A 55,514-nucleotide genomic window follows, 5' to 3' on the forward strand; every position below is an offset into this window, starting at 1 on the left:
TCGTTGCCGAGGGCGGCGGTGGAGACGAAGTCGTAGCCGCCGATCGTCTGGGAGTCGAGGTCCGGGTGGTTGGCGAAGCCGGTGTCGACGACCCCGACCGTGACGCCCTTGCCGGTGGCGGTGTCCCACGCCTCGAAGGCCCGCAGGTTGGTGAGGGCCCACAGGGACGGCACCCCCGGGTCGGTGGCGGTCGCGGCGACCGAGCCCATGCCCTCCGGCTCGTCCCCGCCGGGGATCCGGGCGGTGGAGACGAGACGGTCGGGCTCGGCGTAGGCCACGGCCGGGTCCTTGGCCAGCTCGTCGGCGAGCTTCTCGGCCTGGTCGGTGGAGACCTCTCCGGCCAGCTCGACGACGGCCGCGCCGTCGCCGGTGGTCCGGACCTCGGTGGTCTTCTCGGCCTCCGGGACGTCGGCCTCGGCGGCGGCGTCCTCGACGACCTGTTCCGACTCGGCCTCGCTCACGGGGGTGCGGTACTTGACGATCATCCGGTCGGTGATCTCGGGCGGCGCCTCGTCGCTGACCTGCTGGGGGAGCAGGCCGGCGTTCTCGGCGGGGGAGGCCGTCGCGGGGGCGAGAGGAGCCAGGACGAGGGCCAGGGTCAGGGCGGACAGGGTGGGTGCGAGCATGGATCGTTGCATGGGCGAACTCCTGGAATTGGGGGGATCCCGGAAAAGGTTCTCATATGCAAATCAATGCGAACAGATCTAATGGAAGATCACGGCTTCATCACGAAGTGTGACGACCGGCCGCCGTCGGACGGTGGGGGCGGGGTCCGCTCAGACGGTCGCGGCGAGCACCGCGAACCACTGCAGGTGCTGCAGCAGGGAGGGGACGCCCGCGGTCACCAGGGCCACGGCCGTCGCGGACGTGGCCCGCCCCAGGTGGGTCCGGGCGGAGGTGCGGGCCCCGGGGGACCGGCGGCCGGCGGGCGGCCCCAGGTCGAGGGCGACCTGGGCCAGGCTCCACAGGGCCGTGGCGCCGGCCCCGGCGACGAGGAAGCAGCCGTAGAGCAGGACGGCGCCGGGCAGCTGGACCACGGTGTCGCTCCGGGGCTCAGCCGGCGAGCACGGCGGCGGTCAGGCCCACGGCGAGCACTGCGGCCACCGCCCAGGTGGCCCGGTAGGCCCGGCGGTAGTGCTCCGCACTGCGGTGCTCGAGCCACGCCGCGGTGTGCTGCGTCCCGCCGGTGCCCGGCGCGGTCTGCGCCCGGTGCAGCCGCCCGAGCACGGAGAGGTAGCGGCTCCAGTGCAGCACGGCCACGGCCCCGGCAGCGATCAGGAGCGGGATCGCGACCAGCGGCGCCCAGTGGGCGGCGGACTCGGGCATGGCGGGCCTCCGGGGCGGGACGGTAGTGGTCCACCCAGGATGTGTGCAGAAGCGAAGTCCTGTCTGTCCGCTCTCCTGGGGGTCCCCGGCCCGCCGCGGGGTCCGCTCGCACGCCCTCGGCTTAAGCACAGCAGTTCTCCTGCTTCCGTGATGCCGGCGTTGCTACTCTGGAGGCATCACTCGCACATCAGTGCCACGGAAGGACCCCTCAATGGCCGGCGGTAACCCGCTTCTCCGCGATCTCTCGAAGCCGGGCGCAGGCAGCGCCCCGTCCTACGGGAACCAGTACGGACAGAGCTCGTACGGAACCCCCTACCAGCAGCAGCCCGCCTACGGCCGGCCGCAGCAGGGTGGCCCGTACTCCGCGGATCACCTCGACTCGATGTACAACGCCCCGGCCGCCGGGACCAACCAGACCGGCCGGATGACCTACGACGACGTCATCATGCGCACCGCCACGGTGCTCGGCGCCGTGGTCGTCGGTGCGCTCGCCGGCTGGATCATGCCGATCCTCACCATCCCCGGCGCCCTGATCGGCCTCGTCCTCGGTCTCGTCAACGCGTTCAAGCGCGAGCCCTCGCCCGCGCTGATCCTCGCCTACGGCGTGTTCCAGGGCCTGTTCCTGGGCGGCATCTCCTCGATGTTCGAGCTCATGTACCCGGGCATCGTGGTGCAGGCCGTGATCGGCACCATCGCCGTGTTCGTCTCGGTGCTCGTGCTCTTCCGCTCCGGCAAGGTCCGGGCCTCGCCGCGGGCCACCAAGATCTTCATGGTGGCCCTGATGGCCTACGCGGTCTTCGCCCTGGTCAACCTGGGCGCGGTGCTGCTGTTCGGCTTCAACATCCGCACCGACAGCCCGCTCGGCCCCTGGCTGGGCCTGGCCATCGGCGCCATCGCCATCCTGCTGGCCGCCTACAGCTTCGTGCTGGACTTCGACAACATCAAGCGCGGTGTCGAGGTGGGCGTGCCCGAGAAGATGGCGTGGTCCGCGGCCTTCGGCCTGACGGTCACGCTGATCTGGACCTACGTCGAGATCCTGCGCATCCTGGCGATCATCCGGGAGATGACCTCGAACTAGGTCTCCTCCGGACGCGCTGTCCCCGACGGCCCGGCACCCGCACACCGCGGGTCCCGGGCCGTCGTCGTGCCCGGCCGGGCACACGGACCGGGCACGACGGGCCGCCCCCGGCCGCCGCGGCCACGCGCCCCCGCAGCCGGCCGGCAGGCCCGGGGCGGGCCTCAGTGGTAGGAGATCCGGGGCCCGGGCGCCGGGCGGGTCGCCGCGTGCTCGGTCGCGAGGCCGCGGGGCGGGCGGCCCACGAACAGCCAGCCCAGGAGCTTCTCCTCCGCGGCCAGCCCGTAGAAGGCGCGGACGGCCTCCTCCTCGCCCGCGCCGTCGCGGCAGGCCCACACGGTGCCCCAGCCCGCGCCCCAGAACGCGGCCTCGAGCAGCGGACGGGCCCCGTGCGCCGCCTGCAGCTGCTCCTTGCGGGGCACGCCCAGGGCCTCGTCCGGGCTGAAGACGAGGGCGCAGCCCAGGCCCCCCGTGCTGGCCCACTTCAGGGCGCCCCGGAACGCCGCGAGCCGGCGCAGCTGCTTGCCCTTGAGCCGCGGGAAGGGTGCGGCCATGTTGGGCACCCGCGTCATCCCCGCGAGCGCCGCCGCGAGCTCGGGCGCCGAGCGGCGGGTGGTCACGGCCACCCGCCAGCTCAGCCCCGGATCGGCGGCCGCGGTCCCCGCGGCGGCGCGGAGCACGGCCTCCAGCTCCTCCCGCGGAGGGGCGTCCGGGGTCAGGGCGGGAGCCGGCCGGCGCTGGGCGAGGACGCGGAGGAACGAGCGTGACATGCCGCCAGTCTTCCACTGCGTGCGCGCCGTCGGACAGAGCGGCACCCCGGGGCGCCGTCGGACCGGCCGGGCGTCGCGGGCCGGTCGCCCCGGCGTGCCAAGATGTCTACATGCCTTCGACTTCGCACGACGCCGAGCCGCCCCCGCGGCCGGGGCCGAGCGCCGAGCTCCCGCCGCTGCACGGCAACGCCGCGGGAGGCGTCGCGGTCTCCGTGCGGGTCGCCGCCGCGTGGTCGTGGCGGCTCATCATCATCCTCGCGGCCGTGGGGCTGCTGGGCTACATGCTCTCGACCATCACGGTGGTCATCATCCCCGTGCTCATCGCGGGGCTGCTCGCCGGGCTCCTGTTCCCCCTGGTGAAGTGGCTGCGCGGACGGCACGTGCCGGCCGGGGCGGCCTCGGGGCTCGCGGTCCTGGGCCTCATCGGGCTCGTGGCGGGCCTGCTGGTGCTCGCCGGACGGCAGATCGTGCTGGGCTTCGCGCAGCTGTCCGAGAACGTGGTGGTCGGTACGCAGCAGCTGCTGGGCTGGCTCGAGGACGGGCCGCTGAACCTCAGCGCCGACAGCGTGAACGACTGGATCGACGACCTCGGCACCACGGTGCAGGACAACAGCGAGGCCATCCTCTCGGGGGCCATGTCCTTCGGCTCGACGGCGGGCAGCGTGCTGACCGGCATCATCATCATGCTCTTCACGCTGCTGTTCTTCCTCATGGACGGGGAGCGGATCTGGCTCTTCCTGGTCCGGCTGTTCCCGGTGAGCGCGCGGCGCGCCGTCAACGGCGCCGGCCGCCGGGGCTGGACCTCCCTCGTGCAGTACGCCCGGATCCAGGGGTTCGTGGCCTTCGTGGACGCCGTGGGCATCGGGCTCAGCGCCGCCATGCTCGGGGTCCCGCTCGCGCTGCCCATCGGCATCCTCGTGTTCCTGGGCTCCTTCATCCCGATCGTGGGCGCCGTGCTCACGGGCGCCGTGGCCGTGCTGGTCGCCCTGGTGGCCAACGGCTTCGGCACCGCCCTGGCGATGCTCGGGTTCGTGCTGTTCATCCAGCAGATCGAGTCCAACGTGCTGCAGCCGCTCGTGATGGGCCGCGCCGTCTCGCTGCACCCGCTCGCGGTGTTCCTCGCCGTCGCCTCCGGCACCATCCTCTTCGGCATCGCCGGGGCCCTGTTCGCCGTGCCGGTGATGGCCTTCCTCAACACGGTGGTGCGCTACCTGGTGAACGGCACGTGGCGCGAGGACGACGAGATCCCGTGGGAGCCCTACTACTTCCCCTGGGAGATCAAGAAGCACGCGCGCCGCAACGACCTCACCCGCGACCAGGTCATGGCGCAGCTCCAGCGCTTCCGCCGGACCCGCGCCAAGGAGCGGCTGCAGGCGGCCCTCAAGCGCGACCGTCGGGACGACCGCGCCCGGGCCGCGGCGGGGGTCCGGCCCGGCCGGGGGGACGCCGGCGCGGGACCGGGCGAGCCCGAGCGGCCGTCCGGCACCGACTAGGATGAGGACCGCGCCCGCCGCCGGCGGGCGCTCACCGTGGTGCCGCCTCGCGCGCCCGCCACGGCCCCGCCCCACGCACCGACCGGGAAAGTAGACGCACCGTGAGCCTGGCCGAACTGCCCGTCCGCCTCGCCGACATCCAGGACGCCGCCGCGCTCCTGGAGGGCGTGATCGACCGGACCCCGGTGACCCACTCCCGGGCACTGTCCCGCCTGATCGGCTCCGAGGTCAACCTGAAGGCCGAGAACCTGCAGCGCGCGGGCTCCTTCAAGGTGCGCGGCGCCTACGTGCGGATGGCCAAGCTCACCGACGAGGAGAAGGCCCGGGGGGTGGTGGCGGCCTCCGCCGGCAACCACGCCCAGGGGGTGGCCCTGGCCGCGGCCAAGCTGGGCATCACCGCCCGCATCTACATGCCCCTGGGCGCCGCCCTGCCCAAGATCGCCGCGACCCAGGACCACGGCGCGGAGGTGGTCCTGCACGGCACCAGCGTGGACGAGGCCCTCGCCGAGGCCCAGCGCCACGCCACGCAGACCGGGGCGGTGTTCGTGCACCCCTTCGACCACCCGGACATCGTGGCCGGGCAGGGCACGCTCGGGCTGGAGGTGCTCGAGCAGGTGCCCGAGGTCGACACCGTCATCACCGGCGTGGGCGGCGGGGGACTGCTCGCCGGCATGGCGGTGGCGGTCAAGGCCCGGGCCGAGCAGCTGGGGCGGCCGATCCGGCTCATCGGCGTGCAGGCGGAGAACGCCGCCGCCTATCCGCCCTCACTGGCGGGCGACGCGCTCGTGACTCTCGACCGGGTCTCGACCATCGCGGACGGCATCGCCGTGGGCAAGCCGGGGCAGCTGCCGTTCAGCATCATCAAGGAGCTCACCGACGACGTCGTGACCGTCTCGGAGGACTCCCTCGCCCAGGCCCTGATCTTCCTGCTCGAGCGCAACAAGCTCGTGGTCGAGCCGGCCGGCGCCGTGGGCGTCGCGGCCCTGCTCGACGGCCGCCTGCAGGCCGCCTACCCGGATCTCGGGAACACGGTGGTGGTGCTCTCGGGCGGCAACGTGGACCCCATGCTCATGCTCAAGGTCATCCAGCGGGGCCTCTCCGCGGCCGGCCGGTACATGACCATCCGGATGATGCTCACCGACCGCCCGGGCGAGCTCGCCCGCATCTCCCAGCTCATCGCGGTCCAGGACGCCAACGTCACGGGCGTTGACCACACCCGGATCGGCGGCTCCCTCAGCCTGGGCGACGTGTCCATCACCATCGACATGGAGACCAAGGGCCACGAGCACTGCCGCCAGATCCTGCGGGCGCTCGAGGCGGAGGGCTACCACCCCGTCGTCGTGCACTGAGCCGTCGTGCACTGACCTCTCGTGCACGGACCGCCGGACGGCGGCGCACCGACCACCGGACGGCACCGGTCCCGGGGTCCGGACGACGCACGGCGCCGGTCCCCGCGGGGACCGGCGCCGTGCGTGGACGGGGGCGGCGTCAGGAGCGGCGCCGGCCGGTGAGGTAGGTGACGAACGCGCTGACGAACGTCGCGAACACGAAGACGTTGCGCAGGCTGCCGGGCTCGCTCGCGGCCGGGTCGCCCTGACCCGCCACGTGCAGGACGACCGCCACGACCCCCAGCACCGCGGTCAGGACCAGCAGGACCTTGGTGCCGGGGCCGGGGCTGCGCAGCCAGTGCGTCGTCACGGGGACCTCAGCCCTTGAAGGGCTTGGCGTCCAGGATCCTGACCGGGATCTGCTTGCCGTTGGGCGTGGTGTAGGACAGCTCGTCGCCGACGCGGTGGCCGGAGATCGCGGAGCCCATCGGGGACTTCTCGGAGAAGACCTCGAGGTCGCTGCCGGCGGCCAGGTCCTCGGCCACCTCGCGGGAGCCGATGAGGAAGGTCATCTCCTCCCCGGCGATCTCGGCCGTGACGACCATGCCGGCCTCGACCACGCCGTCGTCGGCCGGGGCCTCGCCGACCTGGGCGTTCTCGAGCAGATTCTTGAGGTGGGCGATGCGCCCCTCGTTCTTGCTCTGCTCCTCGCGGGCGGCGTGGTAGCCGCCGTTCTCCTTGAGGTCGCCCTCCGAGCGCGCCTGGTCGATGCGCTCGACGATCTCGTGCCGGTACGGGCCGGAGATGTGGTCGAGCTCCTTCTTCAGGCGGTCGTAGGCCTCCTGGGTGAGCCAGGCGCCGGTCTTGTTCGTCGTGGTCACAATCTCTCCTCGGTGGACGGGGCGGTCGGGCCGCGGCTGCCCGTCCGGGGGTCCGGGCGGGTCCGCGGTGGACCGGGGCGACGGTGCGGGACCGCCGGCGGTGCGGAGCCTCCGGCGGTGCGGGGGGCCGCTACGCAAAGACCCCGCCCCGGTGCGAGTCGTCCGTTCGGACGGGGTCCGGCTGCCGGGGACGGGGAGTCCTGCCCCCAGTCTAGGCGCGGCGGGCGGACAAGCCCAAAGCTCGATGACGACGGTGACGCTCGGTCACGGTGCCGTCGCGGCGGATTCCTCCTCGATCCAGCAGGAGTCCACCACCGCGGTGGTGGCCAGGTTGGTGGTGCGCAGCGACGCCCGGTGGGAGCTCGTCCCGCCGTCGCCGAGCCGCTCCGCGGGCACGGAGCCGACCGTCACCTCGGTCCAGCCCACCACGGCGTACTCCTCGTTGAGGGCCTGCACCGCGCACGTCACGACGTCCTCGGGGCGCTTGGTCAGCTCGAAGTCCGCCGTGGCCCGGGCCTCCGAGACCACCTCGAAGCCGATGTCCTTGAACGTGGGGGCACCCTGCCGGGCCGTCACCACCCACACGGCGAAGATTCCGGCGAGCAGGGTGGCCAGCACGGCGAGCCCGATCCAGCCGCGCGGCCCGAGCCGGCGCTCGCGGCGGGGAGCTCCGTAGCGGTCGGAGAGCAGGTCTGGGGAGTCGGTGGACACGGGCGGCCTCGGGTCTGGGGGACAGGGCGGGGCGGCGCCGGCGCGGCGGCCGCCGGGCCACTCTAGCCGAGGCCCCTGGGAGCGACCCGGGCGCGGGGCCGCGCGGGGAACGCGTAAAATGAACGGCGGCCCGTGCCCGCACCGGCCGCGTCCCGTTCCCCCGACCGTTCCCGAGAGGACCTCCCGAGTGACCTCCCTGTCAGAGATGCGCCTGCTGGCCGTCCACGCCCACCCCGACGACGAGTCGAGCAAGGGCGCCGCGACCATGGCCCACTACGTCCGGCAGGGGGTCGAGGTCATGGTGGCCACGTGCACCGGTGGGGAGCGGGGGTCGATCCTCAACGCGGAGATGGAGGGGCACCCGCACGCCGAACGGGACCTGACGGGTCTGCGCCGGCACGAGATGGCGCAGGCGGCCGCCGCGCTGGACGTCCACCACCGCTGGCTCGGCTTCATGGACTCCGGGCTGCCCGAGGGGGACCCGCTGCCGCCGCTGCCGTGGGGCTGCTTCGCCCTGCAGCCGCTCGAGCGCGCCGCCGCGCCCCTGGTCCGGCTCGTGCGCCGGTTCCGGCCGCACGTGATCCTCACCTACGACGAGAACGGCGGCTACCCGCACCCGGACCACATCCAGACGCACAACGTCTCCGTCGAGGCCTTCCGCGCCGCCGGGGACCCGGACCGCTACCCGGGGCTCGGCGAGCCCTGGACCCCGCAGAAGCTCTACTACGACCGGGCGTTCAACCTCGAGCGCTTCGTGGCCCTGCACGAGGCCCTCGAGGAGCGCGGCCTGCAGTCCCCGTACGCGGCGCGGATCGCGATGCTGCAGGAGAGCGACCCGGAGGGCCACCGCCCGCCCGCGCCCCGGCACGAGACCACCACCCGGGTGCGGTGCCCGGACACGTTCGCGCTGCGGGACGAGGCGCTGCGCAGCCACCGCACCCAGGTGGCGCCGGACGGGATGTTCTTCGCCGTCTCCGCCGAGCTGCAGTCCCAGGTGTGGCCGTGGGAGGACTACGTCCTGGCCGAGTCCCGGGTGCCGACCGAGCTGCCCGAGCGGGACCTGTTCGCCGGGATCGTGGGCTGAGGCCGCGATGACCACCGTGCCGACCGTGCTCGCCCTGCTGCCCGGCCTCCTGCCGGCCATGGCGCCCAACCCGATCGACGAGGGCACCCTGCGCCCCGGTCTGGACCCGAGCCAGGTGACCCCCGGTGTGCTGGGCTTCCTGATGACGCTGCTCCTGGCCGTGACCGTCATCTTCCTCGTGCGGGACTTCAACCGCCGCAACCGTCGCCTGCGCTACCGCGCCGAGTACGCCGAGCGCCGCGCCGCCGAGGAGCGCGTGGGCGGCTACGCGGCGGCGGACGCGGCCGACGGAGCCGAGCCGGGACGTGCTCGGTCCGGCGCTGCCGAGCCCGGCAGCGCCGAGCCCGGCAGCGCCGGAACCGACCGCACCGACGGCCCGTCCGCGCCGGCCCGCGACCCGGAGGGACCCGAACGGCGCGGCTGAGGTTGCGGCGTGTCCGGGACCGGGTGGGACCCGGGCGGCGCGGCCGGGGTCCCGGCCCGTCGTGGGCCGGTCAGCCGAGCATCGCGAGCATGATCGCCACGTAGTGCAGCACGAAGCCCAGCACCGTGCAGGCGTGGAAGACCTCGTGGAAGCTGAACACCTCGGGCAGCAGGCGCGGGCGCCGGGTGCCGTAGAACACGGCGCCGGCGATGTAGGCGACGCCGCCGGCGGCGGTCAGCGCGGCCGCCGGGGGGCTGGTCTGCCAGAACTGCGGGAGATAGACGAGTGCCAGGCAGCCCATCACCACGTACAGCGGGGTGTAGAGCCACCGGGGGGCCAGGGTCCACAGCAGCCGGAAGGCCACCAGGCCGGCGGCGCAGGACCAGATCACGACCAGCAGCAGCCGGGACTGCGCCGGCTCCAGCAGGGCGACGGCCAGCGGGGTGTAGGTGCCGGCGATCAGCAGCGCGATGTTCGAGTGGTCCATCCGGCGCAGGACCATGTGCAGCGTCCGGGGCCAGTAGGCGCGGTGGTAGATCGCCGACACGCCGAACAGCAGGATGCCCGTCACGCCGTACACGGCGCACGCGATCCGAAGCTCCGCGCTGGGCGCCAGCAGGATCGCCACGAGGCCCAGGACGACGACGACGGGCGTGAAACTCGCGTGGATCCAGCCCCGCCACGCGGGCTTGCGCTCCACCAGGCCCTCGATCCCGTGCTCGACCGCCTGCTCGACACGATCGGCGGCGCGGCCGACGGCGCCGCGGGGGTGCTCCATGATGTTCCTTCCGGCGTGCTGTGCGTGAGTCCGACCGGTCTCCCACCGGGTAGTTTAGGAGGCGTCCCCGAGAGCCGGCCGGGTCCGTGACCGCCACCACGTCCGGCACCGTGGCCCCCACCACGTCCGGACCCACCACCGACACCGTGCGCGAGAACCCGGGAGGAAGCACAGATGCGCAAGCCACGGCCGCTCTACCGGTTCTACGAGCGCCGGCTCTCCGCCGATCTCGACCCCCGGCAGCTGCCCAAGCACGTCGGCGTCCTCGTGGACGGCAACCGGCGGTGGGCCAAGCAGTTCGGGGCCTCCACCGCGGACGGGCACAAGGCCGGGGCGCAGAAGATCGTCGAGTTCCTCGGCTGGTGCCGCGAGCTGGACATCGAGGTGGTCACCCTCTACATCCTCTCGACCGAGAACCTCAAGCGCCCGGCCGCGGAGCTCGAGCCCCTGCTCGAGATCATCTCCGACCTCATGGACACCCTCACCGAGGCCGGGATCTGCCGTGCCCAGCCCGTGGGGGCCCTCGAGCTGCTGCCGCCGCGGCTCGCGCAGTGCCTGGCCGACCTCACGGAGCGCACCGCGGCCAACGCCGGGCCGCACCTGAACATCGCGGTCGGCTACGGGGGCCGGCAGGAGATCGTCGACGCCGTGCGGGAGGTCCTCACCGAGGCTCTCGAGGCCGGCACGGACGTGCGGGAGCTCGCGCAGAGCCTGTCCGTGGAGGACATCTCCCAGCACCTCTACACGCGCGGCCAGCCGGACCCGGACCTGCTGATCCGCACCTCCGGCGAGCAGCGGCTCTCCGGGTTCCTCATGTGGCAGTCCGCCTACAGCGAGTACTACTTCTGCGAGGCGCTGTGGCCGGACTTCCGGCGCGTGGACTTCCTGCGGGCGCTGCGCGACTACGCGTCCCGGCAGCGGCGCTTCGGCGGCTGAACCGGCCCGTCCCCGCCCGTCGTCGTCGGCCCTCCGCCGGCGCGGCGTCCCGGCGCGTCCTGCCCGGTCGCCGTCGCCCCGGGCGGACGTGGGCAATTTCCGCGCCGTTCACCGTTTCTGCTCGCGCGGCGGGTCCGGTCCGCATACGTTGTCCTCAGGTGGACGGCGCGGACGCCGCCCACCGCACCGGAGAGGAAGGGCCGCCATGAGCATCTCGAAGAACCAGGAGCGCATCGTCGACATCTCCGCCCCCCTGGGCGCCGGGGTGCGCTCCTACGTGATCGACACCTCGGTGCTGCTGTCCGACCCCCGGGCGATCCTGCGCTTCGCCGAGCACCAGGTGGTGCTGCCCGTCATCGTGATCACCGAGCTGGAGGGCAAGCGGCACGACCCGGAGCTGGGCTACTTCGCCCGGCAGGCGCTGCGGCTGCTGGACGACCTGCGCGTGGAGCACGGCGGCCTCAACCGGCCCGTGCCCCTCGGGGACCAGGGCGGCAGCCTCGTGGTGGAGCTCAACCACGTCTCGGACACCGTGCTGCCGGTGAGCTTCCGGCTCAAGGACAACGACTCCCTGATCCTCGCCGTGGCGCTGAGCCTGGCCAACGAGGGCAAGGACGTGTGCATCGTCTCCAAGGACCTGCCGATGCGGGTCAAGGCCTCCGCCCTGGGCCTGGAGGCCGAGGAGTACCGGGCCGAGTGGGTCGGCTCCGACGTGGAGTGGTCCGGCACCGCGGCGCTCGACGTCCCCGACGACGTGGTGGACCGGCTCTACGGCGGCGAGGCCGTGGTGGTCCCGGGCACCGAGGGGATGCCTGCCAACACCGGGCTGACCCTGCACTCGGTGCGCGGCAGCGCCCTGGCCCGGGTCCGCGCCGACGGCTCGGCCCGGGTGGTGCGCGGGGACCGCGACGTCTTCGGCGTCAACGGGCGCTCCGCCGAGCAGCGCCTCGCTATCGACCTGCTCCTGGACCCCGAGGTGGGCATCGTCTCGCTGGGCGGGCGCGCCGGCACCGGCAAGTCCGCCCTCGCCCTGTGTGCGGGCCTCGAGACGGTCATGGAGCGCCGCGAGCACCGCAAGGTCATGGTCTTCCGGCCCCTCTACGCGGTGGGCGGCCAGGAGCTGGGCTACCTGCCCGGCTCCGAGGAGGAGAAGATGAACCCCTGGGGGCAGGCGGTCTTCGACACCCTCGGGGCGCTGGTCTCGCAGGAGGTCGTCGAGGAGGTGCTCGACCGCGGGATGCTCGAGGTGCTGCCCCTGACGCACATCCGCGGACGCTCCCTGCACGACGCCTTCGTGATCGTGGACGAGGCCCAGTCCCTCGAGAAGAACGTGCTGCTCACCGTGCTGTCCCGCATCGGGCAGAACTCCAAGGTGGTCATGACCCACGACGTCGCCCAGCGGGACAACCTCCGGGTGGGCCGCCACGACGGGGTGACCGCCGTGGTCGAGGCCCTCAAGGGCCACCCGCTCTTCGGCCACGTCACGCTGACCCGCTCCGAGCGCTCGCCGATCGCGGCCCTGGTCACGGAGGTGCTGGGGGACCTGGACAGCTGATCGTCCCCGGGACCCCGCCGGCGGCTCTCAGGGGCCGACGGGCCAGGGCAGGTGCCGGCTCACGTCCGTGAGGTCGAGGGGGACCGCGGCGAAGAGGTCGTCGATGAGGTCCTCGTCCACGGCCTCGACCACCATGTCGTGGCCGGTGCCGGCCAGCGGCCCGTCGAGCACCTCGGCGTGCACGCAGATGGCCGTCCGCTCGTCCACGAGCACCCGGGTCCGCGCCGGGGCGAGTGGGTGGCCCGGCGTGACCGGCACGTAGGCGTGGCCGGGGACCACCACGGCGCCGCGCACCGGCCGCCCGTGGTGGGTGCCGGTGCTGACGTCCTCGACCGTGCAGGGCAGTCGTTCGGGCAGATAGGGCGGCACGGGGGCGTCCCCCGCCAGCTCGACCGGGTCCAGGACGGCCTGCCAGCGCCCCCCGCCGAAGACGGGGTCACCGTAGGCCGCCTCGGGCCGGCGCTCCACGAGCCCGGAGTCCGTGTACACCGGGGCCACGAGCCGCGGCGCGAGCAGCCACGAGGCCGGGGTCGAGGCCACGTAGAAGTCGTCCCGCGACTGCTCCCGCCTGCCGGCCGTGTAGAGCGCGGCGCCGTCGAGGGTCTCGACCCGCAGCCCGTCCGGTCGGCGCACCCAGGCCCGGACGGGCTCGCGGGCCGGGGCCCCCGCCGGCGCCTGCCAGGAGAGGACGAAGCGCACGGTGTCCCAGCGCCACGGCGAGGAGCGGCACAGCGCCCGGAACTCGTCCGGGTCGGTGGGCGCGGGCACGGGGGAGCGGGGCATGGGCCCAGTCTAGGGAGCGGTCCCGGGCGTCCACAGCAGCCCCGTCCCGGAGCCGGCCGCGGCTACGATGCCCGGTGTGGGCACCTTCCTGACCGAGCAGTTCGCCCGCGGGGACGCCGCCGGGTGGGCCGCCGGTGTGCTCGCGGTGCTCGGGACCGCCGTGCTCACGGGCGCGTGCGCGTGGCTGTGGCGCACCGACGTGCGGGAGCACCGCCTGCCCGGTCGCGTGGTGCGCCCGCTCTACCCCGTGTGCGGGGTGCTGCTGGGCGCCGCGGCGGTCGTGGCCGGCGAGCCCGTGCGGCTGCTGTGGATGCTGTGGGGCCTGGTGCTGGTGGGCGGGCTCTACGTCCTGCTCCGGCTGCTGCACCCGGACGGCATGGGGATGGGCGACGTCCGGCTCTCCGGCCTGCTCGGCATGTGCCTGGGCTTCGTCTCGGTGTGGCACGCCGTGCTGGGGGCGGCGGCCGGGTTCCTGCTCGGCGGACTGCTGGGCGCCGCGCTCGTGGCGCTGCGCCGGGTGGATGCCCGCTCCCGGGTGGCGTTCGGACCCGCCATGATCGCCGGGGCCCTCGGGGTGCTCCTGCTGCTGTGACCGGCCGCTTACGCCGCGGTCCGGGTCCGCCTGCGAGAATGGGAGGCGACGACCCCGGCCCGTGACGCGGGCCCCCGATCCGAGACCACGGCCCGAGCCCCCACCTCGGGATGACGACCCCGGATCGCGACCCGAGACCCCTGGAGGAGCCTGCATGCCCACCCCCGAGTTCGTCCTGTCCCTGCGGGAGAAGATCGGCCACGACCTGCTGTGGCTGCCGGCCGTCACGGCCGTGGTGCTACGCGAGGACGGCCGGGTGCTGCTGGCCCGGCGCAGCGACAACGGCAACTGGGGACTGGTGAGCGGGATCGTGGAGCCCGGCGAGGAGCCGGCAGTCACGGCGGTGCGGGAGTGCCTCGAGGAGACCGGCGTCGTCGCCGTCGTGGAGGAGCTCGTGGCGGTCTCGGCCGGGGAGCCCGTGCAGTACCCGAACGGGGACCGCTGCCAGTTCCTGGACCACACCTTCCGCTGCCGCTGGGTCTCCGGGGAGGCCCGCGTCAACGACGACGAGTCGCTCGAGGTCGGCTGGTACGCACCGGACGAGCTCCCGCCCATGCCGCCCCACCAGCTCGAGCGGCTGCGCGCAGCCCGGGCGCACAGCGGCCCACCCCGCTTCGTGGCCTGAGCCCCCGGACGCCGCGAGGGGTCGCGATCTGGACCCAGGCACGGCGAGGGGTCGTGATCTGAGCCCGGACACGGCGAGGGGTCGCGTCCGCACGCAATGACGCAGCATTACGCGCGGGACGCGACCCCTCGGTGCGGACGGCGCGCGGGACGCGACCCCTCGGTGCGGACGGCGTGCGGGACGCGACCCCTCGGTGCGGACGGCGTGCGGGACGCGACCCCTCGGTGCCGGGGGAGCGCAGGCTCAGGCGTTGGGGCCCGTCATGGTGGTGACGTCCAGCGCCCGGTCCAGCTGCTCCTCGGTGAGCTGCCCGTTCTCCACGTAGCCCAGGGCGATCGTCGCCTCGCGCACCGTCATCTTGTTCGCCACGGCGTGCTTGGCGATCTTCGCGGCCGCCTCGTAGCCGATGGCCTTGTTCAGCGGCGTGACGATCGAGGGGGACGCCTCGGCGAGGAAGCGGCAGCGCTCCTCGTTGGCCACGAGCCCGTCGATCATCTTCTCCGCCATCACCCGCGAGGAGTTCGCGAGCAGCCGGATCGACTCCAGCAGGGCCGAGGCCATCACCGGGATGCCGACGTTGAGCTCGAACGCGCCGTTGGTGGAGGACAGCGAGACCGTGGTGTCGTTGCCGATCACCTGCGCGCAGACCTGGATGATGGACTCGCAGATGACCGGGTTGACCTTCCCGGGCATGATCGAGGAGCCGGGCTGGAGGTCGGGGATGAGGATCTCGCCGAGGCCGGTGTTGGGGCCCGAGCCCATCCAGCGCAGGTCGTTGTTGATCTTCATGTAGCTGTAGGCGACGTTGCGCAGCTGGCCGGAGGCCTCGACCAGCCCGTCCCGGTTGGCCTGGGCCTCGAAGTGGTTGCGGGCCTCGGTGATCGGCAGGCCGGTCTCCTCGGCGAGCAGCTCGATCACGCGGGCGGAGAAGCCGGCGGGGGTGTTGATGCCGGTGCCCACGGCGGTGCCGCCCAGCGGGACCTCGGCCACGCGCGGCAGCGAGGACTGCACCCGCTCGATGCCGTAGCGGACCTGCGCGGCGTAGCCGCCGAACTCCTGGCCCAGGGTGACCGGGGTGGCGTCCATGAGGTGCGTGCGCCCGGACTTCACGACGCCCTGGAACTCCGCCGCCTTCTTCTCCAGGGACTCCGCGAGCTGCGTCATGGCGGGGATCAGGTCGTTGATCAGCGCGCCCGTGACGGCGACGTGCACGGAGGTCGGGAAGACGTCGTTGGAGGACTGCGAGGCGTTGACGTGGTCGTTGGGGTGGACCTCGACGTCCGTGCCCTCGAGCGCCTGGTTGGCGAGGGTCGCCAGCACCTCGTTGGTGTTCATGTTCGAGGACGTCCCGGAGCCGGTCTGGAAGACGTCGATCGGGAAGTGCTCGTCGTACTGCCCCGTGGCGACCTTGTCCGCGGCGGCGGCGATGGCCCGGGCGCGCTCGCCGTCGAGCACCCCCAGCTCCGCGTTCGCCGTGGCGGCGGCCTTCTTGATCTGGGCCAGCGCGACGATGTGCTGGGGCTCGAGCGGCTTGCCCGAGATGGGGAAGTTCTCGACCGCCCGCTGGGTCTGGGCACGGTAGAGGGCGGTCGCGGGAACGCGGACCTCGCCCATGGTGTCGTGCTCGATGCGGTACTCGGTGGTCTCTGCGGTGGTATCAGCCATGGCGTCAGTCTAGGACAGCCGCAGGTGACGCCCGGCACGCACGGCCCCTGGTGACGGCCGCCGGCCGGGCGTCCCGGATCAGCGGCCCGGCAGCCAGGTGCCGTGCCCGTGCACGAGCTCGGCCTCGCCGTCCTCCAGGTGGTAGAAGACCCCGACCACGGCCACGTCCCCGTTGGAGACCGCGTCCGCGATCACCCGGGACTGCTCCATGAGGCGGGAGGCCGTCTGCTTGGTGTGCTCCACGACCGCCGCGTTGACGTCCTGGTGGCCGCTGCGCTGGGTCTCGAGCACGGAGGGCATGATCCGCTCGATGAGGTCCCGCTGGAAGCCGCGGGGCATCTGCCCGGAGCCGGCGACGTCGTGCGCGGCCGTCACGGCCCCGCAGGAGTCGTGGCCGAGCACCATGATCAGCGGCGTGCCGAGGTTGGCCACGGAGTACTCGATCGACCCCAGCACGGCGTCGTCGATGACCTGGCCCGCGGTGCGCACCACGAAGGCGTCGCCCAGGCCCAGGTCGAAGATGATCTCCGCAGCCAGCCGGGAGTCCGAGCAGCCGAAGATCACGGCGAACGGGTTCTGCCCGCCCGCCACGGACTGGCGCCGGGAGGCGTCCTGGTTGGGGTGCAGCGACTCGCCCGACACGAATCGGGCATTGCCCTCGCGCAGGCGCTGCCAGGCGGCGGCCGGGGTGCGGGGCGAGGTGTCGTCGGGGCGGGTGTCCGGGGTCATGGCGTCTCCGTGGTTCGCGGGGCAGGGGCGTCGGTGAGGTCCTCGACGACGGCGGCGGCCAGCCGGTCCAGCTCGGCGCCGGGCGCATCGCCCTTGAGCACCACCGTGGAGCCGTTGACCTCGCCGGTGTACACGGTCAGGGCGTCCTGGTTCCGGGACTCCTCCCGGACGTGGACGTCCCAGGGCACGCCCCCCGCCTCGACCACCGCGGTGGCCGGGACGGCCTCGGTCTGCTGGGCGACCCACGTGGGGTTGGCCAGGGACGTCTGGACGAGACCGATGAAGCTGCCCTGCGGGGTGGCCCAGCCGACCTCCCAGTAGGGCACCCCCTCGGCGGCGCCGCTGTTCCACCGGGCGTAGTTGGCGTTCCAGCCCTCGCCCGGCTCCGGGACCACCGGGGTGAAGGGAGCCTCGTCCGCGACGAACTCGGCCTCCTGGGCGACGTCGACGTCCGGGCGGTAGGGCTCGGCGTCGGGACGGGGCTGGAGCCACACGAACGGCAGGACCAGCAGCAGCAGGACGGCCATCGAGATGATCATCCCCTGCACGGGCGCGTTGAGCCGCCGGGCCTGCTTCTCCGTGATCTGCGGGAGCGGCTGCTCCGGGGCGTCGGGGCCGGGCGCGGTGCCGGGGCCCGCGGCGGGCTCGGCCGCGCGGGACTCGGCGGGTCGGTCGGGGGTGGAGGAACTCACCCGTCCATTGTGCCCTGTCCGCCGGGGCGCTGTCCGCCGGGCGTGCGCCCGGCCCGCGGCGCCCGGCGGGGAATGTGGCGCGGATCGCGGTCCGCGCGAGCGCGGGCGATATGCTGGGCGGGACGTGGACCGCGCCCGCGGCCGAGCCCGGCCCGGGGGTCCCGATGAACGTGAACTCGAAGGTGAGGAACAACGTGGCCGAAGAATCCACCGGAACGACCCCTGCGCGCACCAACAACGTGGCCGACCGCAACCTGGCCATGGAGCTGGTGCGGACCACCGAGGCCGCGGCGATCGCCGGCGGCCAGTGGGTCGGCGCCGGCGACAAGAACGCCGCCGACGGGGCCGCGGTCGACGCCATGCGGTCCCTGCTCTCCACCGTGCACTTCAACGGCACCGTGGTCATCGGCGAGGGCGAGAAGGACGAGGCCCCGATGCTGTTCAACGGGGAGCAGGTGGGCGACGGCTCCGGGCCGGCCTCCGACGTCGCCGTGGACCCCATCGACGGCACCCGCCTCACGGCCCTGGGCATGAACAACGCCCTGGCGGTCATCGCGGTGGCCGACGGCGGGTCGATGTTCGACCCCTCCGCGGTCTTCTACATGGACAAGCTCGTGGTCGGTCCGGAGGCCGCGGACTTCGTGGACCTGCGCCTGCCCGTCAAGCAGAACCTGCACCTCGTGGCCCGGGCCAAGGGCATCAACGTCAACCAGCTCACCGTGTGCGTGCTGGACCGTCCCCGCCACCAGAAGCTCGTGGACGAGATCCGGGCCACCGGCGCCCGGACCCGGATGATCCTCGACGGCGACGTGGCCGGGGCGATCGCGGCCTGCCGCGAGGGCACCGGCGTGGACGTCATGATGGGCGTCGGCGGCACCCCGGAGGGCATCGTCACCGCGTGCGCCGTCAAGGCCACCGGCGGGATCATCCAGGGCCGCCTCGCCCCGGTCGACGACGACGAGCGGCAGAAGGCCATCGACGCCGGGCTGGACCTCGACGCGGTCCTGACCACCGACGACCTCGTCACCTCGGACAACTGCTTCTTCTCCGCCACGGGCATCACCGACGGGGACCTGCTGCGGGGCGTGCGCTACCGCGGCCGCCGGATCACCACCCAGTCCATCGTGATGCGCTCCCGCTCCGGGACCGTGCGCATGGTCGAGGCGGAGCACCTGGCCTCCAAGTGGGAGAAGTACGCCCGCCACTGAGCCCGGCCCCGTCGGTCACGGCCCGCGCGGCCCCGGACCCCCGCACCGTCCACGGTGCGGGGGTCCGCCCGTTCCCGCCGTGTCCGGCCCGGTCCGCGCCCCCTCCCGGCTCTACACTGGAGGCCGAACTGCGGGCGCCGACCGCGGTCCCCCAGCCGGGGCGGAGCGCCCGGGTGACGAGGAGGATCCCCACGTGAGCACCACGGTCAGCCCCTGCCCCAACCGCAAGACCTGGGACGCCACCGTCCGCGTGACCGGCGGGCACCCGCAGCAGCTGTGGGGCATCGGCGAGGCGCAGGTCTCCGCCGAGGGACCGGGTCTGCGGGTGGACCGGGTCATGGTCCACGACGCCGCGCAGCGGACCGTGGGCTACGCGCAGCTCTATCTGCGCTCCGAGGCCGAGCGGGTGGTCGCCGGGACCGTGCACTGCCACGTCCACCGGCCCGAGGACCTGCCCGTGGTCGCCGCCTCGCTCGCCGACTGGGTCCGGGAGGAGCACTCGGCGGTGCTGCTGCGCTTCCAGGCCGACACCCTCCGCGTCCCCGGCGCGGAGGAGGCGCTGGAGACCGCCGGGTTCGCCCGGCCCGCCGCGGGGGCCGGCCCGGCGGAGCCGCGCCGGCTGGAGGTGCTGCTGGGGGAGACCGAGCGGGACCTCTCGCGGCGGCTCTCCGAGGCCACCCTGGACCGGTGCCGCACGGCCCTGCGCACTCCGGGCGTCACCGTCCGCGAGGTCACCGCCGACAGCCGGGTGCTCGCGAACATCGGGCTGCGCACCCGGCTCATCAATCAGCTGCTGGAGGACCTGGGCGAGGACTCGCTGCTGCTCGTGGCCACCGAGGCCGGCGAGGACGGCCGCGAGGCGGCCCTGGGCTACCTGTGGTTCGTGCACACCCGCGGGCTGGCGATGATCTACCGGCTCGGCTTCACCCGCCGGGGCCGTGACCTCGGCGTGGACGACGCCCTGCTGCTCACCGGAATCGTGGAGCTGCAGAAGCGGCGCGTCCAGCGGCTCGACGGCGGCGACCCGGACGAGACGGAGGTGCCGCTGGTGATCCGCGAGCTCGCCGGGGCGGAACGGCCGGTGCTGGGTCCGTGGGAGAAGCCGCTGGGGCGGGGCCCGGCCGGGGAGTTCAACGAGGACGTCGCCGACGCCGCGGCCGCGGCCACCGGCACGGCCGTCGCCGCGGAGTTGGGCCTCGGCGAGTCCGCCCCGGCGTGGTCCCCCGAGACCGAGGAGGCGGACGACGAGCCCGAGGACGACGAGGGCGCGGGGCGTCCGCCGCGGGGACGGGCCCGGCGGGCCCGGGACCTCACCCGCCGGGTGGTCACGGAGGGGATGTCCGCGCTGCGCGACGCCGCGGGGCGCTGACGGCGGACACCTCCGCGCGGGACCGGCTCAGGCCTCCCGGCGGCGGATCCCGGCGACGGCCGTCCGGAGCCGGCCCGGCAGCCCCGGCAGGGCCTTGCGGGCCGAGAGCGCGGCCTCCCGGGCGGCGCGCACCCGGGTGTAGGCGGCGTACTTCCCGCGGCTCAGCGGCAGGTCCCACGTTCCCGGGTAGGACTCCGGGCGGCCGCCGAAGGACCGCTTGAACTTGGTGAAGCCGTGCCAGGCGTGCTCCGGGCCGGCGTCCTCGGGCGCGGTGCCGAAGAGGTCGAAGCGGCGCAGCCCCTTCTCCCGGGCGTCGAGGACCATCCGCACGACCAGTGGGATCCCCGCCGAGAGCTTCCGGTGCTCGAAGTCCATCGCGGCGTGGGCGTAGGTGCGGGTGTCGTCGGAGTCGTAGACGAGGGAGGCGCCGATGGGCTCCCCCTCCAGCCGGGCCACGTAGAGGACCGCCGCGCCCACGGGCATGAGGCTGCGGGCGGCCTCGCGCAGGTAGGCGTCCTGCTGGCGGGCGAAGTCCTTGCGCTCGGCCGTGGCCTCGAGGAAGCCGAGCAGCACGTCCACGTCCTGCGGGTCGGTCGAGGTCGTGAAGGTCACGCCCTTCTTGGCGATGTTGCGGTGCAGGTTGCGGTTGGTGGACTTCATGTCCTTGAGGATCGCGTCCTCGTCCCGGGTGAGGTCGATGACCTGGGTGTGCCCGGGCTGGACCTGCCGGGGCGCCGGGCGCAGCCCGCGCCGGCGCAGGGAGGCCTCGGGCGTCTCGAGCCCGTCCGTCACCGCGGCGTCGACCGGCTCCACCCGCACGAACCAGCAGCGCTCGGCCCGGGCGGTGCGGGCGAGGTCCTCGAGCGCGGCCTCGAAGGCCTCCGGGGTCTTGGCCTCGGGGCCGTACGGGCAGTAGAGGTAGCGGCCGGTCCGCCCGCCCTCGAGGATCGCGAGGTAGCGCCATCCGTCCCCGGAGGCCTGGAACACCGTGTGCCCCAGGTTCCGCTGGAAATCGGCCCATGCGTTCGACTGCAGTATGTTCGCCACGCCCCCACTGTACCGGGGCGTCCGGGCCCGTCCGGCGACCTCCGTGCTGGGCCGCTCAGGGCACCGAGCAGGTGCCGTTGGGCGTGAGCTCCTGCGCTCCCACCAGGGGTTTCGCCGCCGGCACGGGGACCGTCATCGCGATCCCGGAGCCCACCGCCGTGCCCGCGGCCAGGGCCTGGGCGTCCCGGGCGCCGCGGTCGGTGGCCTCCTCGAGCACTCGGTCGATGTCCTCGTGCAGGAGCTCGTAGTCCGGGTAGGTGGGGAAGGAGGGGTCGTAGTAGGGCGGCCCGGCGGCGTACTGCACCAGCTCGTGCTCCTTGGCTTTGAGGGCCACGTCGACGAACGAGCCGATCTGGCTCTGCGGGATGTCGGTCTCCACGATCTGGGTTCCGGACTCCGCGAGCTCCTCGAACCGGGTCAGCACGTTGACCGGGTTCAGCTGCTTCAGCATCGCGGCCTGCACGCAGCGTTGGCGCGCCTGGCGGTCGTAGTCGGTGGCCCCCTCGCGGGAGCGGGCGTACCAGAGGGCGTGGAAGCCGTCCAGGTGCTGGACGCCGGGCTCGATGTAGCCGAAGATCTCGTTGGGCTGGCCGGTGAGCAGGTCGGTCCCGCCGCCGATGGGCACGCGCCCGCCCACGTCGATGGTGATCCCGCCCAGGGCGTCCACGAGCTTCTCGAAGCCGTTCATCTCGACGATCGCGTAGGCCTGCACGTCGATGCCGAGAATGCCCTCGGCGGCGTCCTTCATGGCCTCGGCGCCGGGGTCGGCGGCGTCGGGGTAGAGCTCGGGGTAGTTGTTGGTGACGTCGGTGTAGAGGGCGTTGAGGATGCACTCGTCACCGCAGTTGAAGCCCTCGGGGTAGACGTCGGCCAGCGGCGAGTCCTCGGGGAAGGGCGCGTTCTGCAGGTTGCGGGGCAGGGAGATGGTCACGGTCCGCCCGGAGTCGGCGTCCACGCTGAGCACCGTCATCGAGTCGGGGCGGCGGCCCGAGCGGTCCTCCCCGGAGTCGGTGCCCATGAGCAGGATGTTGTAGCGCCCGTCCGAGGGACGGAACGGCAACCCGCCCCCGAAGACGTCCGAGACCGCTCCGCGGGTCACGGACAGCAGGTAGGCGGAGTAGGCCAGCCCGCCCGAGGTGAGCAGCATGAGCGCCACGGTGGCCGCGGCCACCGCACGACGCGTCTTCTGCGCGAGCAGGCGCGGGCGGATGAGCCGGAACGTGTCCACGAAGAGGAAGGCCCACCCGAGCGCGAGCGCCACCAGCCCGGCGATCACCAGCAGGGACGTGAACGAGTTGGTGAGGAACCAGACCAGGGGGGTCCGCCACAGGAGCAGGCAGAGCAGGGCCAGGGCGGCCGCGGCCCAGGCGACCACGTCGACCCTGAGGGCCGCGCGCCCCGTGGCCCGCCGGCCCGCGACGAGCTGGGCGCTGCCGGGGACCACGAGCGTGGACAGCAGCAGCGTCCAGGCGCGCCGGGTCCGGGTGCCGTCGCCGGCGTGCTGCGGGTGGCGCAGGGGATCCGTGAGCCGGGGCGGGCCCGCCGCGTCGTCGTCGGCGTCGCGCACGGCCGTCACGGCGTCGGGCGGGAGGTCCCGGGGCCGGGACTCCTGGGCGGACGGGTCGCGCGGGGGGCGGGGATCGTGCTCAGCGCGGGGGGTGTGGCCGTTCACGGGCAGCTCCGGCGGGGAAGGGCGGGCAGGGGAAGGGCGGTGCGGCCGGCTCAGCCGTCGAGGCGGGCGCGCAGGGCGGCACCCTTGTCCTGGGCGGTGCGCCGGAGCTCGTCGGCGAAGTCCACGAGCCGCCCGCGCAGGGCCTCGGCCTGCGGGTCCGTGCCGGCGGCGAGGATCCGGGCCGCCAGCAGCCCGGCGTTGCGGGCCCCGCCGATGGAGACGGTGGCCACCGGGACGCCCGCGGGCATCTGCACGATGGACAGCAGCGAGTCCATGCCGTCGAGGGTCTTCAGCGGCACCGGGACACCGATCACGGGCAGCGGGGTCACCGAGGCGAGCATCCCCGGCAGGTGGGCCGCACCGCCGGCCCCGGCGATGATCACCCGCAGTCCCCGTTCGTGGGCCCGCCGGCCGTAGTCGATCATCTCGGTGGGCATCCGGTGGGCGGACACGACGTCGGCCTCGTACGGGATCCCGAACTCCTCCAGCGCGGTGGCCGCGGCCTCCATCACGGGCCAGTCGGAGTCCGAGCCCATCACGACGCCCACCACGGGCTGCTGCTTCTCGTTCACTGGTGCTCCTGGGCTGCTCGGCGAGTCGGGGCCGCCATCGCGGTCCGGTCTGGGGCTACGCTATCCGTCCCGGCTGGACGGGCCGTGGGAGGCACGCGGTCAGGCCTGCCCGTCGCGCAGCACGGACGCGGCGCGGGCCGCCCGCCGGCGCAGCTCCGGGATCTCGTCCGCGGCGCCGGTGACGTTGACGTGGCCGATCTTGCGCCCGGGCCGCACGGCCTTGCCGTAGTTGTGGATCTTGGCCCGGGGCTCGGCGCCCATCGCGGCCCGGTAGGCACCGAACAGGTCCTGGTTCGCCCCGCCCAGGTAGTTCTTCATCACCGCGGACCCGCCGATCAGCCCGGTGTCCCCGAGCGGGAGGTCCAGCACGGCGCGCAGGTGCTGCTCGAACTGGCTCGTCACGGAGCCGTCCATGGTCCAGTGCCCGGAGTTGTGCGGGCGCATGGCCAGCTCGTTGACCAGGAACCCGGCGCCGCGGCCGGGGGTCTCGAACAGCTCCACGGCCATCACCCCGGTCACGCCCAGCTCCGTGGCCAGGGTCCGGGCGGCGTCCGCGGCCGCGGAGGCGACCTCGGGGGCCAGCTGCGGGGCGGGCGCGAGCACCTCGTCGCAGACGCCGTCCACCTGGATCGACTCCACCACCGGCCACGCCCGCACCTCGCCCGAAGGGGTGCGGGCCACGAGGGCCGAGAGCTCCCGGGAGAAGGCGACCTTCTCCTCGGCCAGCAGGGGACCGTCGGTGCGGGCGAACCACTGCGCGGGCTCGGCCCCGCGGGCGGCCTCGGGGGTGTCGAGCACCATGACGCCCTTGCCGTCGTAGCCGCCGCGCGGCGTCTTGAGCACCACGGGCCAGCCCGTGCGCTCGCCGAAGGCGACCAGCTCCTCGGCGTCGGCCACCGCCTCCCACTGCGGGTTGGGCAGCCCGAGGCGTTCCACGGCCGCGCGCATCCACAGCTTGTCCTGGGCGTGCACCAGCGCGTCCGGGCCCGGGCGGACGTCGACGCCCTCGGCCACCAGGGTCCGCAGGTGCTCGGTGGGCACGTGCTCGTGGTCGAACGTGAGGACGTCGACGTCCTGGGCGAACCGGCGCAGCACCTCGAGGTCGGTGTAGTCGCCCACGGGTGCGGTGGGCACGGCGGCGACGGCCGAGACGTCGGGGCCCTCGGCGAGCACGCGCAGCTCGATCCCCAGGGCGGTGGCGGAGGGCGCCATCATGCGGGCGAGCTGCCCGCCTCCGACGACGCCGACGACAGGGACGGTCACAGAAGAATTCACCCGACCAGGGTATCCCGGTCCGCGGGCGCCTCCGGGCGCGGACCCGGCGCCCCGGTGCTCCGCCCCGCGAGGGCCCTCCGTGGTCCGGGAACGGTCCGGGAACGGCCAGGGGACCGTGCGGTCATGCCCGGGTGCGGCGGACAGGGGCGGGGTAGGATGTCCCGAGGTCCGCCGCGGGCGCCCTCCGGAGCCCGCCGACCGCCGCGCCGGCCGGCGCGCACCGCCTCACCACCTGGGAGACCTGAAGCCGCGTGAATCGTCTCGTCGACCGTTTCGATGCCCTCTGGCACCTCTTCGTCAAGGAACTCATGAAGTTCGGGGTGGTCGGCGCGCTCGCGTTCCTCATCAACGCCTCGCTCACGTGGATCCTGATGCACACCGTGTTCGAGGACGGCCACCTCAAGGCGAAGTTCGTGGCCACGGCCGTGGCCATCGCCTTCGCCTGGGTCGCCAACCGGCTGTGGACGTTCCGGCACAAGCGCCAGTCGGACAAGCGCCGCGAGCTGATCCAGTTCCTCGTGGCCAACGGCATCGGCATGGCCATCGAGCTCGGCTGCCTGGGCTTCAGCTACTACGTGCTGGGCCTGACCAGCGCCTACGCCTCCTTCGTGTCCGGCACGATCATCGGTACGATCCTGGGCACGGTCTTCCGGTACTTCGCCTACCGCTTCTGGGTCTTCACCGAGGAGCTCGACGAGGACCCGAACTTCGCCGACACCGCGGCCCTCGAGATCGCCCTGATCACGGGGCGCCGCCCGGAGGACGCCGAGCACCCCCTCGGGGAGCACGGGCACCGTCACCGCGAGCACGAGCACCCCCCGGCGCAGGACGACCCTGCGCGACCCGCCCCGGACGCCCGCGAGGGGGCTGGACCGGCCGAGGGCCGCTGACGTCCCCGCTCAGAACCCGACGGCGTTCTCGGCCGCCAGCACCGACCGCCAGCTCGGGTCCGCCGCGTCCGCCGCACGGTCCGTGACCACCACGGCGCGCCCCCCGGCCAGCACGGCCAGCACCCGGCGCAGGAACCCCGCGTCCATCCGCAGCCCCGGCACGTGGACCGCGTCGGCCGTGCCCCAGGCCTGCTCCCGCCCGGAGGCGACCCCCTCCGGCAGCAGCTCGTCGTGGGTCAGGAATCCGTCGGTGTCCGCGGCCTGCAGGGCGTCGCCCTCCGGCGACGGCTCCTCGACGCCGGCGTAGACGTCCGCGTGGGAGCGCACCTCGGCGCAGTAGTCGAGGGCGTCCCCGTCCGGCAGCTCCCCTCGGTAGCCGAGGGAGAGCGCGGGCCGGTCGAGGACCACCGCTCGCGCGCCGGGCGGCACACGGTCCAGCAGCGGGGGAGTGGCCCCCTGCGTGTCGACGAGGCCGACGACGGCGCGGTCGCCGGACCCGGGCGCTCCTTCCGCCGGATCGACCGCGCGCACGGCGGCGCCCATGGTCCACGTGCCCAGGGCGGCCGCGAGGCTGCGCCAGTGCACCTCGTCACCGAGGGTCACCACGTCACCCGCCTCGAGGTCCAGCTCGTCCACCCACAGGTTCGCGGTCTTGGCCGCCCAGTTGTCGAGGACGCGCCCCGAGAGCTCCACCCGCTCTCCGTCCCCGCCGTACCAGATCAGCGCGGGACGGCTGCTGCTCCGCAGCCTGTCCATCAAACGGGGGACAGATCGGGGACTGGCGGTGTCCATGGTTCCTCCTCGTCGGTGCCGTGCCCCCGGCAGGGGCGGCACGGCATATGCGTGGGGCCGTATTCTTCACCCTCGGCGACCACTTCCGGAAATCGCGCCGTGACGTGGAAAAACGTCTACTCCCAAGAGCATGCGTCCCGGTTATCGTGACTAGGGCGCCCTCCCGGGAAGGGTTGACGCCACAGGAGTTACACACGTGTAATTGTGAAGTCCGGCAGACGATCAGCAAGGATACGATCTCCGGGATGCAACGGGCCGGCGCCCCCCGCAGTATGCCAGGCCCGGGCAATCGTGTCGGATGGAAGGAAAGTCATGGGAGAGGCCGCACGACAGCAGGTCGTGGACACCACCCCCCTCGGGGCCCGCCGCCTGAGCATGCGCTCGGTGCCCGAGGACTGGTTCGTGGACCCCGCCGACCCCCAGGCCGCCGAGCGGCACGTCCGGCGGGTGAGCGGCAGTCTCGAGGACCAGGCCACCGCCTACCTCAGGGCGCACGAGACCGTCCAGAACCTCTCCGGCGGCGCTGCGGCGCCCGCTCTCGACCTGCTCGAGGCACCCGACCCCGACGAGGGCTCCGACTGGAGCTCCGTGGCCGGGCTGTACGCCGTGGAGGAGGACGAGGGGGAGCTCGCGTGGCAGACCGACGCGCTGTGCGCCCAGACCGACCCGGAGGCCTTCTTCCCGGAGAAGGGCGGGTCCACGCGTGACGCCAAGCGCGTCTGCGAGGCGTGTCCCGTGCAGGCCGAGTGCCTCGACTACGCGATGAGCAAGGACGAGAAGTTCGGCATCTGGGGCGGGCTCTCGGAGCGCGAGCGCCGCCGCCTGCGCCGTCTCGCCCGCTGAGGTAGCTTCGGTCCATGAGCTCTTCCGGCAGCGCCACCCGTCCCTGCTCCCGCCAGACCTGCCGGCGGGACGCGGTGATGACGCTGACCTACGTGTACTCGGACTCGACCGCCGTGGTCGGCCCGCTCGCCGGGCACGCCGAACCCCACGCCTACGACCTGTGCGCCGTTCACGCGGACCGGCTCACCGTGCCCCGCGGCTGGCGGGTCGTGCGCCTGGAGCTGCCGGAGGACCGGGCCCGCCGCGAGGACATCGGCGCCGTGGCCGAGGCCGTCCGGGAGGCCGAGCCCCCGGCGCCCGTCCGCGACCGTCCGCGCACCGTCCTGCGCGACGTCTCCCTGCCGCGCTCGACCGCACCGCGCGCCACCCCACAGCCTGCACCGCCCCAGCCTGCCCCGCCTCGGCGGTCCTCACCGCAGCGGTCCTCCGCCGAGCGCCGGGCCGCGCCGGGAGCCTCCGTGACGTCCCCCGCGGCCCCGGAGGACCCTCAGGTCGCAGCGTCGGAGAACCGCCGGCCCCGCGGGCCGCGGACGAGCCCCGAGGCCCCCACATCGGTCCCCGGCCCCGCACCGGCCGCGCCGGCGGCGGGGGAGCCCCGGACCGCCGCTCCGGCCGCAGCCTCCCGCCCGGTCTCCCGGCCGGCGCCCGAGGTCGCGTGGCACGACGTCCCCATGCCCGGCACGCTGCAGCGGCCGCACCTGCGCCGCCCCGCCGCCGGCGGCCGCACCGGCCGGCCGGAGGCCTGACTCCGGTTCTCGACGGCCGGGCGGGTTCGCACCGTCCGTGCCGGCGGGCTCGCACCTGAGGGCAGCCAGTCCCGGACTGTCCGTTCCCGCCGGGTGACGACCCTCCGATCCCGCACAGCAGACAGCACGGTTCATTCCGGCCCGACGGCCCCGTGCCGCGCGTCCGCGCCGGGTTCTGACCCGGCGGTTCCGTGCCGGGCGTCCCCGCCGGGTTCCGGCCCGACGGCCCCGTGCCGCGCGTCCGCGCCGGGTTCCGGCCCGGCAGGTCCGTGCCGGGCGTCCGCGCCGGGTTCCGGCTCGGTCGGTCCATGCCGCGCGTCCCCGCCGGGTTCCGGGCCGTGCGGGTGCGGCGACCCTAGGATGAGCCGCAGACCGCACCTGTCCGGTGCGGGCCGCTCTTCCCCCCGGAGCACCAGGAGTCCCCCCATGACGGTTACTGCAACGACGCAGCCGACGCACGATCTCCACGCCGAAACCCACCACGACGCCCGGTCCGTCCGGCGCCACCAGGCACCGGCCGGGTCCCGCCCCGCCCCGTGGGCGGTCCCGGAGCCTGAGTCGGAGGCACCTGCGGCGCTCACCCTGGCGCCCGGGCTCCTCGCGCTCCTGCGGTGCCCCCTGACGGGCGGGACGCTGATCCCCGTGGACGCCGACCGGCTGATGAGCGACCGTCCGTTCCGCGACGGCGTGCACCCGGTCTACCCGGTCATCCGCGGCATCGCCTGCCTCGCGCCCGGGCGCTGACATCCGGGACGCCGGGTCCCGGTCGCTGAGACGCGGGACACCGGGACCCGGTGGCTGACACGCGGGACACCGGGACCCGGTCGCCGAGAGCCGGGACGCCGGGTCCCGGTCGCTGACACGCGGGACGCCGGGTCCCGGCCCCTGGGACGCGGGGCGCCGGGTCCGGGGCCGCGACGGAGTTAACATTTGTGACGGCGAGGGGCCGGATGGGACCCCGTGCGGCGGTCGGGCCTATCGTGGGGAGGAGTTCCCCAGCGTTCCCCCCAGCCCCCAGACGCGCGAGGTGCCCTTCCCCATGTCCCTGTCCTCCCGCCCGGATTCCGTGCTCCCCGCCGTGCGCTCGACGCCGGCTCCCCGGCGCCTGCTCGCGCTGGGCGTGCTGACCGCCCTGCTCGCCACCGGCTGCGCGCAGGCCGCCGGGGCTCCCGCGGAGGAGCCCACGGCCACGGCGCCCGCACCGCGGTCGGCCCCGGCGGCCACCGTCCCCCCGGGGCCGGAGCAGCCGGCCACGAACGCCCCGGCCGAGGTCACCGTGACCCCCGCGGACGCCGCCGTCGAGCACAACCCCGTGGACCCGGTCGTCGTGCGCGCCGAGCGCGGCGAGCTCACCGACGTCGTGCTCGTCCCCGCGGCGGGCGGGGAACCGGTCCCGGGGGAGCTCTCCGCCGACGGCAGCACCTGGACCAGCACCGGGGTCCTGGACTTCGACACGCGCTACGCGGTGCACTGGAGCGCATCCTCCGGCGCGGAAACCCCGGCGACCGGCACCAGCTCCTTCACCACCGTGCTCGCGGCCAACGAGGTGGACGCCCGCCTCAACGTCGTCGAGGGCGGGGTCTACGGCACCGGACAGGTCCTGCAGTTCACGTTCTCCGAACCCGTGGTCCACAAGGACCGGGTCGAGGAGGCGGTCGGCGTGTCCGGCGGCGGAGCCGGGGCGGGCGCCTTCCGCTGGTACTCGGACACGGTGGTCCGCTACCGCCCCGCCGAGAAGTGGGAGCCGCACTCGCGGATCACGGTCTCCCTCGACCTGCTCGGCCTCGACGTGGGCCACGGCATGGTGGGCAACCACGACCTGGACCGGAGCTTCACGATCGGTGCCGAGCACTACGCCCGGGTGGACAACAAGACCAAGACCCTGACGGCGTGGGTGGACGGCGAGGTCGCCGGGAGGTACCCCGTGACCCTGGGCAACGAGGACTGGCCCTCCACCACCGGGCAGAAGGTCATCATGGAGCAGGCGCCTACCTACCTGTTCAAGGCCTCCTCCCTGGACCTGCAGCCCGGGGACCCGCACTGGTACGAGACGTTCTGGGCCTCGAACGTCTCCCGGCTGACGGCCAGCGGCGAGTTCGTGCACCAGGCGCTGCCCTCGGCGATGCCCGTCCTCGGGGTCGCCAACGTCTCCCACGGGTGCATCGGCATGTCCCCCGAGGGCGCGAAGTTCATCCACGACGTGTTCCGCCCCGGGGACGTGGTGGAGGTCGTGGGCACGGGCTATCCGCAGGCCGACCCCGACGACGGGTACGGGGACTGGAACATCCCGCTGGAGCACTACGCGGACGAGCAGTGGCAGGGCAACTGGTGAGCGCGCGCCGCTGAGTCCCCGTGGGCCGCGCGGGCCCCGGTGGTGGGTAGGATCAGGACCGGCCGGAGCGGACCCGCCCGCCCCGGACCCCGCACCCCACCGACCGGAGGACCCGCCCGTGGCCACCCCCAGCAACGACCCGGCCCCCTGGCAGCAGGCCCGGCCGTCCGCGGACGACGACCGGCGCGAGGAGCCCGTGTGGACGGGCCTGCTCCCCGCCGTCGTCCCCGCGGACACCTCGTCCGACGACACCCGGGACGAACGGCACGACACCGAGCATCACACCGAGCACGACGACGCGCACGTCGCCGCCCGCCGGGCTGAGCGCGGCGGCGACCGCGGCGCCGGCCGGGACCTCGCGCCCGGCCGCACGGGCGGGAGCGCCCGCGCCGTCGGCGCCGACGAGGCCGCGGGGGACGAGGACCCGGACGAGGATGCCCGCCGCCGGGCCGCACTGCGCCGGGAGGCGCTCGCGGACGAGCCGAAGCTGCCGCGGCTGCAGCAGGTGTGCCTGGCGCTCGTGCTCCCGCTCGTGCTGCTGGCCGCGGCGGTGCGCGCGGTGGCCACGCCCCTTTTCCTGTGGGCGGAGTACCACCGTCCGGGCTTCCCGGCGGACAGCTACGGCTTCTCCACGGAGGAGCGGATGGTCCTCGGCTCCTACGGCCTGGACTACGTCATGAACTGGGCCCCGCCCGGCTTCCTGAGCGGGCTGCAGGACGCGGACGGCGCCCGGCTGTTCCTCGGCTCCGAGGTGGCGCACATGACCGACGTGAAGATCGTGCTGCAGAGCGCCCTCGCCGCGGTCGCGGTCCTGGCGCTGCTGGGCATCGTCTCCAGCCTGTACCTGCGGGCCAAGGCGCCGGGGGCGGCCTCCGGCGCCCTGTTCTTCGGCTCGTGGCTGACCGTGGCGCTGCTGGTCGCCCTGGCGGTCGCCGCGGTGCTCGGCTGGCAGCAGTTCTTCGCCCTGTTCCACTCCCTCTTCTTCGCGGACGGGTCCTGGACCTTCCGCGCCTCGGACACCCTCATCCGGCTGTATCCCACCCAGTTCTGGATGGACGCCGCGATCGCCGTGGCCGGGCTCGCCCTCCTGGGGGCGGTGGCGGTCATGATCGCCACCTGGCCCACCGCGTTCCGCCGGCACCGTGCCCTGGACCGGGTGCGCCGGCGGCAGGAGCTCAAGCGGCGGCTCGCCGGGCGCTGAGCCCGGCCGTGAGCCGGGGGCCGTGGCTCAGATCCACGCGGAGAACCACATCCGCTCCCGCCACTGGTCGTAGGCCACGGTCTCCGCGTACCAGATCGGCGCGAAGTGCGCGCTGATGAGGAGCACCGCGGCCGTGAACACGCCCACCACCGCGAGGCCCGCCCGCCGGCGCCGCAGACTGTCGCCGGGCCGACCCAGGACCAGGCCCAGCATGCCGGCGAGCATGAGCATCAGGGCCGGCTGCACGGGCAGCGCGTAGAAGTAGTACATGGTGCGCTCCGGGTACAGGAACCAGGGCAGGTACCCGGCGGCGAACACGCCGATGAGGGCCCCGAAGCGCCAGTCCCGCCGCACCGCCCACAGCCACGCGGCCACGAGCACGGCGGCGATCCCGGTCCACCACAGGAGCGGGTTGCCGATGTTGAGGATCGCCTGCGAGCAGTGCTCCACCGCGCACCCGGCCGTGCCCCGCTCCGGGTCCTCGTAGAAGTAGGAGGTGGGCCGGCCCAGGGTCAGCCACAGCCACGGCAGCGCCTCGTAGGAGTGCTCGGTGCCCAGGCCGCTGTGGAAGCCGTAGGCGGAGGAGTGGTAGGCCCACAGCGAGCGCAGGGGCGCGGGCAGCCACTGGGGGCCCTCGCCGGGGTGCTGCTGCGCCCAGGTGCGGTCGTAGGCGTCGGTCGAGGCGAACCAGCCCGCCCAGGAGGACACGTAGACCACCAGGCCCGTCCCGACGACCGCCACGAACGCGGGCACGCCGTCCCGAAGCACCCCGGCCGCCGCCCAGCGCCGCACCCCGGCCACCCGGCGGGCGTTGAGGTCCCACAGGACCGTGAGCACACCGAGACCGGCCACCAGGAACAGGGCGCTCCACTTCACCCCGACCGCGAGCCCGCAGGCCACGCCCGCCGCGATCCGCCACCAGCGCACGCCCAGCCACGGGCCCCACTCCAGGCGGCGCCGCAGCTCCGCCTCGGGGACGCCGCGGCCCGGGGCCGCGCCCAGCCGGGCGACCATGCGGCGGCGCCCGTGCTCCCGGTCCAGCAGGAGCAGGACGAGGGCCAGGAGCACGAAGAACATCAGGAACACGTCCAGCATCGCGAGCCGGGACTGCACCAGGTGCAGGCCGTCCACCGCGGTGAACAGGCCGGCCAGGGTGGCGACCGTGACGGAGCGGAAGAGCAGCCATCCGGCGGCGCACACCAGCGCGATCGAGAGCGTGCCGACCAGGGCCGCCGAGAAACGCCAGCCCAGGGGGTCCTCGGCGCCGAACAGCCACATGCCGGCCGCGATGAGCCACTTCCCGACCGGCGGGTGGACCACGTAGGAGGGGGTGTCGAGGGCCTCGGGCGGGGTGCCGGCCACGAACAGCTCGTCCGCGCCCTCCGGCCACTGGCGCTCGTAGCCGTGCAGCAGCAGGGAGTAGGAGTCCTTGACGTAGTACGTCTCGTCGAACACGATCGCGTCCGGGTGGGAGAGCCGGTGGAAGCGCAGCAGCCCGCCGAGCAGCACCACCAGCAGCGGGGCCAGCCACGCGAGGCGGGCCACTGCGGCGGGGGCCGGCAGCAGCCGCTCCCGCAGGGCGGCGGGGTCCAGGGCGGCGCGCAGGGTGCCCACCGGTGCCGCCCGCCGGGTCTCCGGGGCCGGGACTGGGGCGCGCACCGAGGAACTCACGGTGTCATCGTAGGGGACCGGTCCGGCCGTGCGCCGAACTCCCCGGAGGCGCCGCGGCGGCGCGCCGTAGAGTGGACCCGTGCACACGGACCCCCACGACGACCCCCACCACGACGCCCACGGCGACCACCACGCCGACGATCTCGGGGCCGCCCTCGACGGTGTCCTCGACGACACCTCCGGCGGCGCCCCCGCGGGTCCCGGGCAGGTCGTCCTGGCGGGCACCCCGATCGGCAACCTCGGCGACGCCCCGCCCCGGCTGCGCACGGCCCTGGAGACCGCGGACGTGCTCGCCGTGGAGGACACCCGGCGGCTGCGGCGGCTCACCGCCGGGCTCGGGGTCAGCACGCGGGGACGGGTGCTCACCCACCACGAGCACAACGAGGCCGGCCGGGTCGCGGAGCTGCTCGACGCCGTCCGCGCCGGCGGCACCGTGCTGGTGCTCTCCGACGCCGGGATGCCCACCGTCTCCGACCCCGGCTACCGCCTCGCGGAGGCCGCGGCCGCCGAGGGCCTGACCGTCACCGCGATCCCCGGCCCCTCCGCGGTGCTCATGGCGCTGGCCGTGTCCGGGCTGCCCACGGACCGCTTCACGTTCGAGGGCTTCCTGCCGCGGAAGTCCTCGGAGCGCGCCGCCCGGCTGGCCGAGCTCGACGGCGAGCGGCGCACCATGGTCTTCTACGAGGCCCCGCACCGGCTCGAGGTCATGCTCACCGCGCTGCGGGACGCGTTCGGGGCCGATCGCCGGGCCGTGGTCGCCCGGGAGCTGACCAAGCTGCACGAGGAGGTGGTGCGGGGACCGCTGAGCGAGCTCGTCGACTGGTGCGGGCGGGGCCAGGTGCGCGGGGAGATCGCCGTCGTCGTCGCCGGTGCCCCCGCCCCCGAGGCGGCCCGGCCCGAGGACCTCGTGGCCGAGGTCGAGACGCTCGTGGCCGGCGGCACCCGGCTCAAGGACGCCGCCGGCCAGGTCGCCGTGCGCACGGGCGTGGGCAAGCGGGAGCTCTACGAGACGGTCCTGGCCGCCCGCAAGGCCTAGCGGGCGGCGGAGGCCGGTCCCCGCCTCACACGCCGGCCGCGGCCGCGTGAGACCGAGTTGACCCGGGGCCCCGGCCGGCGACACGGTGCGGAAACATCGCCCCGCGAGACTGGGACGAGCCGGGACCCGGGCACGTGCGCCGCGGCCCCCGGCGTCCTCCCCGTCCGCCGAGCACCGGAGCCATGCCATGTCCTACGTTCCGCCCGCAGACTTCGTCACGAAGATGATCGACGCCGGAGAGGCGAAGGTCTTCATGTCCACCCGCGACACCCTCATCAGGGCGTTCATGGCCGGCGCCATCCTGGCGCTCGCCGCGGCGTTCGCGGTCACCGTCACCGTGCAGACCGGTCAGCCGCTGCTCGGGGCCGTGCTGTTCCCGGTCGGCTTCTGCCTGCTGTACCTGCTGGGCTTCGACCTCCTGACCGGCGTCTTCACCCTGGTGCCCCTGGCGCTCATCGACAAGCGGCCCGGCGTGACCGTCCGCTCGATGCTGCGCAACTGGGGTCTCGTGTTCACCGGCAACTTCGCCGGCGCGTTCCTCGTGGCCGTGCTGATGGCGATCATCGTCACCTACGGCTTCTCCGTGCCCCCGGACGAGGTGGGGCAGCGGATCGGCGAGATCGGCGAGGGCCGCACCGTGGGCTACGCCGAGTTCGGCGCCGCCGGGATGCTCACGCTGTTCGTCCGGGCCGTGCTGTGCAACTGGATGGTCTCCACCGGGGTGGTCGCCGCGATGATGTCCACCAGCGTCTCCGGGAAGGTCATCGCGATGTGGATGCCCATCATGCTGTTCTTCTACATGGGCTTCGAGCACTCCATCGTCAACATGTTCCTGTTCCCCTCCGGCCTGCTGCTCGGCGGCGACTTCTCGCTCATGGACTACCTCGTGTGGAACGAGATCCCCACCGTGCTCGGCAACCTGGTGGGCGGGCTCACCTTCGTGGGGCTCACCCTCTACGCCACCCACGCCCGCACCGGCGCATCCCGCGCCCGCCCGGTCCCGCAGGAGGAGCGCGTCCCGGTCGCGTGAGCCGCCCGCTCCGGCCGTCGCGTGAGCCGCCCGCGCCGTCCGTCCCGTCGGCCGCTCGCTCCGCCCGCTCGCTCCGGCCGCTCCGTCGGCCGCCCGCGCCGGCCGGAGCGCCGCCGGCCGTTCCGGCTCGACGGGTCCTGCCCCGGCCGGGCCCTCCCGACCATCCCGCTCACCGTCCTCCCCAGGAGCCCGCATGACCCCCATCCTGACCAAGTCCGACGCCGCCGACCTCGTGGTGGCCGCCCGCGTGCGCCGCGGCCTGTCCTGGCGCGAGATCGCCGACACGATCGGCGCCCCGCACGTCTGGACGACCGCCGCCCTGCTCGGCCAGCACCCGATGACCCCGGAGCAGGCAGGGCAGGTCTGCGACCTGCTCGGCCTGGACGGAACGGTGGCCGAGAGCCTGCAGCTGCAGCCGTCCCGCGGCAGCGACCCGGCGCGGATGACGGACCCCACGGTCTACCGCTTCGTCGAGGCGCTGTCCGTCTACGGGCCGGCGCTCAAGGAGCTCATCCACGAGGAGTTCGGCGACGGCATCATGAGCGCCATCAACTTCCGGGTGGACGTCTCCCGCCGCCCCGACCCGAACGGCGACCGCGTGGTGGTCACCTTCGACGGGAAGTTCCTCGACTACCAGTGGTGACCCCGGCCTCGCCGGCCCCGCCCAGCGCCGAGTCCCCCCGGTGCTCCCACATCCCCCCGATCGATCGAGGGGGAACGAGAGCACCGGGGGGACTCGGCGGCAGGGACGAGCGGGAGGAGCGTCAGCGGGGCCGGCGGCCTGCGGTCAGCGAGCGGGGGAGCCACCGGGCTCGCCGCGCCCCGGATCCGCCGCGTTCGGCCAGGGCGTCCCGCAGGGCCCTGACGTCCGCCGGGCCGGCCTCGGGCGACCACGCCGCGGTGCCCGGCGCGTAGAGGGCCCGCTCGGCGTCGCGGCCGAGGCGGCCCAGCGGCGCGGCGGCCGCCGGGGCCAGGGCGCCGAGCCGGTCGATGAACGCCCGGGGCGTCTCGGCGGCACGACGACCCACCCCGTGGTCGACGGCGAGGTCCTCGACCTCCGCCCAGCCGGCCAGGGCACGCTCTGGTGCCGGGAGCCCGTCGTCGCCCAGGACGCGGAGCCGGTGCCGGCGGCGCCGGGCACGCAGGAGCCGGGGGAGGACGGCCAGCAGGACCAGCAGCGCGACCGCCAGGCCGCCGGCCAGCCAGGCCGGCCACACCGCCGGGTCGGCGTCCTCCTCCGGCTGCGGCGCCGCGGAGGTCTCCGGGGTCGGCACGGCCGTGGGCTCGGCCGAGGGCGCGTCCGTCTCGGAGGGATCCGCCGTGCTGGCGGGGGTCGGCGCGTCGGTCGGTGCGCCGGTGGGCTCCGCGGTGCCCTCGCCCTCCTGGGACCTCCCCTCCCCGTCCTGGGAGCCCTCCGCCGCGTAGCCGGGGACGTCGCCGGTGCCGGGGGTCGGCTCGAAGCGCACCCACCCGGAGCCCTCGAACCACAGCTCGGGCCACGCGTGCGCGTCCCGGGGCAGGACCGTGAAGGAGCCCGGGTCCGCCGTCTCCCCGAAGGCCTCCTCCGCCCCCGGTGCGCCGTCCTGACCGGCCCCCGGGGCGGTGGCCGGCAGGTAGCCCACCGCCACGCGCGCGGGGATCCCCAGCTCGCGGGCCATGACCGCCATCGCCGGGGCGAAGTGCCCGGCGTAGCCCGTGCGCACGGCCAGGAACTCCTCGAGGGAGCCCATGCCGCCGGCGTCGTAGCCCTGCTCGAGCGGGGCGTCCACGTCGTAGCGGAACTCGTCGGAGCGCAGCCACTCCTGCAGCGCCAGGGCCTGGTCGAAGGCCGTGGGGGCGTCGCCGGCCCGGTCCCGGGCGGCGTCCCGCAGGGCGGCCGGGGTGTCCTCCGGCAGCTCGAGGAACGGGGCGAGCTCCTCGGAGTCCGGCGGGGCGGGGGCCTCGCGCAGCTGCGCGGAGGTGGGCTCGGGCACGATCGAGCGGACCTCGTAGGCGGTGCCCTCCGGCGGGACCCGGTCCCCGCGCACGGCGAGGTCACGGGGGCTCCAGGACCAGTCGCCGGCCTCGGGCCCCGTCATGTCCACCGGCGCCCACGGCAGCGGCAGCCACCGCTCGGACCAGTCCCGCAGCTCCACGGCGGTGGTGCGCTCGGGGCCTTCGGCCGGCGGCTGGAGCGGGGTCGGCCCGACGTCGTCGAGCCCGGCCTCCAGCCCGGTGGCGTCCGGGAACCACTCCGCGCCGGAGAAGTCGTCCAGGGTGAGCACCCGCAGCAGCTCGGGCTCCCCGGTGCTCGTCGTGTACTCGAGCCGGGGCAGCTGCTGCGCGGAGCGCAGGTCCTGGCCCACCGCCCGCAGCGGCCCCACCCCGGGGGCGCGCTCGCCGGCCGGACCGCTGCCCTGGGGAAAGGCCCCGTTGACGAAACCGGGCACCAGACCGGGGACCAGCAGGGTCACGGCCAGCACGCCGGCACCCACCACGAGGGCCCGCGGCCAGGTGCCCGGCGCCGCCGCGGTGCGGGGCTCCCGCACCGCGCCGAAGCGCCTCCCGCCGCCGAGCAGGACCAGCGCGGCGAGCACGGCGGCCGCCGTCCCGGCGGCGCCCACGCTCTCGGGGAGCACCAGGGCCGGCACCACGAGCAGCGCCAGGACGCCGAGCGCGCTGGCTCCCGGCAGCCGCAGGGCCACGAGCACCGTGTCCACGAACAGGGTCACGGCCCCCGCCGCGCAGGCCGCCACGAACGAGAGCGCCGCGGCCGCCGGGTAGGGGGCGGGCCGCTCGGCGGCGACCCCGGCGGCCTCCCGCCACAGCTGGACGGCCAGGGACAGGCTCCCGGGCGTGGGGACGAGGCCGAGCAGCGCGGCCTCGCGCAGGAACAGCACCGTGAGGACCAGGACCAGGGCGCCGGCGCCGAACAGGGGCGCCAGCGCGCCCGGCAGGCGCAGCACCCGGGACGTGGTGGTCGCGGCGACCACGGCGAGGGCGGCGAGCACCGTCCCGGGCAGCCAGCCCGTCCCGTCGAGAACGCCGGCCAGGGCCACGAGGGACAGCCCGACGGCCACGAGGACCGTGCCGGCCAGCCCCAGGAGGGCGGGCACCGGGCGGGGGGAGCGACCGGGCGCGGGCGCGGGCGCTCCCGGCCGGGCGGGGGCCGCGGGGGCGCGGACGGCGGCGCTCACCGGAGCGCCCCGGCCGGGCGGGAGCCGGTGCCCAGCTGCGCCCACGCGTCCTCGGGCGCGGTGGACGCGCTCACGACGACGACGGACCAGCCCGCCGCCTCGAGCACTCCCGCCCCGTCCGGGACCCGGCCGGGCGAGGAGGTGACCAGCACCGCGCTGCCCGCCGGGATCCGCTGCGTGCCGCGCAGGACCGCCTCCGCCGCGGCCGCCCCGAGGTCCCCGGAGACCAGCAGCACGGGGTGGACCAGGCCGTCCCGGTCGAACCGGTCGGCCAGGGCGTCCGCCGCCGTGCCGTCCACCGTCCCGCCGGAGACCCTCCCGCGCGGTGCGGGCTCGGGGCGCACCCGGGCCAGCCCGTGCCGGGCGTCCTCGGCGCCGTCGTCGGTGACGGCGGTGGCGCGGGCGCGGAGCGGGGCGCCGTCGTCGTCCTCCCCGCCGCGGGGCAGGGGGCGGCCGGTGGTGTCGAGGGCGTGCACCGCGGTCTCGCGCTGGGTGAGGTGCTCGAGCACGGCCGCGGTGAAGGACACGGCCCACTCGAACTCGGCCGTGCTGGGGAGCACGCCGGCCCACAGCCGCTCCCCGGGCCAGGAGCCCTCGTCCCGGTCCAGGACCAGGGTGAGGCGGCGGGTGCTGCGCGGGTCCTCCTGGCGGACCATCAGCCGCCCGTGCTTGGCGGAGGCGGCCCAATGCACCCGGCGCATGGGGTCCCCGTGCCGGTACTCGCGCGTGGTGACGTTGTCCGGGCCCGGCTGGGGCTGCGCCGTCCGGGACGGGTCCGTGCCGGACTCCCGCAGCCGGTCGGCGCTGATCTCCGGCAGCTCCACCGGGTCCGGGGCCACGTGCAGGGAGGTGCGCTCCGAGGCGTCCAGCAGCTCGGCGGCGAGCCCGAACGGGTCGGCGACCCGCACGGTGGCCGGTCCCAGGGCGTACACGCCGCGGCGGCGCGGCCGCACGGTGTAGGCCGCGGGCTCCCCGCCGGCCTCCACGCTCAGCTCCCGGTCCCCGCCCAGCGGCTCCGGCACCGTCTCGTGCACCGCGATCGCCCCCGTGACGGTGCCGCCGCGCCGGGTCCGGTGCCGCACGCGCAGCCGGACCACGGCCGAGTCCCCGGCCGTCACGAGCGCCGGCTCCACGCCGCGCTTGAGCAGCACCCTCGGCTTCACCACGTACAGGGACAGCGCCGCGAACAGGGGCGCCCCGCCCAGGAACAGGGCCAGCGCCAGCACGTCCTTGCGTCCCAGCCAGGTGGCCAGCAGCAGGCACAGCGCGCCCGCCCCCAGGAACGCCCATCCGCGCCCCGTGAACCGGGCCCGGGAGTCCACGGGCTGCTCCGCCCGCTCGCCCTGCGCCGTCCGGCCCGGATCCGGCCGGCGGCTCATCGGGACCGGGGGGTGTGCTCGGCCGGGACCCGCACCTCGTCCAGCACCGAGCGCACCAGCTCCTCCGCGGAGTCCGTGCCCGCGCGCCGGTCCAGGATCAGGCGGTGGGCGAGCACCGGCACCGCGACCGCCCGCACGTCGTCCGGCAGGACGTAGTCACGCCCGCTCAGGGCCGCTTCCGCGCGGGCCGCGGCCTGCAGCTGGAGCAGCGCCCGGGGGCTGGCGCCCAGCCGGATCTGCGGGTGCGAGCGCGTGGCCTGGCCGAGGGCCACCACGTAGGCGCGCACCGCGTCCGAGACGTGGATGCCGCGCACGTGCGCCACCAGGCGGGCCGCGTCCTGCACCGACACGACCGGTTCCAGGTCCGCCAGCGGGGAGCCGCCGCCGTGGTCGGAGAGCATCAGCATCTCCGCCTCGGTGTCCGGGTAGCCCATCGAGATCCGCGCCGTGAACCGGTCCCGCTGCGCCTCCGGCAGCGGGAACGTGCCGTCCATCTCCACCGGGTTCTGCGTGGCCACCACCATGAACGGGGTCGAGAGCCGGTACGTGGTCCCGTCCGCCGTGACCTGTCCCTCGGCCATGCACTCGAGCAGCGCGGACTGCGTCTTGGCCGAGGCGCGGTTGATCTCGTCCCCGATCACCACGTTGGCGAACACGGGCCCCGGCTTGAACTCGAACTCGCGCCGGGCCTGGTCGTACACCGAGACGCCCGTGATGTCCGTGGGCAGCAGGTCCGGGGTGAACTGCACGCGCGAGACCGTTCCGCCGATCGCGCTCGCCAGCGTGCGGGCCAGCATGGTCTTGCCCACTCCCGGGACGTCCTCGACCAGCAGGTGCCCACCGGCCAGCAGCACGCTTAGCGCCGTGCGCGCCGCCTCCGGCTTGCCGTCGATCACCGCGTTGATCCGGTCCAGGATGGCCTGCGTGTACTGGGGGAAGGACTCCATGGGCTCCTCGGCTTCCTGATCGCGTCTGCAGCTCCCAGTATGTCCGCAGCGGGCGCAGCTCGTAGATTGGTGGGGGCGGAACACACCCGCGTGTTCCGGCTCCACCCCGGTCCCGGGACCGCAGGAGCTCCACGAGGACCCCGGGAAGCGCTCCGGTGCCGCCCGGGATCCGGCCGCCCGGTCCCGGTCCCTTCACCGTCAGTCCGTCCCAGATCCTCCGCTCGTCCCTGATCCTCCGTCCTCTGCCCGTCGCCGAGATCCCCCTGCCCGCCCTGCCCGACCGTCCGACGGCCCGTCTCCGAGTTCTCCCTGCCGTTCCGGGTCCTGCCTGCTGGATCCCCGGCCGTCCCGACCGTTCCCGACCGTTCCCGACCGTCCCGACCGTCCCCGACCCTCCCGAGGTGCCGCCCGTGACCGACCCCAACGCCACCCTGCTCACCGCTTCCCTGTGGCCCGACCCCGCCGACCGGCCCGGACCCGCCCCGGGCGCCGCCCCCGCCGCCTACGAGCCCGAGCACTACGCGGTGCCCGAGGACGTCCCCGCGGGGGAGGGCACCCGGCGCCGGTCCGCCCAGGCCGACGACGGGCGCCGCCGCAATCTCGCCTACCCGCCCGCGCCGGAACCGCTGCCGCACCCGGTGGTCGACAACCACACCCACCTGGACCTCCAGGACGGCCGGGTCCAGGTCTCGGTGCGGGACGCCGCGGACGCGGCCGCCCTCGCCGGGGTGGGCGGACTCGTCCAGGTCGGCTGCGACGTCCCGTCCTCCCGCTTCGCCGTGGCCGCCGCCCAGGCGGACCCCCGCGTGCTCGCCGCGGTCGCGCTGCACCCCAACGAGGCGCCGAAGCTCGCGGCCGCCGGCACCCTCGACGACGCGCTCGCCGCGATCCAGGAGCTGGGGGAGCACGAGCGGGTGCGGGCCTTCGGCGAGACCGGCCTCGACTACTACCGCACCGAGGGGGAGGGACGGGAGCACCAGAAGCGGTCCTTCCGGGAGCACATCCGCTTCGCCCGCGAGACCGGCAAGGCGCTGCAGATCCACGACCGGGATGCCCACGCCGACGTCGTCGCTGTCCTGCTGGAGGAGGGCGCCCCCGAGCGGACCGTGTTCCACTGCTTCTCCGGGGACGAGGAGCTCGCGCGGATCTGCAACGAGCACGGCTGGTACATGTCCTTCTCCGGCACCGTCACCTTCAAGAACAGCCACGACCTCAGGGCCGCGCTGCGCACCGCCCGCCCGGAGCTCGTGCTCACCGAGACCGACGCACCGTTCCTGACCCCCCACCCCTACCGGGGCCGGCCCAACGCCAGCTACGTGGTCAACTACACGGTGCGCGGCATGGCCGACATCCTCGAGCAGCAGCTGGAGCCCCTGTGCGAGTGCCTCTGGCGGAACACGGTGGAGGTCTACGGCCAGTTCTGACCCGCCCCAGTGCGCCGAGTCCCCACGCTCTGGGGCTCACGGACGTCGAGCCCCCAAGTCAGTCCCGTATCCCCATGAATCTCCGTGGGGAAACAAGGACGACTTGGGGACTCGGCGGCACGACCGTTGCTCAGCTCGCGGGGCATGGGTGGTGAGCAAGGGCGAGTGGGGCAGCGCGGTGCGTCGTCGGCGGTGACAGGGCCAGGCGCAGCGACGCAGCGGGTGGTGGGGATCAGCGACGCAGCGGGAGGTGGGGATCAGCGAGGCGGCGGGAGGTAGGGATCAGCGGGTAGACACCGAGCGACGCAGGGCGGCCTCGACCCGTGCGACGGTCGCGGCGGGGCAGCGCACGACGTCGTGCCAGCCCACCCGGATGACGGTCCACCCCAGCTCTTGGATCTCGACCTCGCGCCGCCGCTCGTTGCGGATCACGCCGGCAGCGGCGTCCGAGTACTTCGACTCGCCGTCGAACTCGAGCACCAGCCAGAGCTCGGGCCAGGCGAAATCGGCCCGGTAGGACCCCGTCCGTCCCACGATCACCCACTGCAGCTCCGGCGCCGGCAGCCCGGACTCCGCCAGCAGGAGGCGGGTGAGGGTCTCACCCACGGACTCGGAGCGCGTGTCCATGGCGTCCAGCACACGCCGCGCCCTGCGCACGCCCCGGCGGCCCGCCCACTCCGGCAGGCGGTTCTCCAGCTGGATCCGAGTGAGCCCGAAGCGGTGCGCCTGATCCGCCAGGACCACGGCGTCGGCGAAGGGCAGCAGCCGGGCGCAGTCCAGGAGCGTGCGTTCGCCCGAGGTGGCGCGCAGTCCGTCGATCGTGACGACGTCGGTCTCCGGCAGCCGCTCCTGGTGTCTGACGACTCCGGAGTACCCGTTGTGGGTTCCCTCACCCGGCCTGGTGAGCGTGTGCAGACGGGCCGGGACACGCCGCAGGCGGAGACCGTGCACGAGAGCGGCGGAGGCGAGACAGAACACCGGTGGCACGGACGCCGCGCGGGTGAGCGCCCGGTACCGGAGCAACGACTGCTCCTCGGGCCTGAGCTTCCGGTAGCTGTCCGACGACGTGAAGTAGCCGGGCTGAATCCGGTGGAGCTCCCCGGTCCGGAGACGACGCCGGATCTCGTGGACGCTGAGGCCGGTGTCCTGCAACTGGGTGAGGTTCATGAGCTCGGTCATGCCCTGTTGATAGCTGGGGACGGAGTCCCGGTGATCCGTCGCCGCCGCGATGACGAACAAGCCGGCGACCTGATCCCGCAGCACGACTGTGGGGAGTGAAATTGACGTTGCCGCCGAATCCCCAATCCAGTCGCATTTCCCCACACCGATGCGTGGGGACATGAGACAACTTTGGGGGCTCGAGGTCCGGGATGGGTCGCACGTGGGGACTCGGCGGCGGAGGGGGACGGGGCCGATACGATGTCCCGGTGACAGAATCCACTGCGCCCGAGCCCGCCGCCCGCGCCCTGCTGGGGCCCGCGGAGATCCGCGCGCTCGCCGAGCAGCTCGGCATCCGGCCGACCAAGACGCTCGGGCAGAACTTCGTGATCGACCCCAACACGATCCGGCGGATCATCGCCGCCGCGCGGCTGGGCGAGCACGAGACGGTGCTCGAGGTGGGCCCGGGGCTGGGCTCGCTGACCCTCGGGCTGCTGGACTCCGCCGACCGGGTCGTGGCCGTGGAGATCGACCCGCCGCTGGCGGCGCAGCTGCCGCTCACGGTGGAGCGTCTGCGCCCCGAGCTCGCGGACCGGCTGACGGTGCTGGAGCAGGACGCCCTGCGCGTCGAGGCGCTGCCCGCCGAGCCGACCGCCCTGGTGGCGAACCTGCCGTACAACGTGGCCGTCCCCGTGCTCCTGCACCTGCTGGCCCGCTTCCCCTCGATCCGCCGCGGGCTGGTCATGGTGCAGGAGGAGGTCGCGGACCGGCTGGCCGCCGCACCGGGCTCCAAGGTCTACGGGGTGCCGTCGGTCAAGGCCTCCTGGTACGCCGAGGTCACCAAGGCCGGGACGATCGGGAAGAACGTCTTCTGGCCGGCCCCCAAGATCGCCTCGGGGCTCGTTCGCTTCGTGCGCCGCGAGCAGCCGGTGGCGGACGTGGACCGGGAGCTGGTGTTCACGGCCGTGGACGCCGCCTTCGCCCAGCGGCGCAAGACCCTGCGGGCCGCGCTCGCCGGGTGGGCAGGCTCCGCCGCGGCCGCGGGGGAGATCCTCGCCGCCGCCGGGATCGACCCGGCGGAGCGCGGCGAGAAGCTGGACGTGCACGCGTTCGCCCGGATCGCCCAGGCCGGTGCCGCCGCGGGTCTGACGGCGGGGGTTCGCGGGGCATGACGGCGGAGCGGATCACGGAGCGCGCCGATGCGCCGGGCAAGGTCAACCTGTTCTTCGCCGCGGGCCCGCCGCGCCCGGACGGCTACCACGACGTCGCGAGCCTGTACTGCGCCGTGAGCACGGGGGAGACCGTGACGGCCACCCTGACCGGCGGCACCGGCACCGGCACCGGCACCGGCACCACCGTGGGCGTGGCCGCGGTGCCGGGCTCGCTGGTGGCCCAGCAGATCGAGCGGGGCACGTTCCGCCTGGACGCGGTGCCCGCCGACCGGTCCAACCTGGCGGTGCGGGCCGCCGAGGCCGTGCTCGCGCGCTTCCCGCCGCTCACGGGCGGGCTGCACCTGCAGATCGACAAGGCCGTGCCCGTGGCCGGCGGCATGGGCGGGGGCTCCGCGGACGCCGCGGCCGCGCTGCGGGCCGTGAACCGCCTCGCCGCCCGCGCCACGGGACGTCCCGCGCTCGACGACGGCGCGCTGCTGGAGCTCGCCGCCGGTCTCGGCGCCGACGTGCCGTTCGCGCTGACGGGCGGGGCCGCCGCGGGCACCGGGACGGGGACGCAGCTGCGCCCGGTGGCGGTCGGCGCCCCGCTGCACCTGGTCCTGGTGGCGGCGGAGGCGGGGCTGTCGACGCCCGCGGTCTACGCCGAGCTGGACCGGCTGCGCGCGCACGCCGACGTCCCGCCGCCCCGGCTGCCGGAGGAGCTCGAGGAGGCCCTGGGCGCCGGTGCGGCCGGAGTGCTGGCCCCGCTGCTGGCCAACGACCTGCAGGCCGCGGCCCTGTCCCTCGCCCCGCAGCTGGCGCCCGTGCTGGCCGCGGGTGCGGCCGGGGGCGCGCTGGCGAGCTTCGTGTCCGGGTCCGGGCCCACGGCGGCGCACCTGGTGGTGGACGCCGCCGCCGCGGAGGAGCTCGCGGACGTGCTCAGGGGCCAGGGAGCGCCCGCTCTCGCGGTGCGTGCTCCCTGACCCCTGGCGATCGGCCGCCGGCGCCTGGATCGGACCTGACCTCCCGGGTTCAGGCGGCGCCGGCGGACGTCAGTGGCCCTGGGCGCCGGCGTCCTGGGCGGGCGCCGGGTCCGCCGCGGGGCGGGCCTGGCGCTGCACCACGAAGGCGGGGACGACCGCGGCGCCGCGGCCGCTGAGCCGCTCGAAGCGCTCCCGGAACCGGCGCAGCCGGCCCCGGGGCTCCACGGCCAGGACCAGGCCGTCGACCCGGTCGGTCAGGGCGGCCAGCTCGGCGGCACCGGCCCGGGGCGGGACCGTGGCCACCAGCAGCGAGGCCGTGGTGTCCTCCATGCCCAGCCAGTTCGTCCCGCCGAGGGTGCCCATGGGGTCCGTGAGCGTGTCGGCGCCCACGATCTCCACGGTGCCGCCCCAGGAGGAGACCACGTTGTCCAGGGCCTGCACCACGACCGCGGCCTGACCCGGCAGGGTCGAGTGCACCGCGATCCGGGAGCCCGGCCGCGGCACCGCACGGTCCTCGTCCTGGGAGAGCCGGCGCAGCAGCTCGAGCGCGCCGTCCTCGTCGTCCTCGGAGCTCAGCACCACCACGGGCGAGCCGGTGGCGTCGGCGAGCCGGTCGGGCCGGCGCACGCTGCGGTCGGCCCGCTCCCGGAGGGCGCCGGCGAGGGCGCCCAGGACCAGTCCGCCCACCAGGCCGCCGGTCACGAAGAGCAGCAGGCCGGCGGAGGAGGGCTCCTGCGGCGGCGTGGCCTCGCTGATCACGCGGCCCGGCGTCGGGGCGATGAGGGACAGGGCGGTGCGCTGCTCGCGCAGCTGCCGCAGGGTGGAGGAGTCGTCGTCGGAGCGCTCGAGGGCCGCGATGGACCTGTCGACGCGCTGCAGGGTGTCGTCCGCGGTGGTCTGCACGTCCTCGCCGCGGTCGGCGAGGTAGGCGGTGGCCAGGGCGTTGGCGCGCTCGGCGGCCTGGTTGGGGTCGTCGGCGGTGACGGTGACCCGCAGCACCTGGGTGTCGTCCGGGGCGGCGGTCGAGAGCCGCTCGAGCAGGTCCTCGGCCAGCGCGGGGTCGGCGTCCTCGACCGGGACGTCCTGCAGCAGGGCCGCGGCCCGGAGGGTGATGCGCTGGGAGGCCATGGTGGCCATCTCCGTCTGCATCTCGACCTCCTCGACGCCGGAGTCGCCCGTCAGGGGGTTCACCGCGCTGGGGGTGACGGTCATCGAGGCGGTCGCCTGGTAGGTGGGCGGCCACAGCAGACCGGCCACGAGCGCGGCGGCCAGGACCACGAGCCACGTGCTGACGATGGTGGGCCACCGGCGCAGGACGCGGCGCCACGGCGGTGTCGGGTCCGCGGGCTCGGGCCGGCGCGGCCGGGTCCGGACGGTGTCGTCCCGGGTCCGGCGCCGGTCGGCGCCGATGGTGTTCAGTGTCTCGCTCATGTGGATTTCCCCCCTGGTGGATCGCGGTCGTCTCGGTCGGAGCGGTCGTGGCCGGTGCCCGCCCCCCGGCGGACCGCCGACCCGGTCCTCGGGAAGCGCTGCCGGGTCCAGCCCGGCCGGCGGCGTCCTGATCCGATGTCGATCGATTTGAATGTTACAGATGCAAACTCACCGGGACCACAGGAGGTCCCGGGAACTGCGTGGCCTCTTCGGGCCACACGTCTCGTCCGCCGTCCCCCGGACGGCGGACCGGCCGCGGAGCACGAGCAGCGCCGCGGCGCCGGCCACGAGCAGGCCGGTCAGCGCCAGGTGCACGAGCAGGCCGGCGGTGCTCTGGCCGAGCAGTTCGCGCACGAGCAGCCCGCCCCCGCCCGTGAGCACCGCCGCGGCCGCGGCGATGGCGCCCACCACGGACCAGCGCGGTGAGATGCCGAGCAGCCGCACGGACTGGAACAGGGCCAGGCCGGTGTCGGTGAGCACCGACGCCGCCCACGCGGTGGCCGCGCCCACGAGGCCCCACTGCGGGATCAGCCACAGGTTCAGCACCACCGCCACGGCCAGCGCCGCGGTCTTGTTCATCAGCTGCCACCGGCTGCGCCCGGCCATCAGCAGCAGGGACTGCACCCCGCCGGCGGAGACGGCCAGGAGCATGGCGGAGGCGATGACGACCATCGCGGGATGGCCGGAGTCGAAGCCCTCCCCGAAGAAGGACAGGATGACGGGCCCGAACAGCAGCAGGGTGAGGTAGAAGGGCCAGGCGCCGGCCACGAGCACCGCGGTGGTGCGGGTGAACACGGACCGGGCGGTGGCGAGGTCGTCGACCGCGAGCGCCGCGCTGATCGACGGGCCGGTGACGATGCGCGCGGTGTGGTCGAGCATCGCGCCCACCCGGATGCACCGGTTGATCACCCCGTAGACGCCCGCGGCGGCGGGGCCCAGGAACGCGGCCACGAGCAGCACGTCGAGCCACTCGAGCAGCGCCTCGACGAAGGCGGTCACGCCGCGGGCGGAGGAGAAGGACCAGAACGCCCTCCGCTGGACCGCCGTCCCCGGTGGGGGAGCGGCCCCGGGCTCGTCGCGCAGGTTCCGGAGGTGCCGCCGGAGCAGCACGAGGGCCAGCGCGGCGACCACGGCGACCGGCACCGTCCACGCCGCCGTGAGCGCCAGCAGCCCGCCGCCGGCCAGGACGACGGCGAGGACGCCGAGCACCCGCAGCGAGGGCAGCAGGACGTTCTGCAGGAAGGAGAAGGTCGGCACCCGGTGCAGTCCGCGCAGGGCGCCGAAGGCGAGGTTGAGCACGGCGCCGAGCACCAGGAACGGGGCCGCCAGCAGGACGGCGGGGCCGACGCCCTCGGGCAGGACCCCCGGCAGGACCGTGAGCAGGGCCGCGACGGCGGCCACGCCCAGCGCGAGCACGAGCACCGGCCGCCCCGCGATCCGCAGCACCCCCGGCACCGCGGCGCCCTGGCCCCGGGCGGTGAGGGCGGGGACCGCCCGCACCAGCCCGGTGTCGGCGCCGAAGGTGGACAGGGCCGTGGCGATCGCCAGCACGGCCACCACCTGGAAGAACTGTCCCGCCGCCGCCGCGCCCGAGGCGTTGGAGACCACCAGCGTGGCGGTGAAGGCCAGACCCGCGCCCGTGACCACGAAGGCGAAGGTCAGCGAGCCCGAGCGCGCCAGCGGCGGGGCGCTCACAGCCCCTCCCCGTAGCGCCGGGAGCGCAGCAGCACGGCCAGGCTGAGGCTGATCAGGATGAACTGCACCGCGTCCAGGCCGTAGTAGGTGAAGAACAGGCACGCGGCTACGGGCGCGGCGTGGATGAGCAGCCCGGTGGTGGTGCGGACCTTCAGCGTCATCAGCGTGGTCCCGTGCAGGTAGACCATGAACAGACCCAGGCCCACCAGCCCGTAGCAGAACATCAGGGTCCAGATGTAGCCCTGGGTGCCCATCTCGATGCCCACGGTCTCGTCGTAGAGGGGCGCCCCGTAGCCCAGCAGGGGCGAGTCCAGGGTGGCGAGGAAGGTGTCCCGGTACAGGTCCGAGCGGGTGCCCGTGCTGTCGCTGTACTGCTGCCGGCCCATGATCCGCTCCACGGCGCCGCTGGCCACGAGCCACCCGCCCACGGCGGCCACCCCGGCCGTCCCGGCCAGGGCCACCCCGATCCGGCCCCGGAGGACCATCCGGACCATCACGTAGCCCAGGGCCACCGCGATGCCGAGGAACATGCCGCGGTTGGTCGTGGCCACGGCCGGGGCCAGCGAGGCCAGCAGCCCGGCCACGATCAGCAGGTGCCGGGCGCGGAAGCGCACCGTGGTCAGGTAGGCCAGCACCAGGGGCGTGAGGAGCACGAACCCGGAGCCCCACCCGTTGGTGTACGGGAACGGGGCGGCGGGCCGGTTGTAGGGCTCGGGCGCCCCCCAGGGCTTCTGGACCTCCGCCAGCGGCGGGAAGAAGTAGTTCTGCACGAGGGCGTTGGAGGTGATCCCGTCCGGCAGCAGCAGGCCGATCGGGGTGGTCAGCCGGGCCTCGGGGATCACGAACGTCAGCAGGCCGAGCCCCACCAGCGTGGCCCACGCGACCACGGCGGCCCGCAGGAACCGGTGGTGGTCCAGGGTCTCCCGGGCGTTCCAGTAGTAGACCACGTAGACCAGCGCGGCGAAGATGTTCACCCAGCGCAGGGCGAAGCCCATCCAGGACCCGAAGCCCTCGATCTGCACCGAGCTCGCGGCCATCCAGAGCAGGAACACGCCGAGCACCCACGCCGGCCACGGGACGGTGGTGCCGCGGCGGAGCACGAGCAGGAAGACCATGACCACGGCGAGCAGGGCCGGGGCGAACTGCAGGGCGCCGGAGGCCCAGATCAGCGGCAGCCCCCAGAACAGGACCAGCAGCGGCCAGGCCGGCAGGGCGGCGGTGGTGCGGCGGACCGGGGCCGGCCGCACCACCGAGGGGCTCAGGAGCGCCACGGCCGCCTCACACTCCCCGGCCGAAGAAGGACACGGCGTTCTGCAGCCGCTCGGCGCTGACCGCCCCGGTCGCCACCGCCAGGGCGCCCCACGCCCGCAGCTGCCCACGGTCCCGGCGCAGGGCGGCCCGCGCCCACCGCACCGCCTCCCGGCGGTCGCCGCGGGCGGCGTGGGCGAAGGCCACCTGCCCCGCCATCAGGGCCGTGCCCCGGTCCGAGGTCTCGAACTCGGGGAACTTGCGCAGCATGTAGGTCAGGGCGTCGGCCATGTCCCCCCACTGCTGGCGGAAGAAGGAGGGCCGGTCCCAGCGCACGGTCAGCACGGTCTCGGGCACGGAGCGCACCGGGGCGTGCCGGGCCAGGCGCAGCAGCAGGTCGTAGTCCTCGCCGTAGGAGGACGGCAGGTCCTCGTCGACGAGACCCACCGGCCCGTACAGGTCGGCCCGCCGGCAGATCAGTGCCGAGGGGTGGATCTCCATCATCCGGTCGGCCAGCAGCTCCTCGAAGGTGGCCACCGCCTGCGGGACGCGGCGGATGGTGCGCTCGTGGGAGACGATCTCGATCGCCCCGGCGATCGCCGAGGCCTCCGGGTGCCGGTTCCAGTGGGCCACCTGCCGGGCGAGCTTGTGCGGGGCCCACACGTCGTCGTCGTCGCAGAAGGCGATGATCTCCCCGGTGGCGGCGTGGATGCCGGTGTTGCGGGCGCCCACCAGGCCCGGGGAACGGGTGTTGGGCACGGTGCGCAGCTCCACGCCGGCCGGGACGCGGACGTCGGCGAGCGGGTCGACCTCGATCCGGTCGAAGACGACGACGACCTGCAGCGGGCCGGCGTAGTCCTGCTCGACGATGGCGCGGACCGCCTCCCGCAGCATCTGCGGGCGCCCGGCCGTGGCGATCAGGACGGACACGGACGGGTGCTCGGTGCGGAAGCCGGCGGCGGTGGTGGCCGGGGCCGGGGCGAGGACGTCAGCGGACATGGCTGGTGCTCCTGTCGGTGGGGCGGGCGCCGGCGGTGCCGGCGTCCGGGACGGTGGGGGCGGGCCGGTCGGTCAGGCCCCGGTACTTGCGCCGCATCGAGACCGCGCTGATCGCCGCGAGGGCGGCCAGCAGGATCGCGTAGGCGGGCAGGAAGAGCGCGGGGATCCCCCAGAGGAGGAAGATCCAGCAGGTGACCCCCGCGTCGGTGGGCAGGTTGAGGAAGGAGCGCAGCGTCCCGCCCGTGGGCGGCCCGGCGATCCCGCCGGTGCGCCGCAGCTGCTCGGCGAGGATCTGGCTCATGAACTGCCCGACCTCCACGAGGACGAACAGCGCGGCGAGCACCGCCAGGGCCGCGGCCGGGAACGCCTCGGGCCGCGGGTGCAGCAGGGCGGCGGCGGCCACGGCCAGGTGGATCGCCGGGGTCCGGATCGAGTCGACCACGTGGTCGAGCCACTCCCCGGCCGGCGAGCCGGTGCCCGTGAGCCGGGCCACCTGCCCGTCGGCCGAGTCGAGGACGTAGCCGGCCGCGAGGAGCACGGCGACGACGACGCCCGTGGCCGGGGCCGGCGGTGCCACGACGAGCACCGCCAGCCCCGCGGCGGAGAGGACCGCGCTGAGCGCGGTCACCCCGTTGGGGGTCAGCCCCGCCGCGGCCGCCTCGGCCGCGGCGTAGCGGGCCAGCGGGCGGTTGACCCACCGGGTGTAGGCCGGGACCCCCTGGCCGGGCTTCTGCGCGGCGCGCAGCCCGGCCAGGGCCTCCGGGAAGGTGGGCCGGCGCCGCGGGGCGCCGGCGGTGCCGGTGGTGCTCATGCCGCGTCCTTCGGGCGGGGCGCCAGCTCGAGGTCGAAGCTGGCGTCCGGGGTCGCCCGGTAGTCGAGGTGCATGCTGACCGTGATCACGTTGACCCCGGCCTTCAGCGCCGAAGCGGGCACCACGGCGGTGACCGGGTCGGCGAGGGCGGCGGCGGTGCTCCGGGAGCCCAGCGTGTAGCTGGTCCAGTCGAGGGAGCCCTCCGGCATGTTGGACCGGACGACCTCCTTGCCGTTGACCCGCACCACGATCCCGTCGTCGGCCCGGGTGGTGAGCTGCAGGTCCCCGAGCGCCGCCGGGTCCGCCACCGTGAACTCCTTGCGGAACTGGGTGGCGACCGGCCGGCGGCCGTCGGTGGTCAGCTCGGTGATCACCGGGGTGCCCCAGCCGAACGGTGCCCGGCCCTTGAGCCAGCCCGTGACGGCGCCGGCCTGCTCCCAGTCGTCCTCCGGCGCCGAGTCCTCGTGCCGGTAGGACCACTCGGCCCCGCGGGCGATGACGTCGGGCTGCACCGCGGGCGCCTCGGGCTGCTCGCCCTTCACGACCTCGGCCCGCAGGTCGAAGCTGGCGTCGGTGGTGTTGGTCCAGTTGGAGTGCATCTCGGCGGCGATGACGTTCTTGCCGTCGCGCAGCATCCAGCCGGGGACCTCGACCGTGACGGGCTCGGCCACCGCGGTGGCGGTCCGGCGCGGTGCGGTCGCGTAGGTGCCGGAGGCCAGCAGCCCGTCCGGCAGGTTGTTGCGGACCACTTCCTCGCCGTTGACGTAGACGGCGATGCCGTCGTCCGCCCGGGTGGTGAGGGTGAGCTTCTCGACCGTGGAGGCGTCGGCCACCTCGACCGAGCGGCGGAAGTAGGTGGTCAGCGGGCGGGTGCCGTCGGCCACCAGCGTGGTCTTCACCTGGTCGCTGCCCCAGCCGAGCACGGCCGAGCCCTGCTTCCACGCGGCGTCGTCGAAGTCTGTCGCCGCCCAGCCGCGGGCCGGCGGGTTCGCGCGGTCGTGGTGGTAGCGCCACGTGGCGCCCTCGGCGACGAGCGCGGCCGGATCGGCCGGCTGCTCCGCCGGCTGCTCCTCGGCGGGAGGCTCCTCGGCCGGGGGCTCCTCGGCGGGAGGCTCCTGAGCCGGGGGCTCCTCGGCCGGCGGCTCCTCCTCGGCGGGCGGTGCCGGCTGCGTGCCGGCGGTGGCCACGGCGGTGAGGTCGAAGGTGGCGTCGGTGGTGTTCGTCCAGTTGGAGTGCATCTGGGCGGAGATCACGTTCTTGCCGGTCTTCAGCGCCGATCCGGGCACCTCCACCACGACCGGCTCGGCCACCGCGGCGGCGGTCCGGCGCGGGGCGAGGGCCCACGGGTTGTCCTCCAGGGAGCCCTCGGCCACGTTGGAGCGGACCACTTCCTTGCCGTTGACGTAGACGACCACCCCGTCGTCGGCGCGGGTCGTGAGGGTCAGCTTCGCCACCTTGGAGGCGTCGGCCACGTCCACGGTCCGGCGGAACTGGGTGACGATCGGGCGGGTGCCGTCGGCCACGAGCGTGGTCCGCACCGAGGCGTCGCCCCAGCCGAGCACGGCCGAGCCCTGCTTCCACGCGGTGTCGTCGAAGGCGGTGGACGTCCAGTCCGCACCGGGCGAGACGTCCCGGCTGTGGTGGTACTTCCACGTGGCGCCCTCGGCGATCAGGGTGCTGGTGCCGGTCCCGGGCTCGGGCTGCGGCTGCGGCTCCGGGGCCGGCTGGGCGCCGGCCACCACCACCGGGGTGGAGGCGGAGACGTTGCCCGCGGCGTCCGCCGCGCGCACCGCGTACCGGGCGCCGTCCAGGTGCGGGACCTTCAGGCTCGTGCCCGTGGCGGTGCCGATCGGGCGGTCGTTGCGCAGCACCTGGTAGCTCACCCCGGACTCGGGGGCCGCCGTCCAGGTCAGGGCGTCGGAGGTCCCGTCGAGGGTGACCTTCAGGCCCGAGGGCGCCGCCGGGGCCTTGGCGTCGCGCGGGGCGAAGCGCAGGAAGCCGCCGGACCACTGCGCCGCTCCGGAGGTGGAGACGCTGCGGTTGATGTCGCCGCCGGTCCACAGCACGCCCTTGCTGTCCATCAGCGCGGCCCAGATTCCCCAGCCGCCGAAACCCTTGATCTCGGGGTTGAAGCCGGGCTGGTAGCGCCCGCTGGCGGCGTCCCAGGCGCCGATGGCGTTGATCCGGTCCGCCACGATCTTGGGCTGGGTGGCCACGTTGGCCTTGATCCACTTGGTGGCGCCGGCGTTGTACCAGTTGAAGCAGTGGCAGGCGCCGAAGACCGTGCTGTCGGTCGAGGTGATCGCCTGGATGTCGCCGCCCTGGGAGGTGATGCCCTCGGAGGTGCGCTGGAAGGTGGAGCGGTCGTAGCCGAACATCGAGTGCTCGGCGCCGCCGGCCCACACGGTGTTGCCCTGCTCGCGCACGGCGAGCTGGAAGCCGTCCTGGCCCGGGTTGGCGTAGTCCACCGGGATGGAGGGCTCCCAGGTCCAGGGGTCCAGCGCCGCGCCGGCGGAGGAGCGCACGGCCGCGAGCCGGAACGCCGAGGCGCCCTGGGACTGGTTGAAGTAGCCGGCCGCGTAGAGCCGGTCCCCCTTCGGGGAGGCGTCCACGCTGGTCACGGTGCCGTTGAACTCGGGGTTCCAGGAGGCGTCCGGGGTGCGCGTGGAGATCTTCACGCGGGCGCCGGCGCGGGCGTAGACCCGGCCCGTCTCCTGGCCGCCGCTCAGGTGGGTGAAGGCCCCGCCCAGGTAGAGCCAGTCGCCCTGCACGTCCAGCGACCGGACCTGCAGCACGCCGTTGGTCAGGAGGTTCTCCACCTTGAGGTTCCAGGCGGTGTCCACCTTGCCGGTCGTGGCGTCGAGCACCACGACGCCCGGCGCGCTCACGCCGTTGACCGTGGTGAAGCGCCCGCCCACGGCCAGCCGGTTGTCCGGCAGCTCCGCGAGCGCCTTGACCTGGCCGTTGAAGACCGGGCGGAAGTCGGTGCGCAGCTCACCGGTGTTGACGTCGAAGGCCGCGAGGTAGGACTGGGCCACGCGCCCCGTGCCGGCCGCGTTGCGCTGCATGGCCTTGAAGTTGCCGCCGGTGAAGACCGAGTTCCCGATCTGCTCGAGGGCCTGCACCTCCGTGTTCATCTCCTCGCCCAGGCCGTCGGCGCGCTCCACGGCGCCCCACTTGGTCGGCTCGGCGCCGCTGTTGGGCAGGGCCCGCTGGGCGATCGCGGCGGTGCCCGCGTCGGGGATCGCCTTGCCCTCGAAGGCCTTCTGGTCGACCTTGGGCCGCAGGTACACCTGCGTGAAGGGCATGGCGCCCTTGCCGCCGGTGGCCGGGGACCACAGGTAGGTGGTGGCGGTGTTGCTGCCGGCCACCTCGTCGCCGTAGCGGAAGCCGCGCTGCCAGCTGGTCTCGGCGACGTCGGCGAAGCGCATCCGGGCGGTGCCGGTGGAGCCGATGTCGTTGGTGGTGCCGCTGGTCCCGGAGGCCACGCCCGTGCCGTAGCGGAAGGACCAGGAGGTCACCGGGGTGCGGGAGCCGAACGTCCAGTTCCAGTACGGCTTGGCGCTGACCTTGATGCGGCCCTCCTGCCAGGTGGTGCCCGCGGCGTCACGGGCCCGGCGCAGCCGGATGCCGTCGTCGAGGGAGTCGGGCCGCTGCCCGTTCAGGAGGTCGTCGACCGTCTCCGAGGACAGCTGCTTGGGCGCGAAGGCCGCGGTGCCGGTGACCGTGGAGGCGACGTCCTTGGGCGTGCCCACGCCCTGGTAGTACTCCTTCCAGTCGTTGCGGCCGCGGCCCACGAGGACCCAGCCGCCGCCGTCGGTCACCTGGTCGCAGTAGAACTGCTCGGGTGCGGTCATCGCCGGGGTCACCAGCCAGTAGACGCCGGAGGCCGACTTCGGGTCCTTCTGCTTGATCTCCCAGCAGGACGCCGCGGCCGAGGCCGCGGTCTTCCCGTCGACGGGCGGCGCCTCGGCGGCGCCC

At 74.6% G+C, this 55,514-nt stretch carries 51 protein-coding genes (2 of these 51 running past the window's edge); 23 read left to right on the forward strand and 28 right to left on the reverse strand.

From position 1 onward, the window contains the following. The 3 genes from QYM41_RS04720 to QYM41_RS04730 all read right to left on the reverse strand — a co-directional run. Positions 1–638: the beginning of a S8 family serine peptidase gene (locus QYM41_RS04720; RefSeq protein WP_368798589.1), read on the reverse strand. It extends 1,777 nt beyond the left edge of the window; 638 of the gene's 2,415 nt are visible here — the first part of the coding sequence; the start codon lies at positions 636–638; its stop codon lies beyond the left edge, outside the window. A 138-nt stretch (positions 639–776) separates the two neighbouring features. Further along, a complete protein-coding gene (locus tag QYM41_RS04725; protein ID WP_368798590.1) occupies positions 777–1,037 on the reverse strand; it encodes a hypothetical protein in 261 nt (86 codons plus the stop codon). 16 nt (positions 1,038–1,053) lie between these two features. Further along, complete coding sequence (locus tag QYM41_RS04730) at positions 1,054–1,326, reverse strand: hypothetical protein (RefSeq protein WP_368798591.1); 273 nt, start codon at positions 1,324–1,326, stop codon at positions 1,054–1,056. Positions 1,327–1,537: 211 nt separating this feature from the next. Here QYM41_RS04730 and QYM41_RS04735 point away from each other — a divergent pair, with 211 nt between their 5' ends. Further along, positions 1,538–2,404, forward strand: coding sequence for a Bax inhibitor-1/YccA family protein (locus QYM41_RS04735; protein ID WP_368798593.1), 867 nt, complete (start codon positions 1,538–1,540; stop codon positions 2,402–2,404). Positions 2,405–2,565: 161 nt separating this feature from the next. On the opposite strand, the gene QYM41_RS04740 is transcribed toward QYM41_RS04735, so the two are convergent. Continuing rightward, positions 2,566–3,171 (reverse strand): nitroreductase family protein, encoded by a 606-nt coding sequence (locus tag QYM41_RS04740; RefSeq protein WP_368798594.1) that lies wholly within the window; start codon positions 3,169–3,171, stop codon positions 2,566–2,568. Between the two features lie 110 nt (positions 3,172–3,281). Here QYM41_RS04740 and QYM41_RS04745 point away from each other — a divergent pair, with 110 nt between their 5' ends. Both QYM41_RS04745 and ilvA read left to right on the forward strand, forming a co-directional pair. Continuing rightward, positions 3,282–4,664 (forward strand): AI-2E family transporter, encoded by a 1,383-nt coding sequence (locus QYM41_RS04745; protein ID WP_368798595.1) that lies wholly within the window; start codon positions 3,282–3,284, stop codon positions 4,662–4,664. A gap of 101 nt (positions 4,665–4,765) precedes the next feature. Then, positions 4,766–6,013, forward strand: a complete 1,248-nt coding sequence (gene ilvA / locus QYM41_RS04750; RefSeq protein WP_368798596.1) for a threonine ammonia-lyase — start codon at positions 4,766–4,768, stop codon at positions 6,011–6,013. Positions 6,014–6,152: 139 nt separating this feature from the next. On the opposite strand, the gene QYM41_RS04755 is transcribed toward ilvA, so the two are convergent. The 3 genes from QYM41_RS04755 to QYM41_RS04765 all read right to left on the reverse strand — a co-directional run bounded on the left by QYM41_RS04755 (position 6,153) and on the right by QYM41_RS04765 (position 7,584). Then, on the reverse strand, positions 6,153–6,362 hold the full coding sequence (locus QYM41_RS04755) for a hypothetical protein (RefSeq protein WP_368798597.1): 210 nt from the start codon (positions 6,360–6,362) through the stop codon (positions 6,153–6,155). 7 nt (positions 6,363–6,369) lie between these two features. Further along, positions 6,370–6,873 carry a transcription elongation factor GreA gene (gene greA / locus QYM41_RS04760; protein WP_368798598.1) on the reverse strand — a complete coding sequence of 168 codons (504 nt, stop codon included), beginning with the start codon at positions 6,871–6,873 and terminating at the stop codon, positions 6,370–6,372. A gap of 264 nt (positions 6,874–7,137) precedes the next feature. Then, positions 7,138–7,584, reverse strand: coding sequence for a DUF4307 domain-containing protein (locus QYM41_RS04765; RefSeq protein WP_368798599.1), 447 nt, complete (start codon positions 7,582–7,584; stop codon positions 7,138–7,140). Between the two features lie 205 nt (positions 7,585–7,789). Between QYM41_RS04765 and mca the strand changes: the two genes are divergently transcribed. Together mca and QYM41_RS04775 are read left to right on the forward strand one after the other, a co-directional pair. Further along, positions 7,790–8,668, forward strand: a complete 879-nt coding sequence (mca, locus tag QYM41_RS04770; RefSeq protein WP_368798699.1) for a mycothiol conjugate amidase Mca — start codon at positions 7,790–7,792, stop codon at positions 8,666–8,668. Positions 8,669–8,675: 7 nt separating this feature from the next. After that, positions 8,676–9,092, forward strand: coding sequence for a hypothetical protein (locus QYM41_RS04775; protein WP_368798600.1), 417 nt, complete (start codon positions 8,676–8,678; stop codon positions 9,090–9,092). Between the two features lie 70 nt (positions 9,093–9,162). Here the strand turns inward: QYM41_RS04775 and trhA are convergent, their stop codons facing one another. Next, a complete protein-coding gene (gene trhA / locus QYM41_RS04780) occupies positions 9,163–9,870 on the reverse strand; it encodes a PAQR family membrane homeostasis protein TrhA (RefSeq protein ID WP_368798601.1) in 708 nt (235 codons plus the stop codon). Between the two features lie 174 nt (positions 9,871–10,044). Between trhA and QYM41_RS04785 the strand changes: the two genes are divergently transcribed. Both QYM41_RS04785 and phoH2 read left to right on the forward strand, forming a co-directional pair. Beyond that, the gene (locus QYM41_RS04785; RefSeq protein ID WP_368798602.1) at positions 10,045–10,806 is read left to right on the forward strand and encodes an isoprenyl transferase; all 762 of its coding nucleotides are present in this window, start codon (positions 10,045–10,047) and stop codon (positions 10,804–10,806) included. Positions 10,807–11,011: 205 nt separating this feature from the next. After that, the gene (phoH2, locus tag QYM41_RS04790; RefSeq protein ID WP_368798604.1) at positions 11,012–12,361 is read left to right on the forward strand and encodes an RNA 5'-3' helicase PhoH2; all 1,350 of its coding nucleotides are present in this window, start codon (positions 11,012–11,014) and stop codon (positions 12,359–12,361) included. Positions 12,362–12,388: 27 nt separating this feature from the next. Here the strand turns inward: phoH2 and QYM41_RS04795 are convergent, their stop codons facing one another. Then, positions 12,389–13,144, reverse strand: coding sequence for a hypothetical protein (locus QYM41_RS04795; protein ID WP_368798605.1), 756 nt, complete (start codon positions 13,142–13,144; stop codon positions 12,389–12,391). A 67-nt stretch (positions 13,145–13,211) separates the two neighbouring features. Between QYM41_RS04795 and QYM41_RS04800 the strand changes: the two genes are divergently transcribed. Both QYM41_RS04800 and QYM41_RS04805 read left to right on the forward strand, forming a co-directional pair. Further along, the gene (locus tag QYM41_RS04800; protein WP_368798606.1) at positions 13,212–13,736 is read left to right on the forward strand and encodes a prepilin peptidase; all 525 of its coding nucleotides are present in this window, start codon (positions 13,212–13,214) and stop codon (positions 13,734–13,736) included. Between the two features lie 154 nt (positions 13,737–13,890). Next, positions 13,891–14,361, forward strand: a complete 471-nt coding sequence (locus QYM41_RS04805; protein ID WP_368798607.1) for an NUDIX hydrolase — start codon at positions 13,891–13,893, stop codon at positions 14,359–14,361. Positions 14,362–14,604: 243 nt separating this feature from the next. On the opposite strand, the gene QYM41_RS04810 is transcribed toward QYM41_RS04805, so the two are convergent. The 3 genes from QYM41_RS04810 to QYM41_RS04820 form a co-directional block, all read right to left on the reverse strand. Further along, a complete protein-coding gene (locus tag QYM41_RS04810) occupies positions 14,605–16,026 on the reverse strand; it encodes a class II fumarate hydratase (protein WP_368798609.1) in 1,422 nt (473 codons plus the stop codon). A gap of 78 nt (positions 16,027–16,104) precedes the next feature. Beyond that, positions 16,105–16,755 carry a carbonic anhydrase gene (locus QYM41_RS04815; protein WP_368798610.1) on the reverse strand — a complete coding sequence of 217 codons (651 nt, stop codon included), beginning with the start codon at positions 16,753–16,755 and terminating at the stop codon, positions 16,105–16,107. Then, a complete protein-coding gene (locus QYM41_RS04820; protein WP_368798611.1) occupies positions 16,752–17,447 on the reverse strand; it encodes a DUF4245 domain-containing protein in 696 nt (231 codons plus the stop codon). Before QYM41_RS04820 ends, QYM41_RS04815 begins: the two co-directional genes overlap by 4 nt. A gap of 260 nt (positions 17,448–17,707) precedes the next feature. Here QYM41_RS04820 and glpX point away from each other — a divergent pair, with 260 nt between their 5' ends. Further along, positions 17,708–18,655 carry a class II fructose-bisphosphatase gene (glpX, locus tag QYM41_RS04825; RefSeq protein ID WP_368798700.1) on the forward strand — a complete coding sequence of 316 codons (948 nt, stop codon included), beginning with the start codon at positions 17,708–17,710 and terminating at the stop codon, positions 18,653–18,655. Between the two features lie 193 nt (positions 18,656–18,848). Continuing rightward, on the forward strand, positions 18,849–20,024 hold the full coding sequence (locus QYM41_RS04830) for a hypothetical protein (protein ID WP_368798612.1): 1,176 nt from the start codon (positions 18,849–18,851) through the stop codon (positions 20,022–20,024). A gap of 27 nt (positions 20,025–20,051) precedes the next feature. On the opposite strand, the gene QYM41_RS04835 is transcribed toward QYM41_RS04830, so the two are convergent. The 4 genes from QYM41_RS04835 to QYM41_RS04850 all read right to left on the reverse strand — a co-directional run bounded on the left by QYM41_RS04835 (position 20,052) and on the right by QYM41_RS04850 (position 24,590). After that, positions 20,052–21,071 carry a lipid II:glycine glycyltransferase FemX gene (locus QYM41_RS04835; RefSeq protein ID WP_368798614.1) on the reverse strand — a complete coding sequence of 340 codons (1,020 nt, stop codon included), beginning with the start codon at positions 21,069–21,071 and terminating at the stop codon, positions 20,052–20,054. 55 nt (positions 21,072–21,126) lie between these two features. Then, positions 21,127–22,743: an LCP family protein gene (locus tag QYM41_RS04840; RefSeq protein ID WP_368798616.1), complete on the reverse strand. Its 1,617-nt coding sequence runs from the start codon at positions 22,741–22,743 to the stop codon at positions 21,127–21,129. 50 nt (positions 22,744–22,793) lie between these two features. Beyond that, positions 22,794–23,279: a 5-(carboxyamino)imidazole ribonucleotide mutase gene (gene purE, locus QYM41_RS04845; RefSeq protein WP_368798701.1), complete on the reverse strand. Its 486-nt coding sequence runs from the start codon at positions 23,277–23,279 to the stop codon at positions 22,794–22,796. Between the two features lie 135 nt (positions 23,280–23,414). Next, positions 23,415–24,590, reverse strand: a complete 1,176-nt coding sequence (locus tag QYM41_RS04850) for a 5-(carboxyamino)imidazole ribonucleotide synthase (RefSeq protein WP_368798617.1) — start codon at positions 24,588–24,590, stop codon at positions 23,415–23,417. A 251-nt stretch (positions 24,591–24,841) separates the two neighbouring features. On the opposite strand from QYM41_RS04850, the gene QYM41_RS04855 reads away from it, so the two are divergent. Beyond that, a complete protein-coding gene (locus tag QYM41_RS04855; RefSeq protein ID WP_368798618.1) occupies positions 24,842–25,480 on the forward strand; it encodes a GtrA family protein in 639 nt (212 codons plus the stop codon). A gap of 9 nt (positions 25,481–25,489) precedes the next feature. On the opposite strand, the gene QYM41_RS04860 is transcribed toward QYM41_RS04855, so the two are convergent. Beyond that, positions 25,490–26,272 (reverse strand): TIGR03089 family protein, encoded by a 783-nt coding sequence (locus QYM41_RS04860; RefSeq protein WP_368798619.1) that lies wholly within the window; start codon positions 26,270–26,272, stop codon positions 25,490–25,492. Positions 26,273–26,584: 312 nt separating this feature from the next. Between QYM41_RS04860 and QYM41_RS04865 the strand changes: the two genes are divergently transcribed. The 5 genes from QYM41_RS04865 to QYM41_RS04885 all read left to right on the forward strand — a co-directional run bounded on the left by QYM41_RS04865 (position 26,585) and on the right by QYM41_RS04885 (position 31,394). Beyond that, positions 26,585–27,115 (forward strand): WhiB family transcriptional regulator, encoded by a 531-nt coding sequence (locus QYM41_RS04865; protein ID WP_368798620.1) that lies wholly within the window; start codon positions 26,585–26,587, stop codon positions 27,113–27,115. A gap of 14 nt (positions 27,116–27,129) precedes the next feature. Beyond that, on the forward strand, positions 27,130–27,861 hold the full coding sequence (locus tag QYM41_RS04870) for a DUF3499 family protein (protein ID WP_368798621.1): 732 nt from the start codon (positions 27,130–27,132) through the stop codon (positions 27,859–27,861). A 426-nt stretch (positions 27,862–28,287) separates the two neighbouring features. Continuing rightward, positions 28,288–28,605 carry a hypothetical protein gene (locus QYM41_RS04875; protein WP_368798622.1) on the forward strand — a complete coding sequence of 106 codons (318 nt, stop codon included), beginning with the start codon at positions 28,288–28,290 and terminating at the stop codon, positions 28,603–28,605. Positions 28,606–28,900: 295 nt separating this feature from the next. Then, a complete protein-coding gene (locus QYM41_RS04880; protein ID WP_368798623.1) occupies positions 28,901–30,193 on the forward strand; it encodes a L,D-transpeptidase in 1,293 nt (430 codons plus the stop codon). A 118-nt stretch (positions 30,194–30,311) separates the two neighbouring features. Continuing rightward, entirely contained in the window at positions 30,312–31,394 is a 1,083-nt protein-coding gene (locus QYM41_RS04885; protein ID WP_368798624.1) for a TIGR01906 family membrane protein, read from the forward strand. Between the two features lie 27 nt (positions 31,395–31,421). Here QYM41_RS04885 and QYM41_RS04890 read toward each other — a convergent pair whose 3' ends face one another. Continuing rightward, a complete protein-coding gene (locus tag QYM41_RS04890) occupies positions 31,422–33,065 on the reverse strand; it encodes a dolichyl-phosphate-mannose--protein mannosyltransferase (protein ID WP_368798625.1) in 1,644 nt (547 codons plus the stop codon). Positions 33,066–33,144: 79 nt separating this feature from the next. Between QYM41_RS04890 and rsmI the strand changes: the two genes are divergently transcribed. The 3 genes from rsmI to cynS all read left to right on the forward strand — a co-directional run bounded on the left by rsmI (position 33,145) and on the right by cynS (position 35,774). Continuing rightward, positions 33,145–34,101 carry a 16S rRNA (cytidine(1402)-2'-O)-methyltransferase gene (gene rsmI, locus QYM41_RS04895; RefSeq protein ID WP_438612548.1) on the forward strand — a complete coding sequence of 319 codons (957 nt, stop codon included), beginning with the start codon at positions 33,145–33,147 and terminating at the stop codon, positions 34,099–34,101. A 187-nt stretch (positions 34,102–34,288) separates the two neighbouring features. After that, positions 34,289–35,131, forward strand: coding sequence for a formate/nitrite transporter family protein (locus tag QYM41_RS04900; RefSeq protein WP_368798626.1), 843 nt, complete (start codon positions 34,289–34,291; stop codon positions 35,129–35,131). A gap of 193 nt (positions 35,132–35,324) precedes the next feature. Next, entirely contained in the window at positions 35,325–35,774 is a 450-nt protein-coding gene (cynS, locus tag QYM41_RS04905) for a cyanase (RefSeq protein ID WP_368798627.1), read from the forward strand. Between the two features lie 121 nt (positions 35,775–35,895). Here cynS and QYM41_RS04910 read toward each other — a convergent pair whose 3' ends face one another. Genes QYM41_RS04910 through QYM41_RS04920 form a run of 3 tightly spaced genes read right to left on the reverse strand, consistent with a single transcriptional unit; the run spans position 35,896 to position 40,633 of the window. Further along, a complete protein-coding gene (locus tag QYM41_RS04910) occupies positions 35,896–38,307 on the reverse strand; it encodes a transglutaminase TgpA family protein (RefSeq protein WP_368798628.1) in 2,412 nt (803 codons plus the stop codon). Beyond that, positions 38,304–39,686: a DUF58 domain-containing protein gene (locus QYM41_RS04915; RefSeq protein WP_368798629.1), complete on the reverse strand. Its 1,383-nt coding sequence runs from the start codon at positions 39,684–39,686 to the stop codon at positions 38,304–38,306. The genes QYM41_RS04910 and QYM41_RS04915 overlap by 4 nt, the downstream gene beginning before the upstream one ends. Continuing rightward, the gene (locus QYM41_RS04920) at positions 39,683–40,633 is read right to left on the reverse strand and encodes an AAA family ATPase (protein ID WP_368798630.1); all 951 of its coding nucleotides are present in this window, start codon (positions 40,631–40,633) and stop codon (positions 39,683–39,685) included. Before QYM41_RS04920 ends, QYM41_RS04915 begins: the two co-directional genes overlap by 4 nt. A 410-nt stretch (positions 40,634–41,043) precedes the next feature. On the opposite strand from QYM41_RS04920, the gene QYM41_RS04925 reads away from it, so the two are divergent. Continuing rightward, positions 41,044–42,057 (forward strand): TatD family hydrolase, encoded by a 1,014-nt coding sequence (locus QYM41_RS04925; RefSeq protein ID WP_368798631.1) that lies wholly within the window; start codon positions 41,044–41,046, stop codon positions 42,055–42,057. A gap of 282 nt (positions 42,058–42,339) precedes the next feature. Here the strand turns inward: QYM41_RS04925 and QYM41_RS04930 are convergent, their stop codons facing one another. After that, the gene (locus QYM41_RS04930; RefSeq protein ID WP_368798632.1) at positions 42,340–43,236 is read right to left on the reverse strand and encodes a type IV toxin-antitoxin system AbiEi family antitoxin; all 897 of its coding nucleotides are present in this window, start codon (positions 43,234–43,236) and stop codon (positions 42,340–42,342) included. A 248-nt stretch (positions 43,237–43,484) separates the two neighbouring features. On the opposite strand from QYM41_RS04930, the gene rsmA reads away from it, so the two are divergent. Continuing rightward, a complete protein-coding gene (gene rsmA, locus QYM41_RS04935) occupies positions 43,485–44,387 on the forward strand; it encodes a 16S rRNA (adenine(1518)-N(6)/adenine(1519)-N(6))-dimethyltransferase RsmA (RefSeq protein WP_368798633.1) in 903 nt (300 codons plus the stop codon). Beyond that, on the forward strand, positions 44,384–45,349 hold the full coding sequence (locus QYM41_RS04940; RefSeq protein WP_368798634.1) for a 4-(cytidine 5'-diphospho)-2-C-methyl-D-erythritol kinase: 966 nt from the start codon (positions 44,384–44,386) through the stop codon (positions 45,347–45,349). Before rsmA ends, QYM41_RS04940 begins: the two co-directional genes overlap by 4 nt. A 69-nt stretch (positions 45,350–45,418) precedes the next feature. Here QYM41_RS04940 and QYM41_RS04945 read toward each other — a convergent pair whose 3' ends face one another. The 6 genes from QYM41_RS04945 to QYM41_RS04970 all read right to left on the reverse strand — a co-directional run. Next, positions 45,419–46,780 carry a hypothetical protein gene (locus QYM41_RS04945; protein ID WP_368798635.1) on the reverse strand — a complete coding sequence of 454 codons (1,362 nt, stop codon included), beginning with the start codon at positions 46,778–46,780 and terminating at the stop codon, positions 45,419–45,421. A gap of 168 nt (positions 46,781–46,948) precedes the next feature. Next, positions 46,949–48,475: a lipopolysaccharide biosynthesis protein gene (locus QYM41_RS04950; RefSeq protein ID WP_368798636.1), complete on the reverse strand. Its 1,527-nt coding sequence runs from the start codon at positions 48,473–48,475 to the stop codon at positions 46,949–46,951. Continuing rightward, a complete protein-coding gene (locus tag QYM41_RS04955; RefSeq protein WP_368798637.1) occupies positions 48,472–49,746 on the reverse strand; it encodes an O-antigen ligase family protein in 1,275 nt (424 codons plus the stop codon). The genes QYM41_RS04950 and QYM41_RS04955 overlap by 4 nt, the downstream gene beginning before the upstream one ends. Positions 49,747–49,753: 7 nt before the next feature. Continuing rightward, on the reverse strand, positions 49,754–50,722 hold the full coding sequence (locus QYM41_RS04960) for a glycosyltransferase family 2 protein (protein WP_368798638.1): 969 nt from the start codon (positions 50,720–50,722) through the stop codon (positions 49,754–49,756). Further along, positions 50,712–51,533, reverse strand: coding sequence for a CDP-alcohol phosphatidyltransferase family protein (locus QYM41_RS04965; protein ID WP_368798639.1), 822 nt, complete (start codon positions 51,531–51,533; stop codon positions 50,712–50,714). The genes QYM41_RS04960 and QYM41_RS04965 overlap by 11 nt, the downstream gene beginning before the upstream one ends. Further along, a protein-coding gene (locus tag QYM41_RS04970) for a fibrinogen-like YCDxxxxGGGW domain-containing protein (RefSeq protein WP_368798640.1) crosses the window boundary here: on the reverse strand, positions 51,530–55,514 show its 3' portion. It continues 131 nt past the right edge of the window; 3,985 of the gene's 4,116 nt are visible here — the last part of the coding sequence; the start codon falls outside the window, past its right edge — the gene reads right to left on this strand; its stop codon occupies positions 51,530–51,532. The genes QYM41_RS04965 and QYM41_RS04970 overlap by 4 nt, the downstream gene beginning before the upstream one ends.

This window comes from Kocuria oxytropis, from assembly GCF_040981195.1.
Classification (GTDB): Bacteria; Actinomycetota; Actinomycetes; order Actinomycetales; family Micrococcaceae; genus Kocuria; species Kocuria oxytropis.

What these genes read in the sequence shown, in the direction of transcription:
- QYM41_RS04730 (WP_368798591.1), bottom strand. Translation starts at nt 1,326, where the DNA reads ATGCCCGAGTCCGCCGCCCACTGGGCGCCGCTGGTCGCGATCCCGCTC.
- QYM41_RS04735 (WP_368798593.1), top strand. Translation starts at nt 1,538, where the DNA reads ATGGCCGGCGGTAACCCGCTTCTCCGCGATCTCTCGAAGCCGGGCGCA.
- QYM41_RS04740 (WP_368798594.1), bottom strand. Translation starts at nt 3,171, where the DNA reads ATGTCACGCTCGTTCCTCCGCGTCCTCGCCCAGCGCCGGCCGGCTCCC.
- QYM41_RS04745 (WP_368798595.1), top strand. Translation starts at nt 3,282, where the DNA reads ATGCCTTCGACTTCGCACGACGCCGAGCCGCCCCCGCGGCCGGGGCCG.
- mca (WP_368798699.1), top strand. Translation starts at nt 7,790, where the DNA reads ATGCGCCTGCTGGCCGTCCACGCCCACCCCGACGACGAGTCGAGCAAG.
- QYM41_RS04775 (WP_368798600.1), top strand. Translation starts at nt 8,676, where the DNA reads ATGACCACCGTGCCGACCGTGCTCGCCCTGCTGCCCGGCCTCCTGCCG.
- trhA (WP_368798601.1), bottom strand. Translation starts at nt 9,870, where the DNA reads ATGGAGCACCCCCGCGGCGCCGTCGGCCGCGCCGCCGATCGTGTCGAG.
- QYM41_RS04785 (WP_368798602.1), top strand. Translation starts at nt 10,045, where the DNA reads ATGCGCAAGCCACGGCCGCTCTACCGGTTCTACGAGCGCCGGCTCTCC.
- phoH2 (WP_368798604.1), top strand. Translation starts at nt 11,012, where the DNA reads ATGAGCATCTCGAAGAACCAGGAGCGCATCGTCGACATCTCCGCCCCC.
- QYM41_RS04795 (WP_368798605.1), bottom strand. Translation starts at nt 13,144, where the DNA reads ATGCCCCGCTCCCCCGTGCCCGCGCCCACCGACCCGGACGAGTTCCGG.
- QYM41_RS04800 (WP_368798606.1), top strand. Translation starts at nt 13,212, where the DNA reads ATGCCCGGTGTGGGCACCTTCCTGACCGAGCAGTTCGCCCGCGGGGAC.
- QYM41_RS04805 (WP_368798607.1), top strand. Translation starts at nt 13,891, where the DNA reads ATGCCCACCCCCGAGTTCGTCCTGTCCCTGCGGGAGAAGATCGGCCAC.
- QYM41_RS04810 (WP_368798609.1), bottom strand. Translation starts at nt 16,026, where the DNA reads ATGGCTGATACCACCGCAGAGACCACCGAGTACCGCATCGAGCACGAC.
- QYM41_RS04815 (WP_368798610.1), bottom strand. Translation starts at nt 16,755, where the DNA reads ATGACCCCGGACACCCGCCCCGACGACACCTCGCCCCGCACCCCGGCC.
- glpX (WP_368798700.1), top strand. Translation starts at nt 17,708, where the DNA reads ATGGAGCTGGTGCGGACCACCGAGGCCGCGGCGATCGCCGGCGGCCAG.
- purE (WP_368798701.1), bottom strand. Translation starts at nt 23,279, where the DNA reads ATGGGCTCGGACTCCGACTGGCCCGTGATGGAGGCCGCGGCCACCGCG.
- QYM41_RS04860 (WP_368798619.1), bottom strand. Translation starts at nt 26,272, where the DNA reads ATGGACACCGCCAGTCCCCGATCTGTCCCCCGTTTGATGGACAGGCTG.
- QYM41_RS04865 (WP_368798620.1), top strand. Translation starts at nt 26,585, where the DNA reads ATGGGAGAGGCCGCACGACAGCAGGTCGTGGACACCACCCCCCTCGGG.
- QYM41_RS04870 (WP_368798621.1), top strand. Translation starts at nt 27,130, where the DNA reads ATGAGCTCTTCCGGCAGCGCCACCCGTCCCTGCTCCCGCCAGACCTGC.
- QYM41_RS04875 (WP_368798622.1), top strand. Translation starts at nt 28,288, where the DNA reads ATGACGGTTACTGCAACGACGCAGCCGACGCACGATCTCCACGCCGAA.
- QYM41_RS04880 (WP_368798623.1), top strand. Translation starts at nt 28,901, where the DNA reads ATGTCCCTGTCCTCCCGCCCGGATTCCGTGCTCCCCGCCGTGCGCTCG.
- QYM41_RS04900 (WP_368798626.1), top strand. Translation starts at nt 34,289, where the DNA reads ATGTCCTACGTTCCGCCCGCAGACTTCGTCACGAAGATGATCGACGCC.
- cynS (WP_368798627.1), top strand. Translation starts at nt 35,325, where the DNA reads ATGACCCCCATCCTGACCAAGTCCGACGCCGCCGACCTCGTGGTGGCC.
- QYM41_RS04915 (WP_368798629.1), bottom strand. Translation starts at nt 39,686, where the DNA reads ATGAGCCGCCGGCCGGATCCGGGCCGGACGGCGCAGGGCGAGCGGGCG.
- QYM41_RS04920 (WP_368798630.1), bottom strand. Translation starts at nt 40,633, where the DNA reads ATGGAGTCCTTCCCCCAGTACACGCAGGCCATCCTGGACCGGATCAAC.
- QYM41_RS04930 (WP_368798632.1), bottom strand. Translation starts at nt 43,236, where the DNA reads ATGACCGAGCTCATGAACCTCACCCAGTTGCAGGACACCGGCCTCAGC.
- QYM41_RS04940 (WP_368798634.1), top strand. Translation starts at nt 44,384, where the DNA reads ATGACGGCGGAGCGGATCACGGAGCGCGCCGATGCGCCGGGCAAGGTC.
- QYM41_RS04945 (WP_368798635.1), bottom strand. Translation starts at nt 46,780, where the DNA reads ATGAGCGAGACACTGAACACCATCGGCGCCGACCGGCGCCGGACCCGG.
- QYM41_RS04960 (WP_368798638.1), bottom strand. Translation starts at nt 50,722, where the DNA reads ATGTCCGCTGACGTCCTCGCCCCGGCCCCGGCCACCACCGCCGCCGGC.
- QYM41_RS04965 (WP_368798639.1), bottom strand. Translation starts at nt 51,533, where the DNA reads ATGAGCACCACCGGCACCGCCGGCGCCCCGCGGCGCCGGCCCACCTTC.